This window comes from Streptomyces gardneri, from assembly GCF_006539185.1.
Lineage (GTDB): Bacteria > Actinomycetota > Actinomycetes > Streptomycetales > Streptomycetaceae > Streptomyces > Streptomyces gardneri.
Genome location: NZ_BJMN01000049.1, coordinates 1 through 54,655, shown reverse-complemented (window position 1 = coordinate 54,655; position 54,655 = coordinate 1). Strand labels below are relative to the sequence as shown.

Here is a 54,655-nt window from a genome sequence, read left to right as displayed (position 1 = left end):
GCGTGCGCGACCAGCCCGTCCTCGGCCTCGTACACGGCGCTCGCCGTGAAACCGAAGCCCTCCGTGAGCAGCTTGATCGCGCCCTTCGCGTCCTCGTACGTCAGCGTCGGACAGATGTGGGGTGCCTCAGCCATCCCGATCACTTCCTCTCGATTCAGCCGAATGTGACCTGGATCTCAGTCTGGCAGCCACCACCGACAACTCAGCGGAAGGTGTTGCACTGGGCCATGTCGCCGGTCCGGTAGCCCTGGTAGAACCACTGCTGCCGCTGCGCCGCCGAGCCGTGCGTCCAGTTCTCCGGGGTCACCCGGCCCTGGAACTTCTCCTGGATCCGGTCATCGCCCACCGCGGCCGCCGCGTCGAGACCGTCCTGGATGTCCGCGTCCGTGAGCCGGGTCAGCAGCGGGCGGCCGGTCCTGTCGTCGGGGGCGGACGTCGCGTGCCGTGCCCACACCCCGGCGTAGCAGTCGGCCTGGAGCTCGACCCGGACGGCGTTGGAGTTCGCGCCGGTCCGCCCGTCCTGGGCGCGGCCCAGGGTCCCCATCAGGTTCTGGATGTGATGGCCGTACTCGTGCGCCACCACGTACGCCTGGGCGAAGGGCCCGCCGCTCGACCCGAACTTCGTCCGCAGCTCCTCGAAGAAGCCCAGGTCCAGATAGACCTGGCGGTCCCCGGGGCAGTAGAAGGGCCCGACCGCCGAGGTGGCCGAGCCGCACGCGGTGCCGACCCGCTGGGTGAACATCACCGTGGCGGCGTTCCCGTAGGTCCCGCCCCGGCGCGCGTACTCGGTCCGCCAGAAGTCCTGGAGGCTGTTGACGACGGCGACGATCCGGCAGTCCTCGCGGGTGTTCGCGTCCGAGCCCTTCTTGCAGGCCTGGTCCACCTGGGCCGCGGAGGACGAGGTCGCGACCGGCGCGTCGCCGCCGTCGGAGAGCCCGAGCTGCTCGGGCCCGACCCCGAAGATCACGCCCAGGACCAGTGCGATGAGGCCGATGATGCCGCCGCCGACCGTCGCCCTGCCGCCGGGGACGCGGCTGCTCCGGACGTCCTTGACCTCCGAGGTGTCCAGGTCGGCGTCGTCGTCGAACTGCACGGTCCACCACCCTCCGCGTCACTGCCGCGGCAGTGGCCGCCGCCCTGCGCCGAGTATCGGCTGATCTTCGCCCCCTCGCCCCTTTTGAGGAATTCAGGCGAAATGCAAGGGAATGTGAGAAAGCTCCGATCACGCCATATGACACCCACATGGCCGAAAACCAGTTGCAGGAGCCCGTTAGACTGGCCGTATGGCCACTCTCCCCGTGCATTAGCGGCGTCGAAGCCCGTCAGCAACCGTCCTTCCGCCGTTCCCACCGCCCTGGAGTCTGTCCGTGATCACCGCCACCGGCATCGAGCTGCGCGCCGGCGCCCGAGTCCTCCTCGAGTCCGCTTCCTTCCGCGTCGCCAAGGGCGACCGCATCGGCCTCGTCGGCCGAAACGGAGCGGGCAAGACCACCCTCACCAAGTGCCTCGCGGGCGAGGGCCAGCCGGCCGCCGGTGCCATCGCCCGCTCCGGCGAGGTCGGCTACCTCCCGCAGGACCCGCGCACCGGCGACCTCGACGTCCTGGCCCGCGACCGCATCCTCTCCGCCCGCGGCCTCGACACCCTCCTCAAGAAGATGCGGGCGAACGAGGAGCGCATCGCGACCGGCTCCGGCGGCACCCGCGACAAGGCCATGCGGCAGTACGAGCGCCAGGAGACCGAGTTCCTGACCAAGGGCGGCTACGCGGCCGAGGCCGAGGCCTCCACCATCGCCGCCGCCCTCGGTCTGCCCGACCGGGTCATGGGCCAGCCGCTGCACACCCTCTCCGGTGGTCAGCGCCGCCGCGTCGAGCTCGCCCGGATCCTCTTCTCGGACGCCGACACGCTCCTCCTCGACGAGCCCACCAACCACCTCGACGCCGACTCCATCGTCTGGCTGCGCGACTACCTGAAGACCTACCGCGGTGGCTTCATCGTCATCTCCCACGACGTCGACCTCGTCGAGACCGTCGTGAACAAGGTCTTCTACCTGGATGCCAATCGCACCACGATCGACGTCTACAACATGGGCTGGAAGCTCTACCAGCAGCAGCGCGAGGCCGACGAGAAGCGCCGCAAGCGCGAGCGCCAGAACGCCGAGAAGAAGGCCGCGTCCCTCAACTCGCAGGCCGACAAGATGCGCGCCAAGGCCACCAAGACCGTCGCCGCGCAGAACATGGCCAAGCGCGCCGAGCGCCTGCTCTCAGGCCTGGAGGCCGTGCGCGCCTCCGACAAGGTCGCGAAGCTCCGCTTCCCGGACCCCGCGCCCTGCGGCAGGACCCCGCTGACCGCCGAGGGGCTCTCCAAGTCCTACGGCTCGCTGGAGATCTTCACCGATGTGGACCTCGCCATCGACAAGGGCTCCCGCGTCGTCATCCTCGGCCTCAACGGCGCGGGCAAGACGACCCTGCTGCGCCTCCTCGGCGGTGTCGAGACGCCCGACACGGGCCAGGTCACCCCGGGCCACGGCCTGAAGCTCGGCTACTACGCCCAGGAGCACGAGACGCTCGACCCCGAGCGGACCGTCCTGGAGAACATGCGCTCCGCCGCGCCCGACCTCGACCTCGTCGACGTCCGCAAGACGCTCGGTTCCTTCCTCTTCTCCGGCGACGACGTCGACAAGCCGGCCGGCGTGCTCTCCGGCGGCGAGAAGACCCGTCTCGCGCTCGCGACCCTCGTCGTCTCCTCGGCGAACGTGCTCCTGCTCGACGAGCCCACCAACAACCTCGACCCGGCGAGCCGCGAGGAGATCCTCGGCGCCCTGCGGACGTACAAGGGCGCGGTCGTCCTCGTCACCCACGACGAGGGCGCGGTCGAGGCGCTCGACCCGGAGCGGATCATCCTGCTCCCGGACGGCGTCGAGGACCTGTGGGGCGCGGACTACGCGGACCTCGTGGCCCTGGCCTGACCCGGCCCCGGCTCCCGAAGCGCCCTCGGGCGTGCTCCGGGGCCCGGAGTGATCATTCAGGGCTGGATCATTCGGCTCATGGGTGATCCTTCATCTGAGTGAGGGCGTCTCGTACACCCCGGCGCGGTGCTCTGCCGAATCCTTCCGGCAGACCCGCGCCGTACGTGTGTTCCCCCTGTGGCGTTGACCTGGCACTTCCCGCTCCGGGCGGTGCGGGGCCCGCTTTCCCCCTGTGCGGAATCTGTGCCTCCGGTCGTGGCGAGGGAGTGTTCCTCCCGCAACCCGGCGGCACGGACCTTGTCGAATGGGTGGCCAGGACGCCGGGTAGGGGTGATCATGAGAAGTCCAGAGCGCACTTCCCATGAGGAGGCACGGGTGGCCGAGACTCTGAAGAAGGGCAGCCGGGTGACCGGCGCCGCGCGCGACAAGCTCGCGGCAGACCTGAAGAAGAAGTACGACTCCGGTGCGAGCATCCGGGCGCTGGCCGAGGAAACCGGCCGGTCCTACGGATTCGTCCACCGGATGCTGAGCGAGTCCGGAGTCACGCTGCGTGGACGCGGCGGAGCGACACGAGGCAAGAAGGCAGCCTCGGTCTGAGTCATCGGGGCGGCTCGACCGGCCACCGGGTCTCTCGGTGGCCACCCGGTCGACCGCATGGTCGGCCAGGTGGTTACTGTGCAGTCACTTAGCATCCTTGCAAGTGCTGCACCGGAACCGGAGGCGCCCCATGACTACGCTCGACGACTCTGAGCTCGTATTCGACAAGGACGGTGTACGGCTCACCGTCGAGGACGCCGTTGCCACGGTGACCCTGACCAACCCGGCGAAGCGCAACGCTCAGTCTCCCGCTCTGTGGCGGGCGTTGACAGAAGCCGGCCGGTCGTTGCCCGGCAGCGTGCGGGTCGTGGTCCTGCGCGGAGAGGGAAAGTCCTTCTCCGCGGGGCTCGACCGGCAGGCGTTCACGCCCGAGGGCTTCGACGGAGAGCCGTCCTTCCTCGATCTCGCGCGCGGTTCCGACGAGGACCTCGACGCGGAGATCGCCGCTTACCAGGAGGCGTTCACCTGGTGGCGCCGTAGCGACCTCGTGTCGATCGCGGCCGTCCAGGGGCACGCCATCGGCGCGGGCTTCCAGCTCGCCCTCGCCTGCGACCTGCGGGTCGTCGCCGAGGACGTGCAGTTCGCCATGCGCGAGACCAGCCTGGGTCTCGTCCCGGACCTGACCGGGACGCACCCGCTCGTCTCGCTCGTCGGCTACGCCCGCGCGCTCGAGATCTGCGCCACCGGCCGATTCGTCCACGCGGCGGAGGCCGAGCGCATCGGTCTCGCCAACATCGCCGTGCCCGCGGACGAACTCGACGCGACGGTACGCGACCTGAGCGCCGCCCTGCTCGCGGCGCCGCGCGCCGCCGTCAACGAGACCAAGGCGCTGCTCCAGGCTGCCGCCGGCCGCTCCTACGAGGAGCAGCGCACCGCCGAGCGCGCCGCCCAGGCGCGCCGTCTGCGCGACCTCGCGGGCCTCGGCGACTGACGCTCCCCGCCGCTCCCGCCGCGGTTCCTACCGCAGCTCCGAGACCAGCACCGTGACCGCCGTCGCCTCCCGGGCCGCGGCGGTCACGGCGTTCCGTACGGCGCGAGCCACGTCCAGGGGGCGGTGGCCCGCCGTCACGGCCAGCTCGATCCGTACCCGGCCGGAATCCCGGTGGACCGGCGGGCCCAGCGTGTCCGTCACGCCCGCGACCCCCTCGACCCGCAGCGCCGCGAGCGCGGCGGGGTCGTCCGTCGCGGGGGAGGGTCGCCCGAGTGGGGGAGCGGCGGGACCGGAATTCTCCGGAGCCGCGTCGAGCAGCTCCGTCACCCGCAGATCGACGGTGGCCACGACGAGGCCGAGCCCGTCCTCGGCCGCTGTGAGCAGGGCCGTACGCAGCTCGGCGGCGAGCTCGGGGAGCGGCCGCCCGACCGCCGCCCCGAAGCCCGCCGAGATCCGCAGCGCCCCCGGTGGCAGCCCGCCCGGCGGCACCGGGAAACCCTCCGGAGCCGCTCCTGCTCCGGCCTCCGCACCGGCCTCCGCGTCGATGTCCATGTCGGACTCCGCCCCGGCCGGCGCTCCGGTGTCCGGACCGGCTTCCGTGGCCGGTCCGATGCGGAGTTCGCCCGGCACCACTCCCCGTACCGCCGCCGCGGCCCCGTCCAGGGCCGTCCGCACCGCGCGCTCCGTGATCCAGGCCCCGTCCTCCGGCGCCCCGAGCGGCAGCAGCCGACCCGGAGCGAGCCGGTCTCGTACCGCCGCCGTCCAACCCTCAGCCGTCGTCATTGCCCCAGCCTGCCGTATCCCCGGGGCGAGACCGGGCAGCCGCCCTTAGTGTGGGCAAAGAACCCCGAAATATCCCAGAAGGGGCGAAATCCAATGGTGGACAGTGCACTCTCCGGTGACACCGCGTCCGACGAACCGCGCCGCACCTCCGTGACCAAACGCGGCGGCGGCGCCCCGGCCACCCGGGGCCGGACCACGATCGCCGACGGCGTCGTCGAGAAGATCGCCGGCCTCGCCGCACGCGACGTCGTCGGCGTCCACGCCATGGGCAGCGGGCTCTCCCGCACCTTCGGCGCCGTACGCGACCGCGTACCCGGCGGGGGCGGCGGCAAGGCGAGCGTCACCCGAGGGGTGAAGGCCGAGGTCGGCGAGGTGCAGACCGCGCTCGACCTGGAGATCGTCGTCGACTACGGCGTCTCCATCGCCGACGTCGCCGGCGACGTCCGGGGGAACGTCATCGCCGCCGTGGAGCGGATGACCGGCCTCGAGGTCGTCGAGGTCAACATCGCGGTCAGCGACGTGAAGCTCCCGGACGAAGAGGAGGACGAACCGGAGTCGCGACTCCAGTAGCCCTCGGACTGGCTCGGAAGGGGACAAGAAATGAGTATGGCGGTGGTCGGCCTGGTGGCCGGCATGGCCCTGGGTTTCGCCGGGTACTTCGGCGGCTTCGGGGCGTTCCTGCTGGTCGCGGCCCTGGGCGCGATCGGCTTCGTGGCCGGCCGGTTCCTCGACGGCGACCTCGAACCCGGCGACCTGTTCCGGGGCCGCGAGCGCGGCGACCGGCGGCGGTGACCCGGGGTGGCAGCGGACCCGGTACGTGACCGCGGGGCGACCACGATCGCCGACCGGGTCGTCGCGAAGATCGCCTCCCAGGCCGCACGGGAGGCGCTGGACGCCGTCCCCGAGGGCGGCTCGGCCCCGCACGCCTCGGTCGTCGTCCACCGGGACGTCGCCCGGGTCTCGGTGAGCCTCGAACTCGCCTACCCGTCCGACATCGGCCGCCAGTGCGGGGCCGTCCGGGGCCGGGTCCGCAGCCGCGTGGAGGGACTCGTCGGCATGGAGGTCCACGAGGTCTCCGTCCATGTGGAACGCCTCCACTCCCCGCACACCCGCACGACCAGCCCGAGGGGCCGCCTCTCATGACCACTCCACCGGCCCCGGCCCCCGACCCCGACGGCACCGCGCCCCACCCCGAGGACGGTGCCCCCGACTCCGTACCCGTCCTCGCGGACGACCAGGCACCGCCCGTCCGCCGCTTCTGGGCGGTCCGGCGCATCCCCGCCGCCGTGCTCGCGGCCGTCGTCCTCGGCGGGGCGGGGCTGCTCCTGTACGACGTGGCGGCCGTCCGGGCCGAGCGCTCCGCCATGTCCTGGCGGCGCGAGTTCACCGACGTGCTCGCGAGCAAGCCCCTCGACAGCGCCGGCGTCGTCATCGGTGCCGTCCTCGCCGTCCTGCTGGGCGTCTGGCTGCTGATCCTGGCCGCCACCCCCGGACTGCGAGCCGTCCTCCCCATGCGCCGCCGGCACGCCGACGTACGGGCAGGGCTCGACCGTGAGGCCGCCGCCCTCGTCCTGCGCGACCGCGTCATGGAGGTCTCCGGGGTCCAGTCCGTCCAGGTCCGTGTCGGCCGCTCCAAGGTCGGCGTCCGGGCGGTCTCGCACTTCCGGGCGCTCGACGAGGTCCGCACCGACGTGGAGAACGTCCTCGCCACCGGCGTCGACGAGCTCGGCCTCGCCCACCCGCCCGCGCTGACCGTACGGGTGACCCGACCGCCCAGGAAGGGGTGAACGCCCGTGACGGTCGTCCTCCGGCGCGTCAACCGCGCCCTGCTCGGCCTCGCCGGGCTGCTCCTCGTCCTCGGCGGCGGCGCCGTCCTCGCCGCGGCCCTCGACCTGCCCGTCCCCTCCTGGTGGCCCTGGTCGGGCCCCGCCGACGTCCTGCTCTCCGCCGCGGACCGGCAGCGGTGGCGCGACGAGAGCTGGTGGTGGCCGGCGGTCATCGCGGCCCTCGGGCTCGTCGTCCTGCTCGCCCTGTGGTGGCTGCTCGTCCAGTTCCGGCGGGCCCGGCTCCGCGAGATCCTCATCGACACCGGCGACGGCGAGGAGGCGGTCCTCCGCGGCCGCGCCCTGGAAAGCGTCCTGGAGGCCGACGCCACCGCCCTGGAGGGCGTGGCCCGGGCCAAGGTCTCCCTCACGGGCCGCCGCGGCGCCCCCCGTACCCGCGTCGCCCTCGACCTGGAGCCGTACGCCTCCCCGGGGGACGCCCTGGGCACCCTCGGCACGGAGGCCCTCGCGCACGCCCGTACGTCCGCGGGGCTGCCCGCGCTGCCCACGGAGGCCCGCCTGCGAGCCGTGAAGCACCGGGCCCGCAGGGTCACCTGAGCCCGGGGGCGGAGGCCCCCGGGCCGGCTCAGAAGCCGGAGCGCGCCCCGCCGTCGACCGGGAGCATCAGCCCCGTCAGGTAGGAGGCGGCCGGCGACAGCAGGAAGGCCGCCGTGCGCCCGAACTCCTCCGGGGTGCCGTAGCGGCGCAGCGGGATCGTGGCCTCGTTCGCCGCACGGGCCGCGTCCGCGTCGCCGGAGAGCGCGTCGAGGGAGCGCACCCGGTCCGTGTCGATCCGGCTCGGGAGCAGCCCGACGACCCGGACCCCACGCGGGCCCAGGTCGTTGGCGAGGGACTTGGCGAAGCCGGCGAGCCCCGGGCGCAGCCCGTTCGAGATGGTCAGGCCGGGGATCGGCTCGTGCACCGAAGCGGACAGGACGAAGCCGATCACGCCGCCCTCGGTCAGCGTCTCGGCCGCCGCGCGGGCGAGCCGTACGGCCCCGAGGAAGACGGCGTCGAAGGCGGCCGCCCACTGCTCGTCGGTGTTGTCGGCCGCGAAGCCGGGCGCCGGGCCCCCGACGCTGATCAGGATGCCGTCGAAGCCGCCGAACCGCGCCCGCGCCTCGGCGATCAGCCGGGCCGGGGTCCCGGGGTCGGCGTTGTCGGCGGCGACACCGGCGACGACGGACCCGTCCGCACCCGCGCCCAGTTCGGTCACGGCGTCCGCGACCGACTTCTCCTCGCGCCCGGTGATCAGCACCTTCGCGCCCTCGGCGAGCAGCGCCTCCGCCGAGGCCCTGCCGAGCCCCCGCGTCGCGCCGGTCACCACGTACACACGGTCCTTCAGTCCAAGATCCATGGACCCATCCTGACCTATTCCGCCTCCTCCGCCCGCGTCGCCTTCTCCACCTGCGTCGGCTCCTCCTCCTCGGCGGAGAGACCGAGGGCGGTGCCCACGAGCCCGATGTGGCTGAAGGCCTGCGGGAAGTTCCCCAGCTGGCGCCCGGCCACCGGGTCGTACTCCTCCGCGAGGAGCCCCACGTCGTTGCGGAGGGCGACGAGCCGGTCGAAGAGCTTGCGCGCCTCCTCGGTCCTGCCGGTCAGCCGCAGCGCGTCCGCCAGCCAGAACGAGCAGACGAGGAACGTCCCCTCCTGGCCCGGGAGCCCGTCCACCGCTCCGGTGGCCGTGCTGTAGCGGTTCAGGAAGCCGCCGTGCAGCAGCTCCGCCTGTACGGCGTCCACCGTCCCGATCACCCGGGGGTCGTCCGGGGGCAGGAAGCCGACCTGGGGGATGAGCAGCGTGGCGGCGTCCAGCTCCTGGGAGCCGTACGACTGGGTGAAGGTGTTCCGGACGGGGTCGTAGGCCTTCGCGCACACCTCGGCGTGGATCTCGTCGCGCATCGCCCGCCACCGCGCCGGGTCGCCCGGCAGCGTGGGGTGCGCCTCCAGGGTGCGCACCGCCCGGTCGGCGGCCACCCACGCCATCACCTTCGAGTGGGTGAAGTGGCGGCGCGGCCCGCGCACCTCCCACAGCCCCTCGTCGGGGTCCCGCCAGGTCGACTCCAGGAAGCCGAGCAGGCTCAGCTGGAGGCTCCAGGCATGCCGCTTCGCCGGGATCCCGGCCTCGCGCGCGCGGAAGAGCGAGTCCATGACCTCGCCGTACACGTCGAGCTGGAACTGCTCCACGGCCGCGTTCCCGGTCCGTACCGGCATCGACCCCGCGTAGCCGCGCAGCCACGGCAGGGTGGTCTCGGGCAGCCGCCGCTCCCCGGCGGGGCCGTACATGATCTGGAGGTCGGCCGGGTCGCCCGCGACCGAGCGCAGCAGCCAGTCCCGCCAGGCGACGGCCTCGTCGACGTACCCGGCGGCGAGCAGCACACCGAGGGTGAGGGAGGAGTCGCGCAGCCAGCAGGCGCGGTAGTCCCAGTTCCGTACGCCGCCGAGCTCCTCCGGCAGGGAGGTGGTGGGGGCGGCGACGATCCCGCCGGTCGGGGCGTACGTGAGCGCCTTGAGGGTGATCAGGGAGCGCAGCACCGCCTCGCGGTGCGGGCCCCGGTAGGTGCAGCGGGCCGACCACTCCCGCCAGTCCGCCAGGCACAGCTCCAGGGCCTCGAAGGGGTCGACGAGGTCGGGGCGCGGCTCGTGCGAGGCGTGCCAGGTCAGGACGAAGGCCACCTTCTCGCCGGCGGCGACGGTGAAGGAGGAGCAGGTGGCGAACTGCTGGCCCCAGGTCTTCACGGCCGGCTCGCTGCGCAGCCAGGCGGAGTCGGGCCCGGCGACCGCGACCCGGTGGCCGTCGGCGCGGCGCACCCAGGGCACGATCGAGCCGTAGTCGAAGCGCAGCCGCAGGACGGAGCTCATCTCGACCGTGCCGCTGACGCCCTCCACGATCCGCATGACGTCGGGGGAGACGTCCCGCTGGGGCATGAAGTCGAGGACCTTGACGGTGCCGGTGCGGGTCGTCCAGTAGGTCTCCAGGACGAGGGAGTCCTCGGCGTAGCGGCGGGTCGTGCAGGTCGTGGCGCCTTTGGGCGCGATCTGCCAGTGGCCGTTGTTCTCGTCGCCGAGCAGCGCGGCGAAACAGGCGGCCGAGTCGAAGCGGGGCAGACACAGCCAGTCGATCGACCCGTCACGGCCGACGAGAGCGGCGGTCTGGAGATCGCCGATGAGGGCGTAGTCGTCGATACGTTGCGTCACGCTTTGGGCTGTTCCCGGAAGTGGCGCCCGTCAATCAGAGGGACGGCGTGGCCTGGACCGCGGCCGTGTTCCCGGCCGCGTCCCCGTCATCCTCTCCGTCCCCGTCACCGGCGGCTTCGGCGCGGGCCGCGGCCCGCCGGTCCTGCACTTCCCGGCGTACGAGGATCACCCAGCCGACGGGCACTCCGGCGGCGAAGAGCCACCACTGCACGGCGTACGCCATGTGCGCGCCGATCGATTCGTGATCGGGTTCGGCGATCGGCTCGGGGGTGCCGTCGGCCGACTCGGGGGTGATCAGTTCGAGGTAGCCGCCGAGGACCTCGCGGCCGATGAGCGCGGCCTGCTGCTCGCTGTTGATCAGCATCACCTGGCGGTCCGGCAGGCCCTTCAGGTCCTTGATACCGCTGGCGCCCGTCGTCTCGTCCGCCTTGAGCCGGCCGGTGACGGTGATCTCGCCCTTGGGCGCGGGCGGCACGGGCGGGTACGCGCGCTGCTCGGCGGCGGCCGGCACCCAGCCGCGGTTGACCATGAGGACCCGGCCGTCCCGCAGGACCAGCGGGGTCAGGACGTGCACGCCCACCCGGTCGTCGGTGGAGGTCCGCCGGCGGACGACCACCTCGTGGGCGGTGTCGAAGGTGCCGGTGGCGGTGACCTGCCGCCAGTAGTCGGCGCGCGGGACGGTGTGGCCGGGGGAGGTGAGCTCCTCGACCGGGACCGGCTTCGCCTCGAGGTTGTCGGCGATCAGGGCGTTCTGGGCCACGCGGCGTTCGTGCCGGTGGAACTGCCAGAAGCCCAGCTCGATCATCGTGGGGACGAGGACGAGCGCGATGAGGGTGAGGATCACCCATTGCCGGGACAACAGGAAGCGGTACACCCCATGACGGTACAACCGGGGTCATGGGGTGCGTGCGGCGGGGTTCGGCCGACCCGGGGAGGCCGCGCTCCCCAGGATCGTTTCCTCGGATCGGTGTGCCGGCATGTCGATGTGCCGGTCCTCGATGTGCCGGTCCGGAGTCGTGGACCGGCCGGTCACACCCTGTCGACGATGCCCACCTTTCCCTCCGCGCGGGCGCAGTGGGCGCCGCAGTACCAGCTGCCCTCGCTCTCGACGCCCTGCCCGATGATCTGGACGCGACAGTGCTCGCAGATGGGCGCCATGCGGTGGATGGCGCACGCGAAGCAGTCGAAGACGTGAATCGCACCCTGGGCATGAACCTCGAAGGACATGCCGTAATCGTTTCCGCAGACCTCACAACGTGCCATGCGCCACAGGGTGGAGCTCCCGGTGGGCGGGCGCAGCGAGCCACGCCCACCCGGCCCCGCGCGTCACCCGTCTGCCGGGGCCACGTCCCGCAGCAGCTGCGTGTAGGCCGCCTCGTCGACGACCGGCGTGCCGAAGGACTTCGCCTTCAGCGTCTTGGAGGTGGGCGCGTCCGGGTCGTTCGTGACGAGCAGGCTCGTCAGCCGGGAGACGCTGGTGGCGACATGGAGCCCCGCCTCGACCGTGCGGTCCTCCAGGAGCTCCCGGTCGACGGAGGTGTCGCCGGAGAAGGCCACCCGCATGCCCTGCTTGAGCGGCCGGTCCGTCTCGTACCGGCCGGGGTTGGGGTACGGGCAGGCGGGACGCTTCCGGGAGGGGCGCCAGGAGTTCATGCGGTACGCGGACGAGGACGGCGCCGCGTACGAACCCTGGTGGCCGATCCGGGGCTGCGCCGGGGCACCGGCCCACTCCGTCAGCGGCCGGCACTCCAGGAGCGGCAGCCGGACGTTCCGCTCGGCCGCCGCGTGCAGGCTCGGCCGGAACGCCTCGGCGAGGACCCGCGCGTCGTCCAGCGCGTTGTGCGCGCGCTGCTGGACGACCCCGAAGTGCGCGGCGAGCGTCGCCAGCTTGTGGTTGGGCAGCGGCAGCGACAGCTCCTTGGCGAGCGCGATCGTGCACAGCCGCTGCCGCACGGGCGCGGTCCGCTCGGCGCGCGCGTACTCCCTGGCGATCATCTGCCAGTCGAACATCGCGTTGTGCGCGACCAGGACCCGGCCGTCGAGCCGGGCCGCGAACTCCGCCGCGATCTCCGGGAAGAGCGGCGCGCCCTCCAGGACGTCGCTGGTCAGCCCGTGGATCCAGACGGGACCGGGGTCGCGCTCGGGGTTGACGAGCGTGTACCAGTGGTCCTCGACGTTCCCCTGGGCGTCCAGCCGGTAGACGGCAGCAGAAACTATCCGGTCGTCGCGCGCGAGGCCGGTGGTCTCCACGTCGACGACCGCGTACCCCTGTGGGTAGGCGGCCGGCCACGTCGCTGCTGTCGTACGGTCGTCGAGCATGGTCAAAGAGAATACGGCCCGCGACCGACAGCCCCGTCCCCGGTGTCCCCGGAGGCCCCGGCGAGCAGACCGTCCACCAGGGCCCGTACCGAGTCGACGAAGAGCGCCTCGGTGTCGATCGGCGCGGCCAGGGCGCGCGCCAGCTCGGCGTCCGACCCGGCCGCCTCCTCGCGCCACAGCTCCTCCTCGGCGGGGGACTGGGCGGGGGCCCGCTCGCGGTTGCGCTCCACCAGGACGTAGCCGACGACCTGGAACTGCAGCGCTCGGACGGCCCGCGCCGCGTGCGCCCCGCGCAGCCCCGCCGCGTGGGCCTCGTGGGCCAGGGCGCGCTGGGCCGGCAGGAACATCCGCTCCGTCAGGCCCCGTTCGTGGACCATCGCCACCAGGTGCGGGCGCTCCCGCAGGGCGCGCCGGAGCGAGCGGGCGACCGAGACGATCCGCTCGGTGGGGGTCGTCCCGCGCGGGCGGATCGTGCCGAGGTCGGTGACCGTGCGGCTGACGAGCGCGTCGAGGAGCGACTCGCGGTTGCCCACGTGCCAGTAGATCGAGGTGACCGCCGTGCCCAGCTCGGCGGCGAGCCTGCGCATGGTCAGGGCGGCCGGGCCGTGCTCCCTCACCAGGGCGGCCGCGGTGTCCAGGACTTCGTCGCGGCTCAGCGCCGAGCGTGCCATCGCTCTCCCCCAACTCCTCTGCGTGCACGGGTCTTTACCCTTCATCGGCGACGGTGTAACTGTGTTACAGGCCGACTGTCCAGAGGACCCTCCCGAAGGGTGGTACGTCATGGCACGAGTACGGTACGGCGCCCGCACCGAAGCCGAGATCACGGCGGCGCGCACGAAGAGCGCGAAGCTCCCCGACATCTGGTCCACCGGAGTGGTCGCCGTCTGGGAGACCGACCCCGACGTCGTCGCGGCGATCCTGCCGCCCCCGCTGAAACCCACGTCACGCCCGCTCGTGCGCGCCAACATCAGCCGGGTCGACCTGCCCGGCTACCCCCTGGGCGCAGGCTCCGTGGCGGTGGCCGCCGCCCACGGCGACCGCGAGGGCTGGTACCCGCTGGTCATGCCGATGACCCACGAGCGCGCCCTGATCGGCGGGCGCGAGGTCTTCGGCGAACCGAAGAAGCTGGGCGAGGTCACGGTCGAGCGTGAAGGGCTCGTCGTCCGCGCGGCCCTCGCCCGGCACGGCATCGCCTTCGTCGAGGTGCGCGGCGCCGTCGCCGGCCCGCTGCCGCTGCCGGAGCCCGTCGAGAAGACCGACTTCTACTTCAAGTTCCTGCCGGGCGTGGACGGCACCGGCTTCGACGCGGACCCCGTCCTCGTCCACTGCGTCCGCAACGAGAAGGTGCGGAAGCTGGAGCGGGTCACCGGTGACGTGGTCCTGCGCGAGTCCATGTACGACCCGGTGGCCGACCTGCCCGTACGCCGGCTCGTCGAGATCACGATCGGCGAGAAGACCACCGACCAGCGGGGCACGGTCGCCGAACGCGTCTCCGCGCAGGCGCTGCTGCCCTATATCCACCAGCGGTACGACGACCCGCTGCAGATCCTCGACGGCCCCCCGGAAGGAAGTGTCTGATGGAGCTGCGCGCGGGACAGGTCGCCGTCGTCACGGGCGCGGCGAGCGGCATCGGGCTCGCCATGGCCCGCCGCTTCGCCGCCGAGGGCATGTCCGTCGTCCTCGGGGACGTCGAGCCGGGCGCCCTCGCGGAGGCGGCCGACGAGCTGATGGAGGGCGGGGCGCAGATCCTCGCCCGGACGGTCGACGTCTCCGACCCCGACGAGGTCCGGGCGTTCGCGGACGCGGCGTACGACACCTTCGGCGCCGTCCACGTCCTCTGCAACAACGCCGGCGTCGGCTCCGGCGCCGAGGGCCGGATGTGGGAGCACGAACCGAACGACTGGAAGTGGGCGTTCTCCGTCAATGTCTGGGGCGTCTTCCACGGCATCCAGGCCTTCCTCCCGCGCATGATCGCGAGCGGCGAGCCCGGCCACGTCGTCAACACCTCCTCGGCCGACGGCGGCATCGCCCCGCTGCCCACCGCCTCCGTGTACGCGGTCACCAAGGCGGCCGTCGTCACCATGACCGAGTCGCTCTACGCCCACCTCCGCGCCGAGCACGCGCGCGTGGGCGCCTCCGTGCTCTTCCCCGGCCCGCACATGCTCCGCACCGGTCTGTGGGAGTCGCACCGCAACCGGCCCGAGCGCTTCGCGAAGGAGCGCCCGCGCAGGACCCCGTACCGCAGCCTCGACCAGTGGGAGGCCGCGATGAAGGAGGCCGGGCAGGAGATCGCCTTCACCCCGGTGGAGGACGTCGCCGAGCTGGTCGTCGAGGGCATCCGCGCCGACCGGTTCTGGATGCTGCCGGAGAGCGAGCACAGCGACGGCCAGATCCGGGCGCGCTCGCGGTCGATGCTCGACCGCGCCAACCCGTCGTACCTGGAGAGCTTCATCCTCGACCGAGACCGAGACCGAGACCGAGACCGAGACCGAGACCGAGACTGAGGGGCGTACCGCCATGACGACGTACGAGGATCCGTATCTGATCATCTCCTCCGACTGTCACGCCGGGCTGCCCACCGAGCAGTACCGGCCCTATCTGGAGTCCCGCCACCACCGCGCCTTCGACGAGTTCCTCGCCGGGCGCGACGCGCGCCGCGAGGCGATGACCCGCCTCGGCGTACGCAACGAGGCCTTCGCCGACAAGTGGTTCCACGACAACGAGGAGGGCCTGCGCGGCGGCTGGGACGCCGCCCAGCGGCTCAAGGAGCTCGACGGCGACGGGGTCGCCGCCGAGGTCGTCTTCCCCGACGCGGACGCCGTCGACAGTCAGACCGCCGCCCCCTTCGGCGTCGGCCTCGGTCTCTCCGGCGACCAGGACCCGGTGCTCGGCATGGCGGGCGCGAAGGCGCACAACCGCTGGCTCGCCGAGTTCGTCGGCCAGAACCCGCAGCGGCACTGCGGGGTGGCGCTGCTCCCCGTCACCGCCGACCCCGTCGAGGTCGTCGCCGAGATCCACCGGGCCAAGGAGTCCGGACTCGGCGCGCTCATGATCCCCTCCATGTGGGTGGACAAGGCCCCGTACCACGACCGGCGCTACGACCCGGTGTGGGCGGCCGCCGCCGAGACCGGCATGCCGGTCGTCACCCACTCCGGCGCCGCGCCCCGCGAGGAGTACGGCGACCACCTCGGGATCTACGTCTCCGAGGTCACCTTCTGGCCGGCCAGGCCGCTGTGGTTCCTGCTCTGGTCCGGGGTCTTCGAGCGCCACCCCGGCCTCAGGTTCGGCGTCGCCGAGTCCGGCTGCTGGTGGCTGCCCAACCTGCTCTGGTTCATGGACCGGCTCTACCTCGGCGCGCACGGCGGCAAGAAGCTGTCCCCGTTCGCGGAGCTGAGGCGGCCGCCGAGCGAGTACCTGGACCGGCAGGTCTTCATCTGCGCGACCAACACCAAGCGGCGCGAACTCGCCCAGCGGTACGAGATCGGCGTCGACAACATCCTGTGGGGCTCGGACTTCCCGCACCCGGAGGGGACCTGGCCCGCCACGCGCGCGTGGCTGCGGAACACCTTCCACGACATCCCGGTGGGGGAGACCCGGCGGATGCTGGGGCTCGCGGCCGCGGAGGTCTTCGGCTTCGACCTGCCCGCCCTCGAACCCATCGCCCGCCGGATCGGCCCCACCCCCGCCGACCTCGGCCAGTCGGCCGACCAGGCGGCCGTGGAGGCTTCCTGGGCACGCTCGCGCGAGGTGGGCCGCCACTGGCTGACCGAGAACGACTTCCCGGTCCTCGGGACGAACTGATGGGCGGCGAACCGATGGACAGGTACACCGTCATCTCGGCCGACTGCCACGCGGGCGCCGACCTGCTGGACTACCGGCCGTACCTGGAGAAGAAGCACCACGACGACTTCGACGCCTGGGCGGCGACGTACGTCAATCCCTACGAGGACCTCCTCGCCGACACCGCCGACCGCAACTGGAACTCGCAGCGCCGGCTGCGCGAGCTGGAGGAGGACGGCGTCGTCGCCGAGGTCGTCTTCCCCAACACCATCCCGCCGTTCTTCCCCAAGGCCTCGCTGATGGCGCAGCCGCCCACCCGCGCCGAGTACGAGCAGCGCTGGGCCGGGCTCCAGGCGCACAACCGCTGGCTGGCCGACTTCTGCGCGGACGCGCCGGGGCGCAGGGCGGGCGTCGCGCAGATCCTCCTCAACGACGTGGACGCGGCGGCCGCGGAGATCCGCCGCACCCGCGAGGCGGGGCTCACCGGGGGCATCCTGCTCCCCGGCGTCCCGCCGGGCTCGCCCGTCCCGGAGCTGTACTCGGAGACGTACGACCCGATCTGGGCGGTCTGCGCGGAGCTGGACGTCCCGGTCAACCACCACGGCGGTTCGGCGTCGCCGCCGCTCGGCGACGAACCGGCGGCCCGCGCCGTCTTCATGGTGGAGACGACCTGGTTCTCCCACCGGGCCCTGTGGCACCTCGTCTTCGGCGGCGCGTTCCGGCGCCACCCGGGGCTCAAGCTGATCCTGACCGAGCAGGGCTCGGGGTGGATCCCGGGCGTGCTCGACATGCTGGACTACTACCACGGGCGTCTGGTGTCGGCCGCGACGAAGGCCTCCACGGCCGAGTCCAAGTTCGGCGCCGGGCTCGCGGAGTCCATGGGCAAGGGCCCCAGCGAGGTCTGGCGCGACAACTGCTTCGTCGGTGCCAGCTTCATGCGCCCCCACGAGGTGCCGCTGCGCGAGCGGATCGGCCTGGACAAGATCATGTGGGGCACCGACTACCCGCACGACGAGGGCACCACCCCGTACTCCCGCGAAGGCCTCCGCATCGCCTACGCGGGGCTGCCCAAGGAGGAGGTCGCGGCGATGGTCGGCGGCAACGCGGCCCGTGTCTACGGCTTCGACCTCCGTCTGCTCGACTCCCTCGCCGCCGTCCACGGGCCGACGGTCGAGGAGATCGCCGAACCCCTGAAGGAGGTCCCCGCGGGCGCCACCAGCCCGGCCTTCGCCCCGGGCGGGTCGGTCCGCGTCTGGTGACCCGCCGGGTGCGACGCTCCTGACGTGACCGACGCACCCGAGGACACCGAAGCCTCCGCACACGAGGCCCACGGCGGAGGTCTCGGCTCCCGCCTCAACTGGCTCCGGGCCGCCGTGCTCGGAGCCAACGACGGAGTGGTCTCCACCGCCGGCCTCGTCGTCGGCGTCGCCGGCGCCACGGAGTCCCGGGCGGCCCTGCTCACCGCGGGCCTCTCGGGGCTGCTCGCCGGGTCGATGTCCATGGCGGCGGGGGAGTACGTCTCGGTCTCCACCCAGCGCGACTCCGAGGAGGCCGCCCTCGCCCAGGAGAAACGCGAACTGCGCGAGGACCCGGAAGCGGAACTCGCCGAACTGACCGCCCTCCTGGCCGCCCGCGGCCTCTCCGCCGACGTGGCCCGCGAGGCCGCCGAACAGCTCACCGAGCGCGACGCCCTGCGCGCCCACGCGCGCGTGGAGCTGGGCATCGACCCCGACGACCTCACCAACCCCTGGCACGCGGCGGGCGCCAGCTTCCTCGCCTTCACCGTCGGCGCCCTGCTCCCGCTCCTCGCGATCGTCCTGCCGCCGACCTCGGTCCGCCTCTGGGTCACGGTCGGCTCCGTCCTGGCGGCCCTCGCCCTCACGGGCTGGTGGAGCGCCCGCCTCGGCAGCGCCCCGGCGGGCCGCGCGATCCTCCGCAACGTGGGCGGCGGCGCCCTCGCCATGGCGGTCACCTACGCCGCGGGCTCGCTGCTGGGCGCGACCGGGATCTAAGGGGGGGGTCTCGCGGGGTCTTGTCGGAAGGTGCCAACGCTTGCTGACAACTCGTCTCGCATACTTGTCGGTAACTGCGTCTAGCGGGCCCCGCCCGCCACGCCTACCGTCGACGGCATGCCGAACCTGCCCGATGTCGTGCTCTGGTCCATACCGGCGTTCGTCCTGCTCACCGTCCTGGAGATGGTCAGCCACCGTGTCCACCCCGACGGGGACGCCGCGGGGTACGAGACCAAGGACGCCGCCACCAGCATCGGCATGGGGCTCGGGAGCCTCGCCTTCGACGCGCTGTGGAAGATCCCGGTCGTCGCGATCTACACCGCCGTCTACGAGCTCACCCCGCTCCGCGTCCCCGTCCTGTGGTGGACCATCCCGCTGATGCTGCTCGCCCAGGACTTCCTCTACTACTGGCAGCACCGCGGACACCACGTCATCCGCATCCTCTGGGCGTGCCACGTGGTCCACCACAGCAGCCGCAAGTTCAACCTCAGCACCGCCCTGCGCCAGCCGTGGACCGGCGTGACGGGCTGGCCGTTCTACCTGCCGATGATCGCCCTCGGCGTGCACCCGGCGGCCGTCGCCTTCTGCTACTCGATCAACCTCGTCTACCAGTTCTGGATCCACACCGAGCGCATCGACAAGCTGCCCCGCCCCTTCGAGTACGTCCTCAACACCCCCTCCCACCACCGCGTCCACCACGCCTCCCAAGGCGGCTACCTGGACCGGAACTTCGGCGGGATCCTCATCGTCTGGGACCGGATGTTCGGCTCCTGGGTCGGCGAGACCGACCGGCCCGTCTACGGGCTCACCAAGAACATCGAGACGTACAACCCCCTGCGCGTCGCCACCCACGAGTACGCCGCCATCGCCCGCGACGTCCGCTCCGCGCACGACTGGCGCGAGCGGGTCGGCCGGGTCTTCCGCGGCCCGGGCTGGCAACCGGGCCCCATGCCGGAGCGGTCCCCGCAGCCCGGCGCGACGCCGGAGGCAGCCGCGTGACCACGGTCCCGACGGCCACCCGAGCCGCCACACCCACGTCCCAGGCCCTGCTCGCCGCCTTCGGCCTCGCCGCGGTCGTCGACCTGGGCTCGCTCCTCGCGGGCGCCGAGCTCGGCCACCAGCTCGCCAAGCCGCTCCTGATGCCCCTGCTCGCCGCGTACGCCGTCACCAGGGGCGCCCCGAAGCTCCTGATCGCCGCGCTCCTCTTCGGCTGGGGCGGCGACGTCTTCCTGCTCTCCGACGCCGACTGGGCCTTCCTCGTCGGGATGGGCTCCTTCGCCGCCGGACACGTCTGCTACCTGGTCCTCTTCGGCCGACGCCGTACGTCGCCGCTCCTCGGCGCCGGCTACGCGGTCGCGCTGCTCACCACCATCGTGCTGCTCTGGCCCGATCTCCCGGCCGAGCTGCGGATCCCCGTCGCCGGGTACTCGCTGCTGCTCACCGCGATGGCCTACCGCGCGAGCGCCCTCGGGCTCCTGGCCGGCCTCGGCGGCGCGCTGTTCCTGCTGTCCGACACCCTCATCGCCACCGGCGTCGCCGAGTGGCCCCAGCTGCCGGCGCCCGACTTCTGGGTCATGCTGACGTACATCGCGGCGCAGTACCTGCTGACGGCGGGAGTACTCTCCGCGATGTACGGTGAACGTCGTACAACCGTCTGACAGCAAGGACCGCCCCCCATGCGCGCCACCACCATCCACGCCCCGTTCGACATGCGCGTGGAGGACGTGCCCGACCCGGTGATCCAGGACTCCACCGACGTCGTCCTGCGCGTGCTGCGCGCCTGCATCTGCGGCAGCGACCTGTGGGCCTACCGCGGCGAGTCCGCCCGACAGCCCGGCCAGCGCATCGGCCACGAGTTCCTCGGCATCGTCGAGGCGGCCGGCTCCGACGTCACCGGCTTCGCCGCAGGCGACCTCGTCGTCGCGCCCTTCGTGTGGTCCGACGGCACCTGCGAGTACTGCGCCGAGGGCCTCCAGACCTCCTGCCCGCGCGGCGGCTTCTGGGGCTCGGTCGGCTCCGACGGCGGCCAGGGCGAGGCGGTCCGCGTCCCCTTCGCCGACGGCACCCTCGTCAAGCTGCCCGCCGACGCCGCCTCCGACGACCACCTCCTGACCGCGCTGCTCGCCCTCTCCGACGTCCTGGGCACCGGCCACCACGCGGCCCTCGGCGCGGGCGTGAGGCCCGGCTCCACCGTCGCGGTCGTCGGCGACGGCGCCGTCGGCCTCTGCGGGGTCCTCGCCGCCAAGCGCCTCGGCGCCGAGCGGATCATCGCCCTCGGCCGCCACACCGCCCGTACGGACATCGCCCGCGCCTTCGGCGCCACGGACGTCGTCGCCGAGCGCGGCGAGGCCGCGGAGGCCGCCGTCCGCGAACTCACCGGCGGCCAGGGCGCCCACGGCGTGATCGAGGCGGTCGGCACCGAGCAGTCCATGCGCACCGCGGTGGCCATCACCCGCGACGGCGGCTCCATCGGCTACGTGGGCGTCCCCCACGGCAGCGGCACGGGCCTCGACCTCTCCGTCATGTTCGACCGCAACATCGCCCTCCGCGGCGGCGTTGCCCCGGTCCGCGCCTACATCCCGGAACTGCTCCCGGACGTCCTCGCCGGCACGATCGACCCGTCCCCGGTCTTCGACCTGACGGTCGACCTGGACGGCGTCCCCGCGGGCTACAAGTCGATGGAAGACCGCACAGCCCTCAAGGTCCTGGTCAAGCCGTAGCTCCAACGGCCCTGGCTGGACTGGCCCAGCCCAGCTGGGTGACGCCGGCCCGGCGCGAAGCCGCCGAGTGCATCAGGGGGCCGGGGGCATGGCCCCCGGGAAACTACCCACCTCGTCCCCCACCAGCCTCCGGCAGGGTTTCGGGAAGGGGCGGGGTGGGGGATCCCCCTCTCTGGCACCGGCCACGAACCGGCCCGCACCACCCCGCCGACCACCACCACCACCACCACCACGCCGCCGCCGGTCACCGCCCCCACCGGACCCGCCCCGCCTCAGCCCCGCCACTCCGGCGCGTCCGCGCCCGCGACGCCCGGCGGGCGGGACCAGCCCGTCGGGCCGCCCTCGTACGAGACGGGCGACAGCGCGTGCCGGAGGCGTCCCAGCGGGCCCTCAGACTCCGCGAGGTACCGCTCCGGCTCGTACCGCGGCAGCGCGGTCGTCAGCCAGTGGCCCGTCTGGGCCAGCGCCAGGCGCACGAGCCGGCTGCCACCCTCCGCGCGCTGCTCCGTCAGCGACCGCAGGACCGCCGCCGCGAGCAGATACCCCGTGCCGTGGTCCAGGGCTTGCGCCGGGAGCGCCGCCGGCTCCTCCGCCGAGCCCTCGGTCACGGCGATCCCCGTCGCCACCTGCACGAGGGAGTCGAAGCCGCGCCGTTCGCCCCACGGCCCGTAGTCGCCCCAGGCCGACAGCCGCGCGGTCACGAGGCCCGGCCGGTCGAGGTCGAACCGGTCGAGCGCGCCCGGCCGGTAGCCGGTGACCAACACGTCGGCCGTGTCGAGGAGTTCGTCGAGGGTGCGCCGGTCCGACGGCCGCTCCAGATCGAGGGCCGCGGTCCGCTTCCCGACCCCCGCGTCCGCGTGCTGGTCCGGCAGCTCGGGGTTGCCCGGCGGGTCGATCCGCAGGACGTCCGCCCCGAGCAGCGCCAGCGTCCGCGTCGCGACGGGACCGGCGATCACCCGGGTCAGATCGAGGACCCGCAGCGGACCCGAACGGCGCCGCGGCGGGGCGTCGTCGAGCCGCTCCCGGCTCAGCAGCGGCCGCGCCGCCACCTCCCGGCCCTGCGGGTGTTCCGCCCACTCCGAGGGCGTGCGCAGGGCGACGGCCAGGCCCCCGGCCGCGTACACCGCGCTCTCGACCTCGACGGCCTTCCGCTCACCGATCGCCGCCGCGACGGCCGCGACAGCCCCGCCGGTCGCGACCGCCTCGACGGGGTCCCCCACTCCCAGCGCCGCGAGCAACGCGACCCGGTGGTGCGGGTAGTTGGCGTGCGTACGCACCCACCCGTCCGCCGCCCGCCAGAACCGCGACAGCGGCGCGAAGTTCACCGGCGCCCGCCCGTCGACCCGCAGATGCCGCTCGCTCACGAAGGCGGTGGCGACGGCCCCGTCGTCCACCCGCACCGGCCCCGGAAGCCCCGCGTGCTCGACGGCGGCGAGCGAACAGACCGCGACCGTGGCCCGCGCCAGGTCCATGACGGGCAGCCGCGCGGGCAGCAGCCCGGAGGTCCCGCCGTACTCCACACGGTCCACCAGGGCGGGATCGCCGCCGAGGGCCGACCACAGCAACTCCGTACCGGAACGAGATGTGTTGTCCATGACGGCACTATGGCACTCAGTGCCACGCAAAAGGGCCCTGGTGTGGAACACCACACCAGGGCCCTCACGCTTCGGAGATCATCCGACCGCCACGACTAGCGGCGGACGGCGTCCAGCGCGTCGATCAGACCGGCCCCGTAGAAGCCGTTCTTGTTCTTGCCACCCTCGCAGACGGCGTCGATCTTGCCGTCGCCCTCGATGTCGTACGGGTTGGTGCAGGCGCGGTCGTCGGCCTGCGCGTACAGCAGTGCCTTGAGGGCCGCCGGGCTCGCGTAGGGGTGCGTCGACTTGATCAGCGCGAGGACGCCCGCCGCGTGCGGCGCGGCCATCGACGTGCCGGCCTTGTAGTTGTAGCCGCCGTTGACCGTGGTCGACAGGATGCGGCCGTTGACCGCCGGGGCGTCCGGGGTCTGGTACTCGGTGCGGTCACCGCCGGGGGCGGAGACGTCGATCACGCCGAGACCGTAGTTGGAGTAGGACGCCTTGAGGTCCTTGGCTCCGGTCGCGGAGACCGTGACGACACCCGGCAGCATGCCCGGGTAGTCGAGGCACACCTTCGGGTCGATGACCCGGTCGCCGGGCGTGGTGTCGTTCGGGCTGCTGTTGTCGAGGATCGAGTCGGCAGCCAGGTCGAACTTGGAGTTGCCGGCCGCGGCGACGTTGACCGTGCCCTTCTTCTCCGCGTAGCGGCTCGCACGGGTGACCGCCTCGATGAGGGCCTTCTGGTCCTCGTCGTTCTTGCAGGCGAACATCCACGGGTCGGTGTAGTAGCTGTTGTTCGTGACGTCGACACCGTGCTCGGCCGCCCACACGAAGCCGCAGACGACGGCCTCCGTGTAGAAGAAGCCGTCCGGGGTGGACACCTTGATGCCGGAGACCTTGACGCCCGGGGCGACACCGGTGACGCCGATGCCGTTCTTGGCGGCGGCGATCGTGCCGGCGACGTGGGTGCCGTGGTCGCTCTCGCCCGGGTTCGGGCGCCACGAGCCGGGGGTGGTGTCGGGCTTGCCTGTCACGCAGTTGGCGGAGGCCTTGACGTCGAAGTTCGGCGCCAGGTCCGGGTGCGTGTCGTCGACACCGGTGTCGATGACACCGACGGTGACGCGCTTGCTGCCGAGCGTCTTCTGGTGGGCCTTGTCCGCCTTGATGGCGGGCAGGTCCCACTGCAGGGGCTCCAGCGGGTCCTGCTCGTCCGTGGCGGTGGCCGCGGCGGCCTTGGCCTCGGCCGCGGAGAGCGTCTGCGCGCCCTCGTCGACGGAGGCGTCGGTCTGGGCGGACAGCGGGGCGGTACGGGTCGAGCCGGCCGACACCACGCCACGCGCCTGGCGGATCGTCTTCGCGAACTCGGGGTTCTGCGAGTGGACGACTATCACGCCTATCTGGTCGTACGCGATGACGACCTCGCCGCCCGCGGCGGCGATCGCCTTCTTCACCGAGGCGGCGGTCCAGCGGCCACCCGCGACGTTGACGACGTACGAGAGCTTCGGCCCGTTCGTCGCGGCGACGGCGGCCGCCGGAGCGTCACTCAGCTCCGCGGCGGAGGCGGCGCCGGAGGGAAGGAAGCCGAGCGAGGCCGTGAGCGCGAGACCAGCAGGCAGAGCAAGAGCTCGGCCGCGCCTCGATCCCAGATGAGCCATGGGTTCTCCACATCATCCGTATGTACTGTCCACGCGCGGGTTTACGCGCGAACAGGTGCATGACGAGTGAAGCTATCGCTGATCTTCCCGCCGCTTCAATGAGTTGAGAAGACTTCATGAAGATCTGTGCGAATAAATCCCTCGTGTGAACCGCTTCGCTTCCGGCTCCGTGCCGTTGGACAGGGGAGGGGCTCCGATCGGCGCCCCGGTTCCCGCACCTCTGGTGAGGCCCCCTTGAGCATGCCGTCCGTCCCCGCGTCACGAGGAGATTCCGTGGCTACCGAAGCACCGCCGCCGCCCAGAAACGCAACGGAAACCGACCACGGTCCCGTGCCGCCCACGACGGAGCAGTTCGTCGAGGTGCAGCAGGGCGAGGAGTTCGGCGAACTGCGCCGCACCTACCGTTCCTTCGCCTTCCCCCTCACCCTCGCCTTCATCGCCTGGTACCTGCTCTACGTGCTGCTCTCCAACTATGCGGGCGACTTCATGAGCACCAGGCTCTTCGGCAACATCAACGTGGCGCTGGTCCTGGGCCTCGGCCAGTTCCTGACCACCTTCCTCATCGCCTGGCTCTACTCGCGGCACGCCGCGAACAGCCTCGACCCCCGGGCCGAGGCCATCCGGAACCGTATGGAGGGCGACGCATGAGCTCCACCGTCCTGCTCGCGGCGGGCAACGCCACCAGCGAGCACCGGCCCCTGATCATCGCCCTCTTCGGTGCCTTCGTCGTCGCGACCCTGGTCATCACCGTCTGGGCCGGCCGCCAGACCCGCAGCACCGCCGACTTCTACGCCGGCGGAGGCCAGTTCACCGGCTTCCAGAACGGCCTCGCGATCTCCGGCGACTACATGTCCGCCGCGTCCTTCCTCGGCATCAGCGGCGCCATCGCCCTCTACGGCTACGACGGCTTCCTCTACTCGATCGGCTTCCTCGTCGCCTGGCTCGTCGCCCTGCTCCTGGTCGCCGAGCCCCTGCGCAACTCCGGCCGGTTCACGATGGGCGACGTCCTCGCCTACCGGATGCGCCAGCGGCCCGTCAGGACCGCCGCCGGCACCTCCACCATCGTCGTCTCGATCTTCTACCTGCTCGCGCAGATGGCGGGCGCGGGCGTGCTCGTCTCGCTGCTGCTCGGCATCACCAGCGACGGCGGCAAGATCGCGATCGTCGCCCTCGTCGGCATCCTGATGATCGTGTACGTGACGATCGGCGGCATGAAGGGCACCACCTGGGTGCAGATGGTCAAGGCCGTCCTGCTCATCGCGGGCACCCTCCTGATCACCTTCCTCATCCTCCTCAAGTTCAACTTCAACATCTCCGAGCTGCTCGGCGCGGCCGCCACCAACAGCGGCAAGGGCGACGCCTTCCTGGACCCCGGCCTCAAGTACGGCGCCAGCGCCCTCTCGAAGCTCGACTTCCTCTCCCTCGGCATCGCGCTCGTGCTCGGCACGGCCGGCCTGCCCCACATCCTGATCCGCTTCTACACGGTGCCGACCGCCAAGGCCGCCCGTAAGTCGGTCAACTGGGCCATCGGCATCATCGGCGCCTTCTACCTGATGACGATCGTCCTCGGCTTCGGCGCCGCCGCCCTGCTCAGCGGCGACACCATCAAGGCCTCCAACAAGGCGGGCAACACGGCGGCCCCGCTCACCGCCCTGGAGGTCGGCGGCGGCGCCGGCTCCACCGGTGGCGCGATCCTCCTCGCCGTCATCTCCGCCGTCGCCTTCGCCACCATCCTCGCCGTGGTCGCCGGACTGACCCTGGCCTCGTCCTCGTCCTTCGCGCACGACATCTACGCGAACGTGATCAAGCGCGGGAAGGCCACCGAGAAGGAGGAGATGCGGGCCGCCCGCTGGTCCACCGTCCTCATCGGCATCGTCTCGATCGCACTCGGCGCCCTCGCCCGCGACCTCAACGTCGCCGGCCTGGTCGCCCTCGCCTTCGCGGTCGCCGCCTCGGCCAACCTGCCGACGATCCTCTACTCGCTCTTCTGGAAGCGGTTCACCACCCAGGGCGCTCTCTGGTCGATCTACGGCGGACTGATCTCCTCCGTCGTGCTCGTCCTCTTCTCGCCGGTCGTCTCCGGCGGCCCGGCCTCGATGTTCAAGGGCGTGGACTTCCACTGGTTCCCGCTGGAGAACCCCGGCCTCGTCTCGATCCCGCTCGGCTTCCTCCTCGGCTGGCTCGGCTCGCTCCTCTCCAAGGAGGAGCCGGACGCGGGCAAGTACGCGGAGCTGGAGGTCAAGTCCCTCACCGGCGTCGGGGTGGCCGCCGCGATCAAACACTGACCGGAGCGCGACGTCTCGTATACGTTCCGCAGCGATCCACCGGCCGCGTCGTAGAGTTCTACGACGCGGCCGCGCAGGTCCCGTGACAATCTGCCCTGCTCGTTGTCCGCGGCCTCACGTAGGCTCGGACCACACGCATCCGCAAGACGGGGAGGGGGCCCACAGTGCTCATCGACACCTACGGCAGGGTCGCCACCGACCTGCGCGTCTCGCTCACCGACCGGTGCAATCTGCGCTGCACGTACTGCATGCCGGAAGAGGGCCTCCAGTGGCTCGCGAAGCCGGATCTCCTCACCGACGACGAGATCGTCCGGCTGATCCGCATTGCCGTCACCGACCTCGGCGTCACCGAGGTCCGCTTCACCGGCGGCGAGCCGCTGCTCCGCCCCGGCCTCGTCGGGATCGTCGAGCGCGTCGCCGCCCTCGAACCCCGCCCCCGGATGTCCCTCACCACCAACGGCATCGGGCTCAAGCGCACCGCGACCGCCCTCAAGGCCGCCGGCCTGGACCGGGTCAACGTCTCCCTGGACACCCTGCGCCCCGAGGTCTTCAAGACCCTCACCCGGCGCGACCGCCACCGCGACGTCCTCGACGGCATGGCCGCCGCGCGGGACGCAGGCCTCACCCCGGTGAAGGTCAACGCGGTCCTGATGCCCGGGCTCAACTCCGACGAGGCCCCCGACCTGCTCGCCTGGGCGATCGAAGAGGGCTACGAGCTCCGCTTCATCGAGCAGATGCCCCTCGACGCCCAGCACGGCTGGAAGCGCGACGGCATGATCACCGCCGGGGACATCCTGGAGTCCCTGCGCACCCGCTTCACCCTGACCGCCGAGGGCGCCGACGAGCGCGGCTCCGCCCCCGCCGAGCGCTGGGTCGTCGACGGCGGACCGCACACGGTCGGCGTCATCGCCTCCGTCACCCGCCCGTTCTGCCGGGCCTGCGACCGCACCCGGCTCACCGCCGACGGCCAGGTGCGCACCTGCCTCTTCGCCACCGAGGAGACGGACCTGCGGGCCGCGCTGCGCGCCGAGGAGCCGTCGCCTGCTGCGGACGAGGCCGTCGCGGAGATCTGGAAGAAGGCCATGTGGGGCAAGAAGGCCGGCTCGGGCCTCGACGACCCGAGCTTCCTCCAGCCCGACCGCCCGATGTCGGCGATCGGCGGCTGATCCCGGGGCGTCAGCCCTCGGTCGGCTCCCACTCGCTCAGCGGGACGACGTCCTTCAGGAAACCCCGTACCCCCAGGAACTGGGAGAGGTGCTCGCGGTGCTCGTCGCACGCGAGCCAGGTCTTCCGCCGCTCGGGCGTGTGCAGCTTGGGGTTGTTCCACGCGAGGACCCAGACGGCGTCGACGCGGCAGCCCTTGGCGGAACAGATCGGCTTCTCTTCGCTCACCTGATCATTGTCCAGTAAGGGCGATGCCGGGCAGCCACGGGGGGAGCTGCCCGGCATCGGTCCGTCGCTCCGACGGGGGATGCGGAGCGCGTAGGCAGTATGTCACGGCACATGGGGTGCGGTGCACTGGAACTACATGATTGATCTGAGCTTTTCTTGAGGTTTCCGGCCACTGTCCGTGATCAGTTCCGGCCGTACGGAGTCTCCGCGCCGGCACCCTCCGCCGCCTCCGTCGAGTCGAGCGCGGGGCGCACCGGAGCGGGTACGAAGGTGGAGGGAAGGGACGGGGCCGACTCCCGGCCCGCGTTCGCGATGACCACGGCGATATAGGGGAGCAGTATTCCGAGGGCGAGCGCCACGATCGCCACGTGCCGTTCGACGTTCCAGAGCACCGCCGCGGCGATCACGGAGAGCGTCCGGACCGTCATCGAGATGATGTACCGCCGCTGTCGCCCCCGGACGTCGTCGGCGAGCCCCTGACGGGCCCCCGTGATCCGGAAGACCTCGGTTTCGCCACGCTTCGTCATCGCCGTCCACCACCCACCGGTCGCGCCGGACCCTCCCCGGCCCGGACCTCGTTCCACCGTACGCCCGGCCCTCCGCGCCGACGAGACCGGGGCACGGATGGAGCTGTCCGACATGCGCCGAATGGCGGACGGCCCGAGACTGGGCCCACGTGCGCAAAAGGAGGCGACGATGAGTTGGTTGTGGGCGATCATCGTGGGATTCGTCCTCGGCCTGATCGCGAAGGCGATCCTGCCGGGGAAGCAGCAGATCCCGCTCTGGCTGACGACCGTGTTCGGCATTCTCGGCAGCGTGCTCGGCAACGCGGTCGCGACCTGGATCGGAGTCGAGGACACCAAGGGCATCGACTGGACCCGCCACCTGCTCCAGCTGATCGGCGCCGTCGCCGTGGTCGGGGTGGGCGACATGATCTGGGCCTCGATCAAGGGCAACAGACAGCGGGCGTGACACACCCGTGAAACCGGGAGGCCCGGTACGGCAGCTCAGCTGCCGTACCGGGCCTCTTCGGCGTGCGGGCGGATCAGCCCTCCGCGCCGGCGAACTCGATCGCCGCCAGGTTCTTCTTCCCGCGCCGCAGCACCAGCCAGCGGCCGTGCAGCAGCTCGTCCGCCGACACCTCGGCGTCCTCGGCGGTGACCTTCACGTTGTTCACGTACGCCCCGCCCTCCTTCACCGTGCGGCGCGCGCCCGACTTGCTCGGCGCGAGCCCGACCTCGGTGAACAGGTCCACGACCTGTCCGAGCTCGGTCACGCGCGCGTGCGGCAGCTCGGACAGGGCGGCGGCGAGCGTCGCCCCGTCCAGCTCGGCCAGGTCGCCCTGCCCGAACAGCGCCTTCGAGGCGTTGATGACGGCCGCGCACTGCTCGGCGCCGTGCACGAGCGTGGTGAGCTCCTCGGCGAGCGCGCGCTGGGCGGCCCGCGCCTGCGGCCTCTCGGCGGTCTGCGCCTCCAGCTCCTCCAGCTCCTCACGGGACTTGAAGGAGAGGATCCGCATGTACGTCGAGATGTCCCGGTCGTCCACGTTCAGCCAGAACTGGTAGAACGCGTACGGCGTGGTCATCTCCGGGTCCAGCCAGACGGCCCCGCCCTCGGTCTTGCCGAACTTGGTGCCGTCCGCCTTGACCATCAGCGGCGTCGCGAGCGCGTGCACGTCCGCGCCCGGCTCCAGGCGGTGGATCAGGTCGAGACCGGCCACCAGGTTGCCCCACTGGTCCGAGCCGCCCTGCTGGAGCACGCAGCCGTAGCGGCGGTACAGCTCCAGGAAGTCCATGGCCTGGAGCAGCTGGTAGCTGAACTCCGTGTAGCTGATGCCCTGCTCGGACTCCAGGCGCCGGGCGACGGAGTCCTTGGTCAGCATCTTGTTGACCCGGAAGTGCTTGCCGATGTCCCGCAGGAACTCGATCGCCGAAAGACCGGCGGTCCAGTCCAGGTTGTTCACCATGACCGCCGCGTTCTCCCCCTCGAAGGAGAGGAAGGGCTCGATCTGCGAGCGCAGCCGGTTCACCCAGTTCGCGACCGTCTCCGGGTCGTTCAGGGTGCGCTCGGCCGTCGGCCGCGGGTCACCGATCTGCCCGGTGGCCCCGCCGACCAGCGCCAGCGGCCGGTGCCCGGCCTGCTGGAGCCGACGGACGGTGAGCACCTGGACCAGGTGGCCGACGTGGAGACTCGCCGCGGTCGGGTCGAAACCGCAATAGAACGTGACGGGACCGTCCGCGAGAGCCTTGCGCAGTGCGTCCTCATCGGTGGACTGGGCGAACAGCCCACGCCACTTCAGCTCGTCGACGATGTCCGTCACGACCGTCAGTCTCCTCAGGTTGATGGTGGTACGGGGACCCAGTCTAGGTGGGCCGGACCAGGTGGTCAGACCCCCTTGCTGACCGAGCTCATGTTGAAGTCCGGCACCCGCAGGGCGGGCATCGCGGCCCGGGTGAACCAGTCGCTCCACTCGCGCGGCAGCGTCTTCTCCGTCCGGCCCGCCTCCGAGGCCCGCGACAGCAGGTCCACCGGCGACTCGTTGAACCGGAAGTTGTTCACCTCGCCGACGACCTCGCCGTTCTCGACGAGGTACACGCCGTCCCGGGTCAGCCCGGTCAGCAGCAGCGTCGCCGGGTCGACCTCGCGGATGTACCAGAGGCAGGTCAGCAGCAGGCCACGCTCGGTCGAGGCCACCATCTCCTCCAGGGAGCGCTCGCCGCCGCCGTCCAGGATCAGGTTCCCCGCCCCGGGCGCCACGGGCAACCGAGTAAGGCCCGCGGTGTGCCGGGTGGTGATCAGGTGGGCCAGGCTTCCGGCCTTCACCCAGTCGATCGGCCCGACCGGCAGACCGTTGTCGAAGACGGAGGAGTCGTCGCCGGAGGAGTGCGCGATCACGAACGGCGCGGACTCCAGGCCCGGCTCGTTCGGGTCGCTGCGCAGGGTCAGCGGCAGCGGGGAGAGGGTCTCGCCGAGCCGGGTGCCGCCGCCGGGCTTGGAGAAGACCGTACGGCCCTCCACCGCGTCCCGGGCCGTGGACGACCACAGCTGGTAGATCATCAGGTCGGCCACGGCCGTCGGCGGCAGCAGCGTCTCGTACCGCCCGGCGGGCAGCTCGATCCGCCGCTCCGCCCAGCCGAGCCGGGTCGCCAGCTCCGCGTCGAGCGCGGCCGGGTCGACGTCCTTGAAGTCCCGCGTCGAGCGCCCGGCCCAGGCGGAGCGCGACCGGTCGGGCGACTTGGCGTTCAGCTCCAGCGTCCCGTTGGGCTGGTCGTGGCGGAGCCGCAGCCCCGTCGACGTACCCAGGTAGGTCGAGGTCATCTCGTGGTTGGCGAAGCCGTAGAGCTCGCGGCCGCCGGCCAGGGCCCGGGCGAAGGCCTCGCCGAGCGCCGGGGCGAAGTCGGCGAAGACGGCGGAGGAGGTCTCGACCGGGGCGTCCGTGAAGTCGGGGGAGGAGGGCACGCCCTCGACCAGCGGCTGGGCGTCCTCGGCGGGCCCGGCGGCCCGCGCGGCGGCCTCGGCGGCCCGGACCAGCGGCTCCAGGTCGTCGACGGTGACGGCCGACCGGGAGACGACACCGGAGGCGGTGCCCTGGGCGCCGTCGACCGTCGCGATGACGGTGAGGGTGCGTCCGCGGGTGACACCGTTGGTGGTCAGCGCGTTCCCGGCCCAGCGCAGATTGGCGGAGGACTCCTCGTCCGCGATGACGACACACCCGTCGGCACGGGACAGCTCCAGGGCCCGCTCGACGATCTCGTACGGCTTGCTGACGCGGCTCATCGACCGGCCTCCTGCGTCGTGTTCAGGCTGTGCTTGCCCGGGGGACGACCCCCGGACCCCCGGCAAATCTGGTGGCGCGCGTTCATCGACCGGCCTCCTGCGTCGTGTTCAGAATGTTGACGCCCCGGAAGAGGGCGGAGGGGCAGCCGTGGGAGACCGCGGCGACCTGGCCCGGCTGGGCCTTGCCGCAGTTGAAGGCGCCGCCGAGGACGTACGTCTGCGGGCCGCCGACCTGCTCCATCGAGCCCCAGAAGTCGGTCGTGGTCGCCTGGTACGCCACGTCCCGCAGCTGCCCGGCGAGCCGGCCGTTCTCGATGCGGAAGAAGCGCTGCCCGGTGAACTGGAAGTTGTAGCGCTGCATGTCGATGGACCAGGACCGGTCGCCGACCACGTAGATGCCCCGCTCGACCCCGCCGATCAGGTCCTCGGTCGACAGACCGCCCGGGTCCGGCTGGAGCGAGACGTTCGCCATCCGCTGCACCGGCACGTGCGCGGGGGAGTCCGCGAACGCGCAGCCGTTCGAGCGGCCGAGGCCCGTGAGCTTCGCGATCCGCCGGTCCAGCTGGTAGCCGACGAGCGTGCCGTCCTTCACCAGGTCCCAGCTCTGAGCCTCGACGCCCTCGTCGTCGTACCCGATGGTCGCGAGACCGTGCTCGGCGGTCCGGTCACCCGTCACGTTCATGATCGACGAGCCGTACGCCAGCTTGCCCAGCTGGTCGAAGGTGGCGAAGGAGGTGCCGGCGTAGGCCGCCTCGTAGCCGAGGGCCCGGTCCAGCTCGGTGGCGTGCCCGATCGACTCGTGGATCGTCAGCCAGAGGTTCGACGGGTCCACGACCAGGTCGTACCGCCCGGCCTCGACGCTCGGCGCCCGCATCTTCTCGGCCAGGAGCCCCGGGATCTCGTCGAGCTCCTTGTCCCAGTCCCAGCCGGTGCCCGTCAGGTACTCCCAGCCCCGCCCGACCGGCGGCGCGATCGTCCGCATCGAGTCGAACTCGCCGGTCGTCCCGTCGACGGCGACCGCCGTGAACTGCGGGTGCAGCCGGACGCGCTGCTGGGTCGTGACCGTACCCGCCGTGTCCGCGTAGAACTTGTTCTCGTGGACGGTGAGCAGCGAGGCGTCCACGTGCGCCACGCCCTCAGCCTGCAGCAGCCGCGCGCTCCAGTCGGCGAGCAGCGCGCTCTTCTCCTCGGCGGGGACGGAGAAGGGGTCGATCTCGTACGAGGAGACCCAGGTGCGCTCCGAGTGCACCGGCTCCTCGGCCAGCTCCACGCGCTCGTCGGAGCCGGCCGCGGCGATGACCTTCGCCGACAGCTTGGCCATGGCCACGGCCTGCGAGGCGACCTTCGCCGCCCCGTCCATGGTCAGGTCGACCCCGGACGCGAAGCCCCAGGCCCCGCCGTGCACCACCCGCACCGCGTAGCCGAGGTCGGTGGTGTCCGAGGAACCGGACGGTTTGGCGTCCCGCAGCCGCCACGAGGCGCTGCGCACCCGCTCCAGGCGGAAGTCCGCGTGCTCGGCGCCGAGCGCGCGCGCCCGGGCGAGCGCCGCGTCGGCGAGCGCCCGCAGGGGCAGCGCGACGAACGAAGGGTCGATCTGATGGACCACGAGCGGCCTCGCTCTCGGTGATCGGAAGACGGCGTTGAGCTGTTCCGGAAGTCAATCATGGGAAAGGCGGCCGAGTGGGCCCATTGCGCAGGGCTCCCGCGGGCGGTCCGCCGGGCGTTCCCGGGCGGACCCGTACCCACTCCGAGCTGTAGGGATCCGACAGTGACGCCCCTACGCCACTGTCGGAGGTCGATTCCTCATGTCGGGAGCGATACCGATAGGTTTTCGGCTACCAGACCGCTATCGAAAGGGTGATCCGTTGAGCCGCTCGGTTCTCGTCACCGGAGGAAACCGGGGCATCGGCCTCGCCATCGCCCGCGCGTTCGCCGAGGCCGGCGACAAGGTCGCGATCACGTACCGTTCCGGCGAGCCGCCGGCCGCTCTGGTCGAGCTCGGCTGCCTGCCCGTCAAGTGCGACATCACCGTCGCCGAGCAGGTGGAGCAGGCGTACAAGGAGATCGAGGAGAAGCACGGTCCGGTCGAGGTCCTCGTGGCCAACGCCGGCGTGACGAAGGACCAGCTCCTCATGCGCATGTCGGAGGAGGACTTCACCTCCGTCGTCGACACGAACCTGACCGGTACCTTCCGGGTCGTCAAGCGCGCCAACCGCGGCATGCTGCGGGCCAAGAAGGGCCGCGTCGTCCTGATCTCCTCGGTCGTCGGTCTGCTGGGCTCCGCGGGCCAGGCCAACTACGCCGCCTCCAAGGCCGGCCTGGTCGGATTCGCCCGCTCCCTCGCGCGTGAGCTCGGCTCGCGCAACATCACGTTCAACGTCGTCGCCCCTGGTTTCGTCGACACCGACATGACCGCGGTCCTCACCGACGAGCAGCGCGCGGGCATCGTGTCCCAGGTGCCGCTGGGCCGTTACGCGCAGCCGGAGGAGATCGCCGCGGCGGTGAAGTTCCTCTCCTCCGACGACGCCTCGTACATCACTGGAGCCGTCATCCCGGTTGACGGCGGATTGGGCATGGGTCACTGATCACCATGAGCGGAATCCTCGAGGGCAAGCGCATCCTGATCACGGGTGTGCTGATGGAGTCCTCCATCGCCTTCCACACCGCGAAGCTGGCCCAGGAGCAGGGTGCGGAGATCATCCTCACCGCCTGGCCCCGGCCGACGCTGACCGAGCGCATCGCGAAGAAGCTCCCCCGGCCCGAGAACGTCAAGGTCCTCGAGCTCGACGTCTCCAACGACGAGCACCTCGCGCGTCTCGAGGGCCAGGTCCGTGAGCAGTTCGGCGACCGCCTCGACGGCATCGTCCACTCGATCGGCTTCGCCCCGCAGGACGCCCTCGGCGGCAACTTCCTGAACACGCCGTTCGAGTCCGTGGCCACCGCCATGCACGTCTCCGCCTTCTCCCTGAAGTCGCTGACGATGGCGCTGCTGCCGCTGATGAGCGAGGGCGGCTCCGTCGTCGGCCTCACCTTCGACGCGAAGTTCGCCTGGCCGCAGTACGACTGGATGGGCCCGGCCAAGGCCGCCCTGGAGGCCACCAGCCGCTACATGGCCCGTGACCTGGGCAAGCAGAACATCCGCTGCAACCTGATCTCCGCGGGCCCGCTCGGCTCGATGGCCGCGAAGTCCATCCCGGGCTTCGGCGAACTGGCCGCCGTGTGGGACACCCGCTCCCCGCTGCAGTGGGAGCTCTCGGACCCGGAGCCGGCCGGCCGTGGCGTCGTGGCCCTGCTCTCCGACTGGTTCCCGAAGACGACGGGCGAGATCATCCACGTCGACGGCGGTCTGCACGCGATCGGCGCGTAAGCGCTCGCTGAGTTAGCACGCTCGCTGCGAAAGCGCTCGCTCCTCGCCGCTGAGCAGAGGGCCCGCGTGTCCCCCCATGTCGGGGCGGACACGCGGGCCCTTTTCATGCCCTGACCAGGCCCGATCCCGTCCCGATCGCTCCCCGACTCGAAAAGTCGCGCGAATCACCCCAGACTGGGGCAGAGCGTGATGTTCTGCTGCTGACGGGGAGGAGGTACGGGCATGCGCGCGATACGTCACGGGTTCGGCGCGTTCGCCTCGGTCGCCGTTCTGCTCACCGGGATCGCCGTCGCCGCCGAGGTGCGCGCCGCACCCGCCCCGGCCGAGGAGCTCCCCGCCGCCGCCCCGCCCGCGGACGAGCCGGAGAACTTCGGGGCCTCCTGCCGCACCGTCGTCCAGGGCTCCCGCGTCACCGCCTACTGCCAGAACCCGTACCCCGGCACCGACCGCGTCCGGCTCCACGTCGAGTGCGACCGCTGGTGGGACGTCGACACCGACAGCGCCCCCGTCGACGTCGGCCCCGCGGACTACGCCCAGGTCTCCGGCCGCTGCTGGAAGGAGGTCCGGTCCGCCTGGGTCACGCACCAGCCGGCGGAACCGGAACCGGAACCGGCTCCGGCCCGGGAACCGGCTCCGGTACGGGGCTCTTGAGGCACATGAAGGGGTAGCCGGCCGCCTCCGTCCCGGCCCGCTCGGCATCGCCCTCGCGGATCGCGTCCACCAGCCGCGCGTGGTCCATGTGGTTCTCCGGCCGCAGCTCCTGCCCCACGTCGTCGCGCAGCCAGTCCCGCAGGAGATCGCCCAGGTCCGCGTAGAGCTCCGTCAGGACGTCGTTGCCCGAGGCGGCGACGACCGCGTGGTGGAAGGCCGCGTCGACCGTCACGAACCGCTCCGCGTCCCCCGACTCCCACGCCTCCTCGCGCCGCACGAGCAGCGCGTCGAGCTGCTTCAGGTCCCGCTCCGTGCGCCGCTCCGCAGCGAAGCGCGCGGCGGCGGACTCCAGGGTCGAGCGCAGCTCGGCGACGTGCCGGGGGTCGGAGCCGGCGAACCGCCGGTGCATGACGCCCGCCAGCTCGCTGGTGGCGATGACGTACGTCCCCGAGCCCTGGCGGATGTCGAGCAGCCCGTTGTGCGCGAGCGCCCGGACGGCCTCGCGCACGGTGTTACGGGCCACGCCCAGCTGCTCGACCAGTTCGGGCTCTGTCGGGATGCGTGAACCCACCGGCCACTCGCCGGAGGTGATCTGGTTCCGCAGCTCGGCGATCACCTGATCGGAGAGTCCCGCGCGCCGCGGATGACCGAGGGCCATGAAGCACCTTCCCATTCGTTCCAGATTGGACAACCAATCATCCCATGATTCTATGATGACCTCATGCCTGACGAGCCGAAGACCCTCGACCCCGCCACCGCGCCCACCCCCGCGACCGCCACCGCCACGCGGAACTCCTCCGCCCCGGCGCTCGCGTCCGGGTTCCCCCAGGCCTCCGCGTCCCGCTGGACCCTCGGGCTCGTCACCGTCGGCCTCGTCCTCGCCGCCCTGAACCTGCGCCCGGCCATCACCAGCCTCGGCGCGCTCCTCGAAGAGGTCAGCGCGGGCCTCCACATGAGCGGCACCGTCGCAGGCGTCCTCACCTCCGTCCCCCCGCTCTGCTTCGCGGTCTTCGGCATCACCGCCCCGCGCCTGGCCCGCCGCTTCGGCCCCGTCGCCGTCGTCTGCGCGGGCATGGCGGCGATCTTGGCGGGCCTCGCCGTCCGCCCCTTCGCCTCGGGCACGGCCGGCTTCCTCGCCGCCAGCGCCCTCGCCCTCATGGGCATAGCCCTGAGCAACGTCCTGATGCCCGTGATCGTCAAGCGGTACTTCCCGGACCGCGTCGGCACCATGACCGGCCTGTACTCCATGGCGCTCGCCCTCGGCACGTCCGTCGCGGCGGCGGCGACCGTCCCGATGACCGAGGCCCTCGGCGGGGACTGGCGCGCGGGCCTCGGCGTCTGGGCCGTGGTCGCCGCGCTCGCCGTCCTGCCCTGGATCCCGCTCCTGCGCGACCGCGACCGCGACGGCCTCCCCACCCGCGCCGGCCGCGCCACGAACAAGGCGACCGCGAGCGCCGCCCCGCTCGACACCACCCCCGCGCCGCGCGTCACCCGCAGCCGCACGGCCTGGGCCCTCGGCTGCTTCTTCGGCCTCCAGGCCACCGGCGCCTACATCACCATGGGCTGGATGCCGCAGATCTTCCGCGACGCGGGCGTCCCCGCCTCCACGGCGGGCGTACTCCTCGCCGTCACCATGGTCATGGGCGTCCCGCTCGCCTTCGTCATCCCCCGGCTCGCGACCCGGATGAAGACCCAGGGACCGATCGTCGTCGCGCTCGGCCTCTGCGGCCTCGGCGGCTACACCGGTCTCTTCTTCGCCCCGGCCTCCGGAGCCTGGGTCTGGGCGGTCCTGCTCGGCGTCTCCAACTGCGCCTTCCCGCTTGCCCTCACCATGATCGGGATGCGCTCGCGGACCGGCGCCGGCGTCGTCCGCCTCTCCGCCTTCGCGCAGAGCGTCGGCTACCTCATCTCCATCCCCGGCCCCCTCCTCGTCGGCGTCCTCTACCAGCACAGCGGCGGCTGGGGACTGCCCATCGCCCTCATGGGCGGCCTGATGGTCCCGCAGATGATCATCGGAACCCTCGCGGGGAGGGACCGGACCGTCGAGGACGAATGCTGAGATGCGAGACTGGTCCCATGCCAGTCCTCGAACCCAATCCCCAGAACGGCCAGAAGAAGCTGCTCATCGTGCTCGGCGCGATGCTCGGCATCACGGTGGTCATCGGTGTGATCGCCTCTCTCGCCTCCCCGTGATCCCCGGGGGTGGGGAAAACCCCCGCATCCCCTAGGGGGAGAGTGTCAGGGTGAAGTGGGTGGATCACCTGATGGGCCGGCGGTCGCCCGGTCCGTAGGTTGGAGACAACCGTCGGAGACGACGGCGCACGGTTCTCCCACCCTTCGGAGGCGGCCATGTCGGCCCGTACGGACACCAGCACCCGGCCCATGCCGACCCGCGTCGACACCCGGCTGCCCTGGTGGGCGCTCGCCCTTCCCGTGGCCGCGTTCGTCGCCCTCCTCCTGCTCATAGCGGGGCCGGGTGGGGCGCAGGCGACCGCCGACGACCCGGGGGTCGGACGGGTCCTGGTGCAGCTCCAGCAAACGCTCGCTCCCTGAGTCACCGAAAGCCGTTCCGTGCGAAGCTGTTGACCATGAGCGTCGATACACCCCGCAGGATCGCGCTGCTCCGCCACGCGAAGGCAGACTGGAACCAGGAGTCCGACCACGAGCGCCCCCTCGCCGATCGAGGCCGCGCGGACGCCCCCGTCGTGGGCCGCAGGCTCGCCGAGACCGGCATCGGCTTCGATCTGGCCCTCTGCTCGACCGCCCTCAGAACCAGGGAGACCTGGAAGCTCGCCGTGCACGAACTGCCCGAGCGCCCCAGGACCGTGTACGAGGAGCGGCTGTACGAGGCCTCGCTCGGCGAGCTCATCGCCCTGCTCAACGAGACCCCGGAAGACGTCGACGACCTCCTCCTCATCGGCCACAACCCCGGGATGCACGCCCTCGCCGACGCCCTCGCGGGCGAGGCCGAGGGAGACGCCCAGTCACGCATGAACCGCAGCGGCTTCCCGACCTCCGCGTTCGCCGTCCTCACCTTCAACGGCTCCTGGAAGTCGGTCGAGCTCGGCGTCGCACGGCTCGCGCACTTCTGGGCCCCGCACGCCTGACGGGCCACAGCCCCGCTCCGTACGACGGAAAGGGCCCGGCCGTCCGACGACGACCGGGCCCTTTTCCGTACGGGCGAACCGATGGCTCAGTGCAACAGGTCCTCGCCGCCGTCGGCGACCTCGACCTCCTCGCGGGTGATCCCCAGCAGATAGAGCACGGTGTCCAGGAACGGCACGTTCACCGCCGTGTCCGCGGCCCGGCGCACCACCGGCTTGGCGTTGAACGCCACCCCGAGGCCCGCCGCGTTCAGCATGTCCAGGTCGTTGGCCCCGTCGCCGATGGCCACGGTCTGCGCCAGCGGCACACCCGCCTCCGTGGCGAACCGGCGCAGCAGCCGCGCCTTGCCCGCCCGGTCCACGATCTCGCCGGTCACCCGACCGGTGAGCTTGCCGTCCACGATCTCCAGCGTGTTGGCCGAGGCGAAGTCGAGCCCGAGCCGCTCCTTCAGATCGTCGGTGACCTGCGTGAACCCGCCGGAGACGACACCCACCTGGTAGCCGAGCCGCTTGAGCGTACGGATCAGGGTCCGGGCCCCCGGCGTCAGCCGCACCTCCGCGCGGACCTTGTCGACCACCGAGGCGTCGAGACCGGCGAGCAGCTCCACCCGCGCGTGCAGGGACTGCTCGAAGTCCAGCTCGCCGCGCATGGCGGCCGCCGTCACCTCGGCGACCTTGTCCTCGCACCCCGCGTGCGCCGCGAAGAGCTCGATGACCTCGTCCTGGATCAGGGTCGAGTCGACGTCCATGACGACGAGCCGCTGGGCCCGCCGGTGCAGCCCGGCGGAGACCACGGCCACGTCGACCCCGATGGTGTGGGCCTCGGTCGCGAGCGCGGTCCGCAGCGGCTCGGTCTCGCAGCCCGAGACGGCGAACTCCACGGCCGTCACCGGATACTTCGCGAGGCGGAAGATACGGTCGATGTTGCCGCCCGACTCCGCGATCCTGGCCGCTATGGCCGCCGTCTGCTCCGCGGTGAGCGGGTTGCCGAGCACGGTGACGTGCGAGCGCCCCTCACCGCGCGGCCGGTTGTCACCCGTACCGGAGATGATCTCGGCCTGGAGCTTCAGGGACTCGGCCCAGCTGTGGATCGTCGCCCGCAGCTCGCCCTGCGAGGCGACGGTCGGCTCGGTGACGAGCGCGCACAGGACGAGCCGGCCGCGGGAGACGACCTGCTCGATGTCCACGACGTCGACGGAGTAGGCGGCGAGGGTGTCGAAGAGTCCGGCGGTGATCCCGGGACGGTCCTTGCCGAAGATCTTGACGAGAAGGGTGGGAACGTCTGAGGTCTGCGATGCGCTCATGGTGGTTCCACCGTATCGGGCACCGCGTGCCACCTGACCCCCCGTCCCGCCCAGCGGACACCCGAGTGGTCGACGGCTTGCCTCGAAGGTCTTCACACGGCCCGACTTCCCGAGACGGGACCGGGCCTGAAATAGTTCCCCAGGATGATTCGCCATCCCTGGACTCCCGAACGCGGGGGTACATCGGGGGACAAGTAGTGGGGCTCGGAGTGCCAGAACTCGTACTGGAATTGAACGGCAGGACCTGGACGCTCGATCCGTCCCGGTCGTACACCCTGGGCAGGGACCCCCAGGGCGACCTGGTCATCGACGATGCAAGGGTCTCGTGGCGGCACGCCACCATCAGCTGGGGCGGTCGGAGTTGGGTCATCGAGGACCACGGCTCCACGAACGGCACGTTCGTCCAGGGGCAGCGGATCCACCAGATGGAGATCGGTCCCGGATCGGCCGTCAACCTCGGCAACGCGACCGACGGCCCCCGGCTGAATCTCGCCGCCGGAGCCCAGGCCGCGCACCAGGCCCACGCGCAGGCGGCCCAGCCCGCCGCGGCGCAGGCCGCCGCCCAGGCCGACTGGGCGACGCACCAGGCTCCGCCGCAGCACCAGGCCCCGCAGCAGGCGGGCTGGCAGCAGCAGGCCCAGCAGCCGGCGCAGCCGCAGGTGCCGCACCAGCAGGGCGGCCCGCAGGGCGCCCACGGTCAGCAGGGGCACGGTCACCCCGGCGCCGCCGCGGGGGCGTCGTCGGCCTATGCCGACCGCAGCCCCACCACGTTCCACGCGCTCAACCTCGGCCACGTCATGCGCATCGGCCGTGCCCTCGAGAACGAGCTGGTCGTCTCCGACCTCCAGGTCTCGCGGCACCACGCCGACTTCCACGCGACGCCCGACGGCCGCTTCGAGATCCGCGACCTCGGCTCGCACAACGGCACGTACGTCAACGGCCAGCCGATCCCGAAGGGCGGCTCGGCCGTCCTCGGCCCGCAGGACATCGTCGGCGTCGGCCACTCGACGTTCCGCATCGTCGGCGGCCAGCTCGAGGAGTTCGTCGACACCGGCTCCGTCTCCTTCTCGGCCCGCCACCTCACGGTCACGGTCGACGGCGGCAAGCAGATCCTCCGCGACGTCACCTTCGGCGTCCCGGAGAAGTCGCTGATCGGTGTCATCGGCCCGTCCGGCTCCGGAAAGTCCACGCTGCTCAAGGCGCTGACCGGCTACCGCCCGGCCAACGAGGGCGACGTCCTCTACGACAACCGAAGCCTCTACAAGCAGTTCGCCGAGCTGCGCCAGCGCATCGGTCTGGTCCCGCAGGACGACATCCTGCACAAGGAGCTGACCGTCGTGAAGGCGCTCCGCTACGCGGCCAAGCTCCGCTTCCCCGGCGACACGGCCACGGCCGAGCGCGAGGCCCGTATCGACGAGGTCCTGCGCGAGCTCAAGCTCGACATCCACAAGGAGAAGAAGGTCACCTCCCTCTCCGGTGGCCAGCGCAAGCGTGTCTCCGTCGCCCTGGAGCTCCTCACCAAGCCGTCGCTGATCTTCCTGGACGAGCCGACCTCCGGCCTCGACCCGGGCATGGACCGCGATGTCATGCAGCTGCTGCGCGGCCTCGCCGACGACGGCCGCACGGTCCTCGTCGTCACCCACTCGGTGGCCGAGCTCGGCCTCTGCGACAAGCTGCTCGTCATGGCGCCCGGTGGCTCGGTGGCGTACTTCGGCCCGCCGGAGGAGGCGCTGAACTTCTTCGGCTACTCCACCTGGGCCGACGTCTTCTCCGCCTTCGAGAACTACCGCGACTACGACTGGGCGGGCCGCTGGAAGGGCTCGCAGCACTACCAGATGTACGCCGCGGACATCGACGCCGTCGCCGCGCAGCCCGTCCAGATGCCGCAGCAGGCGATGGCCCGCCCGCCGAAGCCGCAGGGCTGGGGCTCCCAGCTGTGGACGCTGATCCGCCGCTACGTCTCGGTGATCGCCTCCGACAAGGGCTTCCTGGGCCTGATGGTGATCCTGCCGGCCGTCCTCGGCGCGGTCTCGGTCGTCATCCCGGCGGACTTCGGCCTCGGCTCGCCGACGCCGCCGTCCCGCTTCAACGGCGACGCGGGCACGATCATGCTGATCCTCGCGGTCGGCATGTGCTTCAGCGGCGCCGCCAACTCGGTCCGTGAACTGATCAAGGAGCGGGTCATCTACGAGAGGGAGCGCGCCACCGGCCTCTCCCGCTCGGCGTACCTGATGTCCAAGGTGATCGTCCTCGGCCTCATCACGGCCTTCCAGGGCGTCATCATCTGCGGCATCGGCTTCTCCACCCGCGCACTGCCGGCGGAGGGCCTCTTCATGCCCCCGGCCGTCGAGCTCTGCATCCAGGTGATCGCCCTCGGCCTCACCTCGATGATGTTCGGCCTGGTCATCTCCGCGCTCGTGAAGACCGCCGAGAAGACCATGCCGCTCCTCGTCATGTTCGCGATCATCCAGGTCGTGTTCACCGGCATCCTCTTCCAGGTGTACGGCTCGCCCGGCCTGGAGCAGTTCGCCTGGCTGATGCCCTCCCGCTGGGGCATCGCCGGCGCCGGCACCACCCTCGACCTGGCCCGCCTCATGCCGCCGTGGGACCACAAGAACCCCACCGACACCGACCCCCTGTGGGAGCACACGGTCGGCCAGTGGAGCCTGGACCTCGGCATCCAGCTCCTGATGGCGGTCGTCTGCTGCGTCGTCGTGGCGCGGCTGCTGCGCCGCCACGAGCCCGAGGTCATGCGCAAGTAGTCATGCACGCCAGTACGCCGAAGGGCGGCACCCCGCGGAGGGGTGCCGCCCTTCGGCGTACAACAGCGGACCGAGTGCGATCAGTACGCGCTGTTGACGTTGTCGATCGAGCCGTAGCGGTCGGCCGCGTAGTTGGCGGCGGCGACCAGGTTGGCGACCGGGTCGTACTGATCGAACTTGGTGCCCGGGATGTGGTAGGCCTTGAAGGTCGGGTAGATGACCTGCAGCAGGCCCTTCGACGGGACGCCGTTGATGGCGTTGATGTCCCAGTTGTTGATGGCCCGCGGGTTGCCGCTGGACTCACGCATGATGTTCTTGTGCAGGCCGTTGTACGTGCCCGGGATGTTGTGCTTGTCCATGATGAACAGCGCCTCGCGGATCCAGCCGTCGAGGTTGTTCGCGAAGACCGGGGTACGGGCGACGGAACGGCTCGCGGCCGCCTTCTCCGCGGCGCGCTTCTTCGCGTCCGCCTTGGCCTTGGCCGCGGCCTTCGCCTTCGCGGCGGCCTTGGCGTTGGCGGCGGCCTGTGCGTCGGCCTTCGCCTTGGCGGCGGCCTTGGCCTTGGCAGCGGCCTGTGCGTCGGCCTTCGCCTTGGCGTCCGCCTTCGCCTTCGCGGCGGCCTCCTGCTTGGCCTTCAGGCCGATGGTGGTCTGCTGCTCGGTGACGCTGGCGGCCAGCGCCTTCGCCTGCGGGCTGGCGGCGTTGTACGACCACGCGACCTGCTGCGTACCGGAGAGGGCCTGGGGCTCGGTCTCGGTGGAGCCGCCGTTGCCCTGTACGAGGGAGAGGGTGAGAGCTGCGGCGCTCAGAGCGGCGACGCCGGCGATCGTGGCCTTGTGGGTCTTCTTCAGACCACGACTGTGGCCGGGAGTGTTCGCAGACATCAGGACTACCTCTTCGAATCGCTGGGGGGTCGCTCGCCGGGGCGGCGCTGCGCCTGCTCGGCGGCGACGAGGGCAATTCTTAGCGGCAGCAAAATCGTGTGGCAAAGGTGTGACGTACGATCCCGGGTAGTGGATCAGGGGCTTGTGCACAGGCCACGGAACGCCCGTTGTGGCCAGGTTCCTCCGCGTCTATCTGGCCTCCTGGCGTCCACTAGGGGGCTTCGTAAGTGATGTGGGTCCTATGCGCGGGCTCACATCGGGCACGTAACGAACTCACCGCGCGTTGCGGAAGCAATGCAGACGGTGAGGCGGGTCCTCCCGAAGGAGGAGAAGGACGCCCCCGGACTCGTACCAGAGGCGCCCCCGGCCCTCACTCCACGGCCCCGGCGAGCTCCGGCGCCACGTACCGCCCACTGGCCGGCCGTCGGTCGAGCAGGTGGAGGAAGCCCGGCACCACGGACTCCGGACCAGGCCGCGTACCGATCCCCTCCGGCACCGCCGCCGCGTACAGATCCGTCTCCATGTCACCCGGGTCCACCGCCCACACCCGCAGCTCCGGCTCCTCCACGGCCAGCACCGCCGCCAGCAGGTCGACCGCGGCCTTCGACGCCCCGTACCCGCCCCATGTCGCGTACGGCACCGCCGCGGCCTCCGAACTGAGCGCGATCACCGTCCCCGCGCCGCTCGCCCGCAGCAGCGGCAGGCTCTCCTGTACGAGGCCGAGGACCGCCACCACGTTCGTCTCCAGCGCGGCCCGCAGACCGTCCAGCGGCTGGTCCTCGAGCCGGGGGAGCGGCGCGGCGCCGAGCACGCCCGCGTTGTTCACCAGCAGATCGAGCCCGCCCAGCCCCCCGGCCGCGGCCACCAGCTCCCGCCGGTGCGTCGCGTCCCCCACGTCTCCGGGCAGCGCCACCACCCGCGTGCCGTGCGCGGCACGGACCGCCGCCGCGCTCTCTTCCAGCGCCCCCGCCGTCCGGGCGTTCAGGACGAGGTCCCAGCCCCGTCCGGCCAGCGCGTGCGCCAGTGCCCTGCCGAGCCCCTTCGACGCCCCCGTCACGATCGCGACAGCCATGACACCCATCCCCTTATGTATGCGTGAGCACTCGCGGCGTCCGGCACCCGCCGCCGCCGACGGCACCACTCTCGGGCCCGGCCCCTCCCCGCCGCCTCCCTCCCAGGTCCGGCCAGCCGAGGGCGAAGGTCCTAGGTCCCGAGTCCCCCTCCCACGCGGTCCCCGGGCGGATACGCACGGTCACACCCCGCCGGTACGGTGAACACATGAGCCATCGACCGAGCTCCGGCCTCGCCGCCGTGAGCACCGCCCTCCTCGCGATGAGCCGCCATCTGGAGGTCCGCGACGTCCTCAAGACGATCGTCGCCTCCGCCCGCGAACTCCTCGACGCCGAGTACGCGGCGCTCGGCGTCCCGGACGACCACGGCGGCTTCGCCCAGTTCGTGGTCGACGGCGTCAGCGACGAGCAGTGGAAGGCGATCGGCCCGCTGCCGAGGCAGCACGGCATCCTCGCCGCGATGCTCCACAAGGCCGAGCCCGAGCGCCTCGCCGACGTCCGCGAGGACCCCCGCTTCGAGGGCTGGCCCGCGGCCCACCCCGAGATGTCCGACTTCCTCGGCCTCCCCGTCAGGGACGGCGACGAGATCCTCGGCGCCCTCTTCCTCGCCAACAAGCGCTGCCCGAAGGAGAAGGGCGGCTGCGGATTCACGGCGGAGGACGAGGAACTGCTCTCGATCCTCGCCCAGCACGCGGCCATCGCCCTCACCAACGCCCGGCTGTACGAGCGCAGCCGCGAGCTCACCATCGCGGAGGAGCGCTCCCGCCTCGCCCACGAGCTCCACGACGCCGTGAGCCAGAAGCTCTTCTCGCTCCGGCTCACCGCCCAGGCGGCGGCGGCCCTCGTCGACCGCGACCCGGCCCGGGCCAAGGACGAGCTCCAGCAGGTCGCCGCACTCGCGGCCGAGGCGGCCGACGAGCTGCGTGCGGCCGTCGTCGAGCTGCGCCCGGCGGCGCTCGACGAGGACGGCCTCGTCCACACTCTGCGCACCCAGATCCAGGTCATGGACCGCGCGCACACGGCCCGGGTCACGTTCGCGAGCCCGGGGATCAGGGCCCTGCCCGCGGCCCAGGAGGAGGCCGTGCTCCGCGTCGCCCAGGAGGCCCTGCACAACGCCCTGCGCCACGCCGAGGCCGAGCTCGTCACCGTCACCCTCGCCCGCAGCGGCCCGGGCGCGCGTCTCACCGTCACCGACGACGGCAAGGGCTTCGACCCGCGGACGGTCCGCAGCGCGGGGCGCCACCTCGGCCTGGTCTCCATGCGGGACCGGGCGGGCGGCGTCGGCGGCGGACTCACCGTGACCTCGGCCCCCGGCGAGGGCACCACGATCGAGATGGAGGTTCCCGGTGGCTGACAAGCCGATCCGTGTCCTGCTGGTCGACGACCACCAGGTCGTCCGCCGAGGCCTGCGCACCTTCCTCGAGGTGCAGGACGACATAGAAGTGGTGGGGGAGGCCTCCGACGGCGCCGAGGGCGTCGCCCGCGCCGAGGAGCTCCGCCCCGACGTGGTCCTCATGGACGTGAAGATGCCCGGCACCGACGGCATCGAGGCGCTGAAGAAGCTCCGCGAGCTCGCCAACCCGGCCAGGGTCCTGATCGTCACCAGCTTCACCGAGCAGCGCACGGTCGTCCCCGCGCTCCGCGCCGGAGCCTCCGGATACGTCTACAAGGACATCGACCCCGACGCCCTGGCCGGCGCCATCCGCTCCGTCCACGCGGGACACGTCCTGCTCCAGCCGGAGGTCGCCGACGCGCTCCTCAGCCAGGAGGACTCCCCGAGCGGTACGGGGCGGGGCTCGACCCTCACGGAGCGCGAGCGCGAGGTCCTCGGCCTGATCGCGGACGGCCGGTCCAACCGCGAGATCGCCCGCGCGCTCGTCCTCTCCGAGAAGACGGTAAAGACGCACGTCTCGAACATCCTGATGAAACTCGACCTGGCAGACCGCACCCAGGCCGCCCTCTGGGCGGTCCGTCACGGCCTCACCGACTGACACGCCCCCGGGGCGCGCCCCCTCGCGCGCCGGGCGCACGACCGTTCAGTCATTCATACCGTCGGGTGTATATCCCCCGTTCGGCGCAACCCGGCGGGGGCGGCGGCGTTCTCCATGGCGTGCTGCGGCGGACCTGCCGCAGCGATGACCAGGAGGATGTACCAAGTGAAGAACCTCAAGAAGGCCGCTGCCGTCACCATGGTCGCCGGTGGCATCATCGCCGCCGGTGCGGGTGTCGCCTCCGCCCACGGCGCCGAGGCCTCGGGCAAGGCCCTCAACTCGCCGGGCGTCGCGTCCGGCAACCTGGTGCAGGTCCCGGTCCACGTCCCCGTGAACGTCTCCGGCAACACGGTCAACGTGATCGGCCTGCTCAACCCGGCCTTCGGCAACCACGCCCTCAACGGCTGAGCCACCCCAGAACCACCGGCCCCCGGACGATCCCCCGGGGGCCGGCCCCTTTTCCGCTCACAGAGCTCAGAAGCCCAGAGGATCCAGAGCCCAGACCCCGAGAGTCAGAACCCCCGCTGCCGCTCGCGGTCCCGCTCGCTCTCCTCCACATACGCGTTGTACGCGGCGACCTGCGCCCGCCGTGCCACCCGCTCCACCGGCCGCAGCGCCTCCCCCCGCGCCGCCATCTCCGAGGCGCTGACCGCGCCCCCGTGCCCGTGGTCGTACGCCAGGTCCACAAGGAGTCCGATCCGCTGGGCCAGCTCCAGGACCCGCACGGCCCGCGGCGGGTAGCCGGGGGCGAGCACCTCCCGCCCCACCTCCGCCCGAGCCCGGTACGCCTCGCGCGCCGCGTCGGCCGCCGGACCCGAGGCCGCCACGTCCAGCCGCGTCAGCACGGCCGTCGCGTCCCGCAGCGCCTCGGCGAGCTCCCGCTCCGCCTCGCCGAGCGAGGGCACGTCCGCCGGCGGGGCCTCCCGCACCGAGAGGCAGTGCCAGACGACCTCGACGTGCACGTCACCCGCCGGACCCGCCTCCGAGACCTCCGGCACGAGACCGTACGGCGCGCCGAAGCCCACCACGGCCTCCGCCGCCTCCAGGGCGCGCGCGTTGAACTCCGGCGGACCGCTCAGCCCCAGCGGATGCCCCGGCGCGGGCAGCGCCACCCGCCAACCGGTCACCCCGAGCCGCCGCAGCCGGCCCAGCGCGAGCGTCAGCCCCACCGGCGCCGCCTCACCCGGCAGCCCCTCCACGCGGTGCACCGCGTCCTCCCCGACAATGGCCAGCGCCGCATCGTCCGGCGACACCGCCCCGGCCAGCAGGGCATTGCCCCAGGCGGCCAGGCGTCCTGAGCGTGGTTCCGAAAGCATCCCCCCAGACTAAGGACTCTAAGGACGCCCTAGGGACCGGCCCGCTCCGTCGATAACGTAGGTTTTCCCCTGGACGCCGCGCCCATCGGCGCAAGGCGACGACACGACTCGACCGCAAGGGGAGACAACGCGCTCATGAGCGATGTACTGGAGCTGGTGGACGTATCCGTGGTCCGCGACGGACGGGCTCTGGTGGACGAGGTCTCCTGGTCGGTCAAGGAGGGCGAGCGCTGGGTGATCCTCGGACCCAACGGCGCCGGCAAGACCACCCTTCTGAACATCGCCTCCAGCTACCTCTTCCCCACCAAGGGCTCCGCCACGATCCTCGGCGAGCCGCTCGGCGGCGTCGGCACCGACGTCTTCGAACTCCGCCCCCGCATCGGCATGGCCGGCATCGCCATGGCGGAGAAGCTGCCCAAGGGCCAGACCGTCCTCCAGACCGTCCTCACCGCCGCCTACGGCATGACGGCCACCTGGCACGAGGACTACGACCCGGTCGACGAGCAGCGCGCCAAGGCCTTCCTCGACCGCCTCGGCATGAACGACTACCTGGACCGCAAGTTCGGCACCCTCTCCGAGGGCGAGCGCAAGCGCACCCTGATCGCCCGCGCGATGATGACCGACCCCGAGCTCCTGCTCCTCGACGAGCCCGCGGCCGGCCTCGACCTCGGCGGCCGCGAGGACCTCGTCCGCCGTCTCGGCCGCCTCGCCCGCGACCCGTACGCCCCCTCCATGATCATGGTCACGCACCACGTCGAGGAGATCGCGCCCGGCTTCACCCACGTCCTGATGATCCGTCAGGGCAAGGTCCTCGCCGCCGGTCCGGTGGAGATGGAGCTGACCTCCCGCAACCTCTCGCTCTGCTTCGGCCTGCCGCTCGTCGTCGAGCGTGTCGGCGACCGCTGGACCGCCCAGGGCCTGCCACTGAAGTAGCGGACCGGAGCGCCGGCGTCCCGCACAGCCGCCCGCGCCCTGTCCCGGAGGGACCCCACCGCCCTACCATGACCACGTGGACATCGACGCGTGGGTCTGGTGGTTGATCGGCGCGGTGGGGCTCGGCATTCCGCTGGTCCTGACCGCGATGCCGGAGTTCGGCATGTTCTCCGTCGGAGCGGTGGCGGGGGCGGTGACCGCCGCCCTCGGCTTCGGCATCGTTCCCCAGGTACTCGTCTTCGTCGTCGTCTCGGTCGCGCTGATCGCGGTGGTACGCCCGATCGCCGCCCGCCATCGCGACGGCAGGCCCCAACACGCCTCCGGCATCGACGCCCTGAAGGGGCGTCAGGCCGTCGTCCTGGAACGGGTCGACGTCGGCGGCGGAGGCCGCATCAAGCTCGCCGGCGAGATCTGGTCAGCCCGCGCGCTCGACAGCGGACAGACCTTCGAACCGGGCGATCAGGTGGACGTGGTCGAGATCGACGGTGCGACGGCCGTCGTCATGTGACCGAACATCGCCCATGACGTTCCGCCGTCTGGGAAACTCGATCATCGAAAGCCATCCGGCAGTCAACCGGTAGCGAAGGGCACGGGGAACACGATGTCAGCAGTCATCATCGTCCTGATCATTCTGGTGGTGCTCGTCTTCATCGCCCTGGTCAAGACGATTCAGGTCATCCCGCAGGCGAGCGCGGCGATCGTGGAGCGCTTCGGCCGCTACACCCGCACACTCAACGCCGGACTGAACATCGTCGTCCCGTTCATCGACTCGATCCGGAACCGGATCGACCTGCGGGAGCAGGTCGTCCCCTTCCCGCCGCAGCCGGTGATCACCCAGGACAACCTGGTCGTCAACATCGACACGGTCATCTACTACCAGGTGACCGACGCCAGGGCCGCGACCTACGAGGTCGCCAGCTACATCCAGGCGATCGAGCAGCTCACCGTCACCACCCTGCGCAACATCATCGGCGGCATGGACCTGGAGCGGACCCTCACCTCCCGCGAGGACATCAACGCCGCGCTGCGCGGCGTCCTCGACGAGGCCACCGGCAAGTGGGGCATCCGCGTCAACCGCGTCGAGCTCAAGGCGATCGAGCCGCCGACCTCCATCCAGGACTCGATGGAGAAGCAGATGCGCGCCGAGCGCGACAAGCGCGCCGCGATCCTCACCGCGGAGGGCACCCGCCAGTCCGCGATCCTCACCGCCGAGGGCGAGAAGCAGTCCGCGATCCTCCGCGCCGAGGGCGAGTCCAGGGCCGCGGCCCTGCGCGCCGAGGGCGAGGCCCAGGCCGTCCGTACGGTCTTCGAGGCCATCCACGCGGGCGACCCGGACCAGAAGCTGCTCTCGTACCAGTACCTCCAGATGCTCCCGAAGATCGCCGAGGGCGACGCCAACAAGCTCTGGATCGTGCCCAGCGAGATCGGCGACGCCCTCAAGGGCCTCTCCGGCGCTTTCGGCAACGTCGGCGGCGGAGCCCCCGGATTCAACACCAAGGACGTACCGGCCGCCAGGCGAGAAGAACCCCCGGTTGACTGACACGTACACCTAAAGTTCGTGCATGATCGGTGCGAGCCCCTCGACCCTGACGAAACTCAGAGCGGGGAGGCGACTCACTGACCATGTAAGGAGATGGCGTTGTCCATCTGGGAAGCGCTGGCAGTCTTCGCCGCCGGCATCGGCGCCGGCACCATCAACACCATCGTCGGATCGGGAACGCTCATCACGTTCCCGGTCCTCCTCGCAACCGGACTGCCCCCGATCACCGCGAACGTCTCGAACGCCCTGGGCCTCGTCCCCGGCTCCATCAGCGGGGCCATCGGCTACCGCCGCGAACTGAAGGGCCAGAAGGCCCGCATCATCCGACTCGGCGGCGTGGCCCTCCTCGGCGGCCTCATCGGCGCGATCCTGCTCCTCGCCCTGCCGTCCGACGCCTTCGACGCGATCGTCCCCGTCCTCATCGGCCTCGCGCTCGTCCTGGTCCTCCTCCAGCCCCGCATCGCCGCCGCCGTACAGCGGCGCCGCGAACAGAGCGGCACCGTGGCCCACCCCGACGGCGGCCCCGTCCTCCTCGTCGGCCTCTGCCTCGCCAGCATGTACGGCGGATACTTCGGCGCCGCCCAGGGAGTCCTCTACCTCTCCCTCATGGGCCTGCTGCTCCACGACACCCTGCAGCGGATCAACGCCGTCAAGAACATCCTCGGCGCGCTCGTCAACGGAATCGCGGCCGTCTTCTTCCTCTTCGTCGCCGAGTTCGACTGGACGGCCGTCCTCCTGATCGCCGTCGGCTCCACCATCGGCGGCCAGATCGGCGCCAAGGTCGGCCGCAAGCTGCCGCCTTCCGTCCTGCGCGGGGTGATCATCGCGGTCGGCATCGTCGCGATCCTCCAGCTGACCCTGAAGTAGCCCGGTCCGCCCGCCCCACGAAGGAGCCCGCCTCCCCACAAGGGAAGGCGGGCTCACTCCGCACGAGACGACCGACGCCGCAACTGACTGTCTACGCGGCCGAGTTCGCGAGCCACTCCGGCAGCGCGGACCGCTCACCGGCCCGCAGCGCGAGCAGCATCGCGTCGGCCGGCGACGGGACGAACGGCTCGTGCAGCAGAGGCATTCCCGCCTGCTCCGGCGTCCGGTCGGCCTTGCGGTGGTTGTCCTCGGCGCAGGAAGCGACGGTATTCAGCCAGCTGTCCCCACCCCCCTGGGCGCGCGGCACGACATGGTCGACGGTCGTCGCCCTCCTCCCGCAGTACGCGCACCTGTGTTGGTCCCGGACCAGCACCCCCCGCCTCGACCACGGGGCGTGTCTTCGGAAGGGCACCCGTACGTACCGGCAGAGCCTGATCACCCGCGGCACCGGAAGATCGACGGCGGCACCCCGCACACGCAGCTCGGGATGGGCCTGCTCGACGACGGCCTTGTCCTGCAGGACAAGCACCACCGCACGGTTGAGTGTGACCGTCGACAGCGGCTCGAAGCTCGCGTTCAGTACCAGCGTGTCCCGCATTGTGCCCACCTCCCGTGTGCCGGCCCCGCCCCGAGCGGGGCGTGGGGCCTGGATCAACGATGGCCGGGCCGGCCGGGGTCGGACAACGCAATTTTCCTGCGCAACAAAAGATGCCCGCTTCTGATCTCTCCAAGACCAGAAGCGGGCAAACAACAAACGAACGATCAGACCGCCGCGGGAGCCGCGTACTCGGCGACCAACTGGGCACGGCCCAGCGTGTGGAACCGCAGGTTGAAACCGATGGCCGCCGGCGAGGCGCCGTCGTCCGGCCCGAGCTTCTCGCTGTCCACGGCGTACACCGTGAAGACATAGCGATGCGCGGGGTCCCCGGCCGGGGGAGCGGCGCCGCCGAACTCCTTCGCGCCGTAGTCGTTCCGGACCTGCACGGCCCCGGCCGGCAGCCCCTCGAACGACCCCGACCCGGCACCGACGGGCAGCTCCGTCACCGACATCGGTACGTCGAACAGCACCCAGTGCCAGAACCCGCTGCCCGTGGGGGCGTCCGGGTCGAAGCACGTGACGGCGAAGCTCTTCGTCCCCTCGGGGAAGCCCTCCCAACGCAGGTGCGGAGAGGTGTTCCCCGCCGAGTAGACCTGTGCGTCCTTCAGGACTCCGCCCGGCGTGACGTCGTCACTCACGACCGTGAACTCCGCCACCGGCGGATGGAAGTCATGAGGAAGCGGCGCCCTCTTGCCCTCGGACACGTGGAAACCTCCGTATCGCCCGTACCTACTGCCTCAGCAGCCTGTCCCGTCGAGCCTAGAGCCAGTTGCGACGGCCGCCGACCTCGGCGAGCCACTGGTTCAGGTAGGCCGCCCAGTCGGTCGTGTGGAAGTCGTGCAGCCCCACCTTGAACGCACGGAAGGAGTCGCTGCCCTCACCGAACAGGCCGGGCTTCTTGTCCATCTCCAGGACGACGTCCATCTCGCGCTCGTCGGCGACGAAGCTGACCTCGACCTGGTTCAGGCCGCGGTACTGCTGCGGCGCGAAGAACTCGATCTCCTGGTAGAAGGGCAGCTTCTGGCGCGTCCCCCGGATGTGCCCGCGCTCCATGTCGGCGCTCTTGAAGCGGAAGCCCAGACCGATGAAGGCGTCCAGGATCGCCTGCTGCGCCGGCAGCGGGTGCACGTTGATCGGGTCCAGGTCGCCGGAGTCCACGGCTCGGGCGATCTCCAGCTCCGTGACCACACCGATGTTCATACCGTGCAGCTGCTGACCCGAGACCGAGGTCACCGGCGTCTCCCACGGCACCTCAAGACCGAACGGCACCACGTGCACCGCGCCGGCCTTCACCTCGAAGGCACCACCCAGACGTACCTTGAGGAACTCGATGTCCTGCTTGTGCTCCTGGTCGCCACCCTCGACCTCGACCCGTGCCTGCAGCCCGACGGAGAGCGCCTCGATCTGCTGGTCGACGCTGCCGCCCTGGATCCGCACCTCACCCTGGACGACACCACCGGGAACCACGTTCGCCTCGGAGAGCACGGTCTCCACGGTGGCCCCACCGGCACCCAGGCTCGCGAGCAGCTTCTTGAATCCCATGACTTCCACTCCTTCTCGGTACTGACCTCTACATACGCGCGACGACCGTAGCCGGTTCCCCGCCGCCCACCACTACGCTCGGCCGCCATGAGCGACACCCCCGCCCGTACGCGCCTCCCGCGGGCCTTCTTCGACCGGCCCGTCCTCGATGTCGCCCCGGACCTGCTCGGCCGCACCCTCGTCCGCAACACGCCGGAAGGACGGATCGAGCTGCGCCTCACGGAGGTGGAGGCGTACGCCGGCGCGATCGACCCCGGCTCGCACGCCTTCCGCGGCCGCACCGCACGCAACGCCGTCATGTTCGGCCCGCCCGGACACGCGTACGTCTACTTCACCTACGGCATGTGGCACTGCCTCAACCTGGTCTGCGGTCCCGAGGGCCAAGCGAGTGGAGTCCTGCTGCGCGCGGGTGAGGTCCTGACGGGTGCCGAGCAGGCCCGCGCCCGCCGCCGCTCGGCCCGCCACGACAGGGAGCTGGCCAAGGGCCCCGCCCGCCTGGCCACGGCCCTGGACATCGCCCTCTCCCTCAACGGCACGGACACCTGCGCCGGCCCGACCGCCCCCCTCACCCTCCTCACCGGCACGCCCCCCACACCCGAAGCCATCAGCAGCGGCCCCCGCACGGGCGTGGGCGGCGACGGCGCCCCGCACCCCTGGCGCTTCTGGATCACCGACGACCCGACGGTCAGCCCGTACCGCCCCCACACACCCCGGAAGCGCCGCCTTGACTCTGGCCGCCCGACCGCCTAACGTAGCCCGAGCCGCAGAAAACGGGCCTGCTTGTTCAAGCACCCCGTAGCGGCCACCCACTACTCTCGATGATTCCCCAGCAGGGGCGTATTTCGGCATTCCCGAAATTCGTTTCGAATGGCTCGATTATGAGTCGCCAGAGAAATCAGCTAAAGTAGTGACCA

At 71.6% G+C, this 54,655-nt stretch carries 60 protein-coding genes (1 of these 60 cut by a window edge); 36 read left to right on the top strand and 24 right to left on the bottom strand.

The features are described from left to right. Together SGA01_RS32435 and ypfJ are read right to left on the bottom strand one after the other, a co-directional pair. Nucleotides 1-134 carry the start of a VOC family protein gene (locus SGA01_RS32435; RefSeq protein ID WP_141301047.1) on the bottom strand. It extends 268 nt beyond the left edge of the window, so 134 of the gene's 402 nt are visible here — the first part of the coding sequence; its start codon is at nt 132-134; its stop codon lies beyond the left edge, outside the window. A gap of 68 nt (nt 135-202) precedes the next feature. Further along, nucleotides 203-1,093, bottom strand: coding sequence for a KPN_02809 family neutral zinc metallopeptidase (gene ypfJ / locus SGA01_RS32430; RefSeq protein ID WP_141301045.1), 891 nt, complete (start codon nt 1,091-1,093; stop codon nt 203-205). Nucleotides 1,094-1,367: 274 nt separating this feature from the next. Between ypfJ and SGA01_RS32425 the strand changes: the two genes are divergently transcribed. From SGA01_RS32425 to SGA01_RS32415, 3 genes are all read left to right on the top strand, one after another. Continuing rightward, nucleotides 1,368-2,966 (top strand): ABC-F family ATP-binding cassette domain-containing protein, encoded by a 1,599-nt coding sequence (locus SGA01_RS32425; RefSeq protein WP_141301043.1) that lies wholly within the window; start codon nt 1,368-1,370, stop codon nt 2,964-2,966. A gap of 375 nt (nt 2,967-3,341) precedes the next feature. Next, nucleotides 3,342-3,563, top strand: coding sequence for a helix-turn-helix domain-containing protein (locus tag SGA01_RS32420; RefSeq protein WP_024756249.1), 222 nt, complete (start codon nt 3,342-3,344; stop codon nt 3,561-3,563). A gap of 130 nt (nt 3,564-3,693) precedes the next feature. Then, nucleotides 3,694-4,494, top strand: coding sequence for an enoyl-CoA hydratase/isomerase family protein (locus SGA01_RS32415; protein ID WP_055644247.1), 801 nt, complete (start codon nt 3,694-3,696; stop codon nt 4,492-4,494). 27 nt (nt 4,495-4,521) lie between these two features. Here the strand turns inward: SGA01_RS32415 and SGA01_RS32410 are convergent, their stop codons facing one another. Then, complete coding sequence (locus tag SGA01_RS32410; RefSeq protein WP_141301041.1) at nt 4,522-5,277, bottom strand: Asp23/Gls24 family envelope stress response protein; 756 nt, start codon at nt 5,275-5,277, stop codon at nt 4,522-4,524. Between the two features lie 93 nt (nt 5,278-5,370). On the opposite strand from SGA01_RS32410, the gene SGA01_RS32405 reads away from it, so the two are divergent. Genes SGA01_RS32405 through amaP form a run of 5 tightly spaced genes read left to right on the top strand, consistent with a single transcriptional unit; the run spans nt 5,371 to nt 7,658 of the window. Then, the gene (locus tag SGA01_RS32405) at nt 5,371-5,847 is read left to right on the top strand and encodes an Asp23/Gls24 family envelope stress response protein (RefSeq protein WP_141301039.1); all 477 of its coding nucleotides are present in this window, start codon (nt 5,371-5,373) and stop codon (nt 5,845-5,847) included. Nucleotides 5,848-5,877: 30 nt separating this feature from the next. Continuing rightward, nucleotides 5,878-6,069 carry a hypothetical protein gene (locus tag SGA01_RS32400; RefSeq protein WP_024756245.1) on the top strand — a complete coding sequence of 64 codons (192 nt, stop codon included), beginning with the start codon at nt 5,878-5,880 and terminating at the stop codon, nt 6,067-6,069. A gap of 6 nt (nt 6,070-6,075) precedes the next feature. Continuing rightward, nucleotides 6,076-6,420 (top strand): Asp23/Gls24 family envelope stress response protein, encoded by a 345-nt coding sequence (locus tag SGA01_RS32395; protein ID WP_141301037.1) that lies wholly within the window; start codon nt 6,076-6,078, stop codon nt 6,418-6,420. Next, the gene (locus tag SGA01_RS32390) at nt 6,417-7,064 is read left to right on the top strand and encodes a DUF6286 domain-containing protein (RefSeq protein ID WP_141301035.1); all 648 of its coding nucleotides are present in this window, start codon (nt 6,417-6,419) and stop codon (nt 7,062-7,064) included. The genes SGA01_RS32395 and SGA01_RS32390 overlap by 4 nt, the downstream gene beginning before the upstream one ends. Nucleotides 7,065-7,070: 6 nt before the next feature. Continuing rightward, nucleotides 7,071-7,658 carry an alkaline shock response membrane anchor protein AmaP gene (gene amaP, locus SGA01_RS32385; RefSeq protein ID WP_141301033.1) on the top strand — a complete coding sequence of 196 codons (588 nt, stop codon included), beginning with the start codon at nt 7,071-7,073 and terminating at the stop codon, nt 7,656-7,658. A gap of 28 nt (nt 7,659-7,686) precedes the next feature. On the opposite strand, the gene SGA01_RS32380 is transcribed toward amaP, so the two are convergent. From SGA01_RS32380 to SGA01_RS32355, 6 genes are all read right to left on the bottom strand, one after another. Continuing rightward, nucleotides 7,687-8,457: an SDR family oxidoreductase gene (locus SGA01_RS32380; RefSeq protein WP_141301031.1), complete on the bottom strand. Its 771-nt coding sequence runs from the start codon at nt 8,455-8,457 to the stop codon at nt 7,687-7,689. Nucleotides 8,458-8,471: 14 nt separating this feature from the next. Further along, the gene (locus SGA01_RS32375; RefSeq protein ID WP_141301029.1) at nt 8,472-10,295 is read right to left on the bottom strand and encodes a glycoside hydrolase family 15 protein; all 1,824 of its coding nucleotides are present in this window, start codon (nt 10,293-10,295) and stop codon (nt 8,472-8,474) included. A gap of 34 nt (nt 10,296-10,329) precedes the next feature. Further along, complete coding sequence (locus tag SGA01_RS32370; protein ID WP_141301027.1) at nt 10,330-11,169, bottom strand: SURF1 family cytochrome oxidase biogenesis protein; 840 nt, start codon at nt 11,167-11,169, stop codon at nt 10,330-10,332. Nucleotides 11,170-11,324: 155 nt separating this feature from the next. After that, nucleotides 11,325-11,558: a metallothionein gene (locus SGA01_RS32365; RefSeq protein WP_055644255.1), complete on the bottom strand. Its 234-nt coding sequence runs from the start codon at nt 11,556-11,558 to the stop codon at nt 11,325-11,327. A 63-nt stretch (nt 11,559-11,621) separates the two neighbouring features. After that, nucleotides 11,622-12,620 (bottom strand): DEDDh family exonuclease, encoded by a 999-nt coding sequence (locus SGA01_RS32360; protein ID WP_055644256.1) that lies wholly within the window; start codon nt 12,618-12,620, stop codon nt 11,622-11,624. Then, on the bottom strand, nt 12,617-13,285 hold the full coding sequence (locus SGA01_RS32355; RefSeq protein ID WP_141301025.1) for a TetR/AcrR family transcriptional regulator: 669 nt from the start codon (nt 13,283-13,285) through the stop codon (nt 12,617-12,619). Before SGA01_RS32355 ends, SGA01_RS32360 begins: the two co-directional genes overlap by 4 nt. A 109-nt stretch (nt 13,286-13,394) precedes the next feature. On the opposite strand from SGA01_RS32355, the gene SGA01_RS32350 reads away from it, so the two are divergent. From SGA01_RS32350 to SGA01_RS32315, 8 genes are all read left to right on the top strand, one after another. Next, nucleotides 13,395-14,192, top strand: coding sequence for an acetoacetate decarboxylase family protein (locus SGA01_RS32350; RefSeq protein WP_141301023.1), 798 nt, complete (start codon nt 13,395-13,397; stop codon nt 14,190-14,192). Continuing rightward, entirely contained in the window at nt 14,192-15,118 is a 927-nt protein-coding gene (locus SGA01_RS32345; protein WP_141301021.1) for an SDR family NAD(P)-dependent oxidoreductase, read from the top strand. The genes SGA01_RS32350 and SGA01_RS32345 overlap by 1 nt, the downstream gene beginning before the upstream one ends. Before the next feature lie 13 nt (nt 15,119-15,131). Then, a complete protein-coding gene (locus SGA01_RS32340) occupies nt 15,132-16,415 on the top strand; it encodes an amidohydrolase family protein (protein ID WP_055644260.1) in 1,284 nt (427 codons plus the stop codon). A 14-nt stretch (nt 16,416-16,429) separates the two neighbouring features. Next, nucleotides 16,430-17,653 (top strand): amidohydrolase family protein, encoded by a 1,224-nt coding sequence (locus SGA01_RS32335; protein ID WP_229917769.1) that lies wholly within the window; start codon nt 16,430-16,432, stop codon nt 17,651-17,653. 24 nt (nt 17,654-17,677) lie between these two features. After that, the gene (locus SGA01_RS32330) at nt 17,678-18,406 is read left to right on the top strand and encodes a VIT1/CCC1 transporter family protein (RefSeq protein WP_141301017.1); all 729 of its coding nucleotides are present in this window, start codon (nt 17,678-17,680) and stop codon (nt 18,404-18,406) included. 117 nt (nt 18,407-18,523) lie between these two features. Beyond that, the gene (locus SGA01_RS32325; protein ID WP_141301015.1) at nt 18,524-19,405 is read left to right on the top strand and encodes a sterol desaturase family protein; all 882 of its coding nucleotides are present in this window, start codon (nt 18,524-18,526) and stop codon (nt 19,403-19,405) included. Further along, nucleotides 19,402-20,064, top strand: a complete 663-nt coding sequence (locus SGA01_RS32320; protein WP_141301013.1) for a lysoplasmalogenase — start codon at nt 19,402-19,404, stop codon at nt 20,062-20,064. Before SGA01_RS32325 ends, SGA01_RS32320 begins: the two co-directional genes overlap by 4 nt. A gap of 18 nt (nt 20,065-20,082) precedes the next feature. Then, nucleotides 20,083-21,126 (top strand): zinc-dependent alcohol dehydrogenase family protein, encoded by a 1,044-nt coding sequence (locus SGA01_RS32315; RefSeq protein ID WP_141301011.1) that lies wholly within the window; start codon nt 20,083-20,085, stop codon nt 21,124-21,126. 272 nt (nt 21,127-21,398) lie between these two features. On the opposite strand, the gene SGA01_RS32310 is transcribed toward SGA01_RS32315, so the two are convergent. Together SGA01_RS32310 and SGA01_RS32305 are read right to left on the bottom strand one after the other, a co-directional pair. Next, complete coding sequence (locus SGA01_RS32310) at nt 21,399-22,721, bottom strand: CoA transferase (RefSeq protein WP_141301009.1); 1,323 nt, start codon at nt 22,719-22,721, stop codon at nt 21,399-21,401. Between the two features lie 95 nt (nt 22,722-22,816). Further along, nucleotides 22,817-24,358 (bottom strand): S8 family peptidase, encoded by a 1,542-nt coding sequence (locus tag SGA01_RS32305; protein WP_141301007.1) that lies wholly within the window; start codon nt 24,356-24,358, stop codon nt 22,817-22,819. Between the two features lie 273 nt (nt 24,359-24,631). Between SGA01_RS32305 and SGA01_RS32300 the strand changes: the two genes are divergently transcribed. The 3 genes from SGA01_RS32300 (at nt 24,632) to moaA (ending at nt 27,809) form a co-directional block, all read left to right on the top strand. Next, nucleotides 24,632-25,006: a DUF485 domain-containing protein gene (locus tag SGA01_RS32300; protein ID WP_079037669.1), complete on the top strand. Its 375-nt coding sequence runs from the start codon at nt 24,632-24,634 to the stop codon at nt 25,004-25,006. Further along, complete coding sequence (locus SGA01_RS32295) at nt 25,003-26,643, top strand: monocarboxylic acid transporter (protein ID WP_141301006.1); 1,641 nt, start codon at nt 25,003-25,005, stop codon at nt 26,641-26,643. The genes SGA01_RS32300 and SGA01_RS32295 overlap by 4 nt, the downstream gene beginning before the upstream one ends. 164 nt (nt 26,644-26,807) lie before the next feature. After that, entirely contained in the window at nt 26,808-27,809 is a 1,002-nt protein-coding gene (gene moaA / locus SGA01_RS32290) for a GTP 3',8-cyclase MoaA (protein WP_141301004.1), read from the top strand. Nucleotides 27,810-27,819: 10 nt separating this feature from the next. On the opposite strand, the gene SGA01_RS32285 is transcribed toward moaA, so the two are convergent. Both SGA01_RS32285 and SGA01_RS32280 read right to left on the bottom strand, forming a co-directional pair. Beyond that, nucleotides 27,820-28,035, bottom strand: coding sequence for a hypothetical protein (locus tag SGA01_RS32285; RefSeq protein WP_055644270.1), 216 nt, complete (start codon nt 28,033-28,035; stop codon nt 27,820-27,822). Between the two features lie 182 nt (nt 28,036-28,217). Next, on the bottom strand, nt 28,218-28,562 hold the full coding sequence (locus SGA01_RS32280) for a DUF3099 domain-containing protein (protein WP_141301002.1): 345 nt from the start codon (nt 28,560-28,562) through the stop codon (nt 28,218-28,220). A gap of 169 nt (nt 28,563-28,731) precedes the next feature. Here SGA01_RS32280 and SGA01_RS32275 point away from each other — a divergent pair, with 169 nt between their 5' ends. Continuing rightward, the gene (locus tag SGA01_RS32275; RefSeq protein ID WP_141301000.1) at nt 28,732-29,007 is read left to right on the top strand and encodes a GlsB/YeaQ/YmgE family stress response membrane protein; all 276 of its coding nucleotides are present in this window, start codon (nt 28,732-28,734) and stop codon (nt 29,005-29,007) included. Between the two features lie 73 nt (nt 29,008-29,080). Here SGA01_RS32275 and tyrS read toward each other — a convergent pair whose 3' ends face one another. The 3 genes from tyrS to SGA01_RS32260 form a co-directional block, all read right to left on the bottom strand. Next, on the bottom strand, nt 29,081-30,355 hold the full coding sequence (tyrS, locus tag SGA01_RS32270) for a tyrosine--tRNA ligase (RefSeq protein ID WP_055644273.1): 1,275 nt from the start codon (nt 30,353-30,355) through the stop codon (nt 29,081-29,083). Between the two features lie 65 nt (nt 30,356-30,420). Beyond that, entirely contained in the window at nt 30,421-31,812 is a 1,392-nt protein-coding gene (locus SGA01_RS32265; protein WP_141300998.1) for a metallopeptidase TldD-related protein, read from the bottom strand. Between the two features lie 82 nt (nt 31,813-31,894). Beyond that, a complete protein-coding gene (locus tag SGA01_RS32260) occupies nt 31,895-33,418 on the bottom strand; it encodes a TldD/PmbA family protein (RefSeq protein ID WP_141300996.1) in 1,524 nt (507 codons plus the stop codon). 259 nt (nt 33,419-33,677) lie between these two features. Here SGA01_RS32260 and fabG point away from each other — a divergent pair, with 259 nt between their 5' ends. From fabG to SGA01_RS32245, 3 genes are all read left to right on the top strand, one after another. Next, complete coding sequence (fabG, locus tag SGA01_RS32255) at nt 33,678-34,397, top strand: 3-oxoacyl-[acyl-carrier-protein] reductase (RefSeq protein WP_055644276.1); 720 nt, start codon at nt 33,678-33,680, stop codon at nt 34,395-34,397. A 5-nt stretch (nt 34,398-34,402) separates the two neighbouring features. Beyond that, nucleotides 34,403-35,179 (top strand): enoyl-ACP reductase FabI, encoded by a 777-nt coding sequence (gene fabI / locus SGA01_RS32250; RefSeq protein ID WP_141300994.1) that lies wholly within the window; start codon nt 34,403-34,405, stop codon nt 35,177-35,179. A gap of 222 nt (nt 35,180-35,401) precedes the next feature. After that, complete coding sequence (locus SGA01_RS32245) at nt 35,402-35,830, top strand: hypothetical protein (protein ID WP_141300992.1); 429 nt, start codon at nt 35,402-35,404, stop codon at nt 35,828-35,830. Here the strand turns inward: SGA01_RS32245 and SGA01_RS32240 are convergent. Next, nucleotides 35,757-36,488, bottom strand: coding sequence for a FadR/GntR family transcriptional regulator (locus tag SGA01_RS32240; RefSeq protein ID WP_141300990.1), 732 nt, complete (start codon nt 36,486-36,488; stop codon nt 35,757-35,759). The genes SGA01_RS32245 and SGA01_RS32240 overlap by 74 nt on opposite strands. Before the next feature lie 63 nt (nt 36,489-36,551). On the opposite strand from SGA01_RS32240, the gene SGA01_RS32235 reads away from it, so the two are divergent. From SGA01_RS32235 to SGA01_RS32225, 4 genes are all read left to right on the top strand, one after another. Continuing rightward, complete coding sequence (locus tag SGA01_RS32235; protein WP_141300988.1) at nt 36,552-37,889, top strand: CynX/NimT family MFS transporter; 1,338 nt, start codon at nt 36,552-36,554, stop codon at nt 37,887-37,889. 17 nt (nt 37,890-37,906) lie between these two features. Continuing rightward, entirely contained in the window at nt 37,907-38,023 is a 117-nt protein-coding gene (locus SGA01_RS42370) for an SGM_5486 family transporter-associated protein (RefSeq protein WP_099054269.1), read from the top strand. A gap of 156 nt (nt 38,024-38,179) precedes the next feature. Beyond that, nucleotides 38,180-38,383 carry a hypothetical protein gene (locus SGA01_RS32230; RefSeq protein ID WP_141300986.1) on the top strand — a complete coding sequence of 68 codons (204 nt, stop codon included), beginning with the start codon at nt 38,180-38,182 and terminating at the stop codon, nt 38,381-38,383. Nucleotides 38,384-38,418: 35 nt separating this feature from the next. Continuing rightward, nucleotides 38,419-38,937, top strand: coding sequence for a SixA phosphatase family protein (locus SGA01_RS32225; RefSeq protein WP_141300984.1), 519 nt, complete (start codon nt 38,419-38,421; stop codon nt 38,935-38,937). An 86-nt stretch (nt 38,938-39,023) separates the two neighbouring features. Here the strand turns inward: SGA01_RS32225 and serB are convergent, their stop codons facing one another. After that, nucleotides 39,024-40,238: a phosphoserine phosphatase SerB gene (gene serB / locus SGA01_RS32220; protein ID WP_055644280.1), complete on the bottom strand. Its 1,215-nt coding sequence runs from the start codon at nt 40,236-40,238 to the stop codon at nt 39,024-39,026. Between the two features lie 197 nt (nt 40,239-40,435). On the opposite strand from serB, the gene SGA01_RS32215 reads away from it, so the two are divergent. Beyond that, nucleotides 40,436-43,000: an ABC transporter ATP-binding protein/permease gene (locus SGA01_RS32215; RefSeq protein WP_141300982.1), complete on the top strand. Its 2,565-nt coding sequence runs from the start codon at nt 40,436-40,438 to the stop codon at nt 42,998-43,000. An 80-nt stretch (nt 43,001-43,080) separates the two neighbouring features. Here SGA01_RS32215 and SGA01_RS32210 read toward each other — a convergent pair whose 3' ends face one another. Together SGA01_RS32210 and SGA01_RS32205 are read right to left on the bottom strand one after the other, a co-directional pair. Next, nucleotides 43,081-43,884: a transglycosylase SLT domain-containing protein gene (locus SGA01_RS32210; protein WP_174867579.1), complete on the bottom strand. Its 804-nt coding sequence runs from the start codon at nt 43,882-43,884 to the stop codon at nt 43,081-43,083. A gap of 370 nt (nt 43,885-44,254) precedes the next feature. Next, entirely contained in the window at nt 44,255-44,956 is a 702-nt protein-coding gene (locus tag SGA01_RS32205) for an SDR family NAD(P)-dependent oxidoreductase (protein WP_141300980.1), read from the bottom strand. Nucleotides 44,957-45,162: 206 nt separating this feature from the next. On the opposite strand from SGA01_RS32205, the gene SGA01_RS32200 reads away from it, so the two are divergent. From SGA01_RS32200 to SGA01_RS32190, 3 genes are all read left to right on the top strand, one after another. Further along, nucleotides 45,163-46,308 carry a GAF domain-containing sensor histidine kinase gene (locus tag SGA01_RS32200; RefSeq protein WP_055644283.1) on the top strand — a complete coding sequence of 382 codons (1,146 nt, stop codon included), beginning with the start codon at nt 45,163-45,165 and terminating at the stop codon, nt 46,306-46,308. Then, nucleotides 46,301-46,945, top strand: coding sequence for a response regulator (locus tag SGA01_RS32195; RefSeq protein WP_141300978.1), 645 nt, complete (start codon nt 46,301-46,303; stop codon nt 46,943-46,945). Before SGA01_RS32200 ends, SGA01_RS32195 begins: the two co-directional genes overlap by 8 nt. 165 nt (nt 46,946-47,110) lie before the next feature. After that, nucleotides 47,111-47,353: a chaplin gene (locus tag SGA01_RS32190; protein WP_055644285.1), complete on the top strand. Its 243-nt coding sequence runs from the start codon at nt 47,111-47,113 to the stop codon at nt 47,351-47,353. A gap of 104 nt (nt 47,354-47,457) precedes the next feature. Here the strand turns inward: SGA01_RS32190 and SGA01_RS32185 are convergent, their stop codons facing one another. Continuing rightward, nucleotides 47,458-48,261: an Rv1486c family protein gene (locus SGA01_RS32185; RefSeq protein ID WP_141300976.1), complete on the bottom strand. Its 804-nt coding sequence runs from the start codon at nt 48,259-48,261 to the stop codon at nt 47,458-47,460. A gap of 135 nt (nt 48,262-48,396) precedes the next feature. Here SGA01_RS32185 and SGA01_RS32180 point away from each other — a divergent pair, with 135 nt between their 5' ends. The 4 genes from SGA01_RS32180 (at nt 48,397) to SGA01_RS32165 (ending at nt 51,601) form a co-directional block, all read left to right on the top strand. Then, a complete protein-coding gene (locus tag SGA01_RS32180) occupies nt 48,397-49,194 on the top strand; it encodes an ABC transporter ATP-binding protein (RefSeq protein ID WP_141300974.1) in 798 nt (265 codons plus the stop codon). Nucleotides 49,195-49,270: 76 nt separating this feature from the next. Beyond that, nucleotides 49,271-49,702 (top strand): NfeD family protein, encoded by a 432-nt coding sequence (locus SGA01_RS32175; RefSeq protein WP_141300972.1) that lies wholly within the window; start codon nt 49,271-49,273, stop codon nt 49,700-49,702. Between the two features lie 93 nt (nt 49,703-49,795). Then, complete coding sequence (locus SGA01_RS32170) at nt 49,796-50,734, top strand: SPFH domain-containing protein (RefSeq protein WP_024756199.1); 939 nt, start codon at nt 49,796-49,798, stop codon at nt 50,732-50,734. A gap of 93 nt (nt 50,735-50,827) precedes the next feature. Next, nucleotides 50,828-51,601 (top strand): sulfite exporter TauE/SafE family protein, encoded by a 774-nt coding sequence (locus tag SGA01_RS32165; RefSeq protein WP_174867577.1) that lies wholly within the window; start codon nt 50,828-50,830, stop codon nt 51,599-51,601. Nucleotides 51,602-51,692: 91 nt separating this feature from the next. Here the strand turns inward: SGA01_RS32165 and SGA01_RS32160 are convergent, their stop codons facing one another. The 3 genes from SGA01_RS32160 to SGA01_RS32150 all read right to left on the bottom strand — a co-directional run bounded on the left by SGA01_RS32160 (nt 51,693) and on the right by SGA01_RS32150 (nt 53,741). Then, on the bottom strand, nt 51,693-52,199 hold the full coding sequence (locus SGA01_RS32160) for an HNH endonuclease (RefSeq protein WP_055644289.1): 507 nt from the start codon (nt 52,197-52,199) through the stop codon (nt 51,693-51,695). A 164-nt stretch (nt 52,200-52,363) separates the two neighbouring features. Further along, complete coding sequence (locus SGA01_RS32155; RefSeq protein WP_141300970.1) at nt 52,364-52,903, bottom strand: YbhB/YbcL family Raf kinase inhibitor-like protein; 540 nt, start codon at nt 52,901-52,903, stop codon at nt 52,364-52,366. 55 nt (nt 52,904-52,958) lie between these two features. Beyond that, on the bottom strand, nt 52,959-53,741 hold the full coding sequence (locus SGA01_RS32150; protein WP_055644291.1) for a sporulation protein: 783 nt from the start codon (nt 53,739-53,741) through the stop codon (nt 52,959-52,961). Nucleotides 53,742-53,828: 87 nt separating this feature from the next. Here SGA01_RS32150 and SGA01_RS32145 point away from each other — a divergent pair, with 87 nt between their 5' ends. Continuing rightward, nucleotides 53,829-54,491 carry a DNA-3-methyladenine glycosylase gene (locus tag SGA01_RS32145; protein WP_141300968.1) on the top strand — a complete coding sequence of 221 codons (663 nt, stop codon included), beginning with the start codon at nt 53,829-53,831 and terminating at the stop codon, nt 54,489-54,491. Nucleotides 54,492-54,655: the final 164 nt, after the last annotated feature.

Excerpts from the sequence above, each read along its gene's own strand:
- SGA01_RS32415 (WP_055644247.1), top strand. The coding sequence starts at position 3,694 with ATGACTACGCTCGACGACTCTGAGCTCGTATTCGACAAGGACGGTGTA.
- SGA01_RS32410 (WP_141301041.1), bottom strand. The coding sequence starts at position 5,277 with ATGACGACGGCTGAGGGTTGGACGGCGGCGGTACGAGACCGGCTCGCT.
- SGA01_RS32405 (WP_141301039.1), top strand. The coding sequence starts at position 5,371 with ATGGTGGACAGTGCACTCTCCGGTGACACCGCGTCCGACGAACCGCGC.
- SGA01_RS32400 (WP_024756245.1), top strand. The coding sequence starts at position 5,878 with ATGAGTATGGCGGTGGTCGGCCTGGTGGCCGGCATGGCCCTGGGTTTC.
- SGA01_RS32390 (WP_141301035.1), top strand. The coding sequence starts at position 6,417 with ATGACCACTCCACCGGCCCCGGCCCCCGACCCCGACGGCACCGCGCCC.
- SGA01_RS32380 (WP_141301031.1), bottom strand. The coding sequence starts at position 8,457 with ATGGATCTTGGACTGAAGGACCGTGTGTACGTGGTGACCGGCGCGACG.
- SGA01_RS32365 (WP_055644255.1), bottom strand. The coding sequence starts at position 11,558 with ATGGCACGTTGTGAGGTCTGCGGAAACGATTACGGCATGTCCTTCGAG.
- SGA01_RS32355 (WP_141301025.1), bottom strand. The coding sequence starts at position 13,285 with ATGGCACGCTCGGCGCTGAGCCGCGACGAAGTCCTGGACACCGCGGCC.
- SGA01_RS32350 (WP_141301023.1), top strand. The coding sequence starts at position 13,395 with ATGGCACGAGTACGGTACGGCGCCCGCACCGAAGCCGAGATCACGGCG.
- SGA01_RS32345 (WP_141301021.1), top strand. The coding sequence starts at position 14,192 with ATGGAGCTGCGCGCGGGACAGGTCGCCGTCGTCACGGGCGCGGCGAGC.
- SGA01_RS32340 (WP_055644260.1), top strand. The coding sequence starts at position 15,132 with ATGACGACGTACGAGGATCCGTATCTGATCATCTCCTCCGACTGTCAC.
- SGA01_RS32335 (WP_229917769.1), top strand. The coding sequence starts at position 16,430 with ATGGACAGGTACACCGTCATCTCGGCCGACTGCCACGCGGGCGCCGAC.
- SGA01_RS32325 (WP_141301015.1), top strand. The coding sequence starts at position 18,524 with ATGCCGAACCTGCCCGATGTCGTGCTCTGGTCCATACCGGCGTTCGTC.
- SGA01_RS32315 (WP_141301011.1), top strand. The coding sequence starts at position 20,083 with ATGCGCGCCACCACCATCCACGCCCCGTTCGACATGCGCGTGGAGGAC.
- SGA01_RS32310 (WP_141301009.1), bottom strand. The coding sequence starts at position 22,721 with ATGGACAACACATCTCGTTCCGGTACGGAGTTGCTGTGGTCGGCCCTC.
- SGA01_RS32305 (WP_141301007.1), bottom strand. The coding sequence starts at position 24,358 with ATGGCTCATCTGGGATCGAGGCGCGGCCGAGCTCTTGCTCTGCCTGCT.
- SGA01_RS32295 (WP_141301006.1), top strand. The coding sequence starts at position 25,003 with ATGAGCTCCACCGTCCTGCTCGCGGCGGGCAACGCCACCAGCGAGCAC.
- SGA01_RS32280 (WP_141301002.1), bottom strand. The coding sequence starts at position 28,562 with ATGACGAAGCGTGGCGAAACCGAGGTCTTCCGGATCACGGGGGCCCGT.
- SGA01_RS32275 (WP_141301000.1), top strand. The coding sequence starts at position 28,732 with ATGAGTTGGTTGTGGGCGATCATCGTGGGATTCGTCCTCGGCCTGATC.
- SGA01_RS32265 (WP_141300998.1), bottom strand. The coding sequence starts at position 31,812 with ATGAGCCGCGTCAGCAAGCCGTACGAGATCGTCGAGCGGGCCCTGGAG.
- fabI (WP_141300994.1), top strand. The coding sequence starts at position 34,403 with ATGAGCGGAATCCTCGAGGGCAAGCGCATCCTGATCACGGGTGTGCTG.
- SGA01_RS32245 (WP_141300992.1), top strand. The coding sequence starts at position 35,402 with ATGCGCGCGATACGTCACGGGTTCGGCGCGTTCGCCTCGGTCGCCGTT.
- SGA01_RS32240 (WP_141300990.1), bottom strand. The coding sequence starts at position 36,488 with ATGGCCCTCGGTCATCCGCGGCGCGCGGGACTCTCCGATCAGGTGATC.
- SGA01_RS32235 (WP_141300988.1), top strand. The coding sequence starts at position 36,552 with ATGCCTGACGAGCCGAAGACCCTCGACCCCGCCACCGCGCCCACCCCC.
- SGA01_RS42370 (WP_099054269.1), top strand. The coding sequence starts at position 37,907 with ATGCCAGTCCTCGAACCCAATCCCCAGAACGGCCAGAAGAAGCTGCTC.
- SGA01_RS32230 (WP_141300986.1), top strand. The coding sequence starts at position 38,180 with ATGTCGGCCCGTACGGACACCAGCACCCGGCCCATGCCGACCCGCGTC.
- SGA01_RS32225 (WP_141300984.1), top strand. The coding sequence starts at position 38,419 with ATGAGCGTCGATACACCCCGCAGGATCGCGCTGCTCCGCCACGCGAAG.
- serB (WP_055644280.1), bottom strand. The coding sequence starts at position 40,238 with ATGAGCGCATCGCAGACCTCAGACGTTCCCACCCTTCTCGTCAAGATC.
- SGA01_RS32210 (WP_174867579.1), bottom strand. The coding sequence starts at position 43,884 with ATGTCTGCGAACACTCCCGGCCACAGTCGTGGTCTGAAGAAGACCCAC.
- SGA01_RS32205 (WP_141300980.1), bottom strand. The coding sequence starts at position 44,956 with ATGGCTGTCGCGATCGTGACGGGGGCGTCGAAGGGGCTCGGCAGGGCA.
- SGA01_RS32200 (WP_055644283.1), top strand. The coding sequence starts at position 45,163 with ATGAGCCATCGACCGAGCTCCGGCCTCGCCGCCGTGAGCACCGCCCTC.
- SGA01_RS32185 (WP_141300976.1), bottom strand. The coding sequence starts at position 48,261 with ATGCTTTCGGAACCACGCTCAGGACGCCTGGCCGCCTGGGGCAATGCC.
- SGA01_RS32180 (WP_141300974.1), top strand. The coding sequence starts at position 48,397 with ATGAGCGATGTACTGGAGCTGGTGGACGTATCCGTGGTCCGCGACGGA.
- SGA01_RS32170 (WP_024756199.1), top strand. The coding sequence starts at position 49,796 with ATGTCAGCAGTCATCATCGTCCTGATCATTCTGGTGGTGCTCGTCTTC.
- SGA01_RS32165 (WP_174867577.1), top strand. The coding sequence starts at position 50,828 with ATGGCGTTGTCCATCTGGGAAGCGCTGGCAGTCTTCGCCGCCGGCATC.
- SGA01_RS32160 (WP_055644289.1), bottom strand. The coding sequence starts at position 52,199 with ATGCGGGACACGCTGGTACTGAACGCGAGCTTCGAGCCGCTGTCGACG.
- SGA01_RS32150 (WP_055644291.1), bottom strand. The coding sequence starts at position 53,741 with ATGGGATTCAAGAAGCTGCTCGCGAGCCTGGGTGCCGGTGGGGCCACC.
- SGA01_RS32145 (WP_141300968.1), top strand. The coding sequence starts at position 53,829 with ATGAGCGACACCCCCGCCCGTACGCGCCTCCCGCGGGCCTTCTTCGAC.